Raw genomic sequence first — 57,671 nt, 5'->3', positions numbered from 1 at the left:
GTCTGGCAAGACCGGCTGAAGGCCATAGAACGCTACGCCAAGCAGGATGCCGACGCCGAGGCCCCACTGGAGGAGACGATTCGATACCGAGCGGGCGGCATCCTCGTCGCCTGCCCCGAGATGCTTCGACACGAGCGCCTGTCCGGATACGGCCAGCGCATCGACGAGGAGCGCGAGGAAGAGCCAGAGCTGGGCGGCTACCTGGTGGGCGGCAACGGCGGTCGTGCCAATGCGTGTCGCGATGGCCGTCGCGAGCGTCATCGTGCCGACGAGGGCTGACGTTCGGATAAATAGGTCGCGCCCGATCGTGAGGAAGGCCCCCAGAGAGCGCAGCTTCGGCACGAGGGGACGGATGCCCAGTTCCTCGCGCCGCCGGTGCAGGAGAAGCACGAGAAAAGTGAGGGCGCCGATCCACTGTGCGGCGACGGTCGCCGTGGCTGCGCCGGCGAGGCCCCAGTCGAAACCAAAGATGAGGATCGGGTCGAGCGTAGCGTTAATGATGTTGAACCCGATTGTGACCTTCATCGGGGTGCGCGTGTCCTGGTAGCCCCGGAAAGCGCCGTGACTGGCCGTAATCAAGAGGACGGCGGGCCCGGCGCACGCTCGGATCCGAAGATAGGTGAGGGCGGGACCGAGGAGCCCGTCGTCTGCCCCCATGAGCCGCAGGATCGGTTCAGCGAACACCTGCAGCAGGAGGAGGGCAACGGCTCCGGATAGGATGGCAAGGAGGATCGCACGCATGACAACGCGGGAGGCTTCCTCCCGGTCGCCGGTTCCGATGGCGCGTCCCACGCGCGGCGTGGTGCCGTAGGCGAGGAAATTGAAGATGACGAACGTCATCGAAAAGATGGACGCATTGATCCCGAGCGCAGCCAGTGGGATCGGTCCGAGTTGTCCGACGAAGGCCGTATCAACGAGGGAAACGAGCGGGTCCGCTGCCAGGCCGGCAAGGGCTGGGACCGCTAGATCTAGAATGGGGCGGTCGTGCGGGCTAGTGAGGGCCGCTTTCACGCGGTGAATAAAAGAGGGCACAGGGCGAGGTTGAACGAATGGGGAAAGCCGTGCCCATCAGATACGAGTCATGACGACGACGTTCCGGCGAACGATTGATGCGGAATATGAACCAAGGGCGGGCGAAAATCTGACCTGTTCATGGTGGCATGTAGCGATAATAAACTTTCCATAACAACGTAGTGCTTGTGATGAGGGTAACATACGCACACACACGCCGCCCACGAACCCGCTACCTTCGCCGTGGAAGAACCACGCTCTGATGCCCCCACGATCCTCATCGTGGATGACGAGGAAGACTTGCTCGACCTCCTGGAGTACAATCTCAAGCAGGAGGGCTACAACACGTTGCAGGCGCACGACGGCGTTGAGGCGCTGGATGCCGCTCGTGAGCATGACCCAGATCTGATTGTTCTGGATGTCATGATGCCTCGCATGGACGGGATTGAGGCGTGCCGTCGCCTTCGGGCCGATGCGCACCTGCGAACCATTCCCATCATGATGTTGACCGCTAGAAGCGAAGAGGAAGATCAGGTCGCCGGGCTCGATGTAGGTGCGGACATCTACCTTAGTAAGCCGGTCAGCATTTCCGTCATCGTGAGTCAGGCGAAGGCACTGCTTCGCTCGGCGCGTCGATATGAGGTGGCACCAGACAAGCTCGCCGTGCATGATCTAACCGTGGATCGCGATCGCTACCTCGTTTTTCAGGAGCGCGAGGGTGAAGAAGAGGAGCTTCGGATGCCGAGGAAAGAATTTGAGTTGTTGTACTTCCTTGCCTCACATCCGGGCAAAGTTTTTTCCCGGCAGGAAATCCTCGACGAGGTGTGGGGACCGGACGTCTACGTGGTCGACCGGACCGTCGATGTCCACGTCCGAAAGATCCGGGAGAAAATCGGCAGTACGTATATCGAGACCGTCAAAGGGGTCGGTTATAAGTTCAAAGAGTAACACACAAACGCTGTCGACCCTGCGCGTATGTCCAGCTAACGAGCTTCGAACCACGACCAATGATTGGCTTTCTCTCCAGCTACGCAATCGCCCGATCGAGCGTGTTAAGATGTACGCTTGTGTTTCTTCTGCTTTTTGTTATCTCAGGGTGCGGGAATGACGAGGCCTCGACGACAACGATCCGTATCGATGGGTCGAGCACAACGTATCCGCTGACGGAAGCCGTGGCAGAGGAGTTCATGCGGGCGAATCCGGATGTTCGAGTAACGGTTGGGGAGAGCGGGACCGGCGGTGGATTCTCAAAATTTCTCCGCGCTGAAACCGACATGAATGACGCCTCGCGTCCGATCACGCCGAGCGAGATCGAGCGTGCCGACGAGGCTGGAATTTCGTTTATCGAGATGCCGGTCGCGTACGACGGGATTGCTGTGACCGCCCATCCAGGTGTCGACTGGACAGATTGCCTGACCGCTGACGAACTTCGCCGCATCTGGGAACCGAACAGCGAGGTCACGCAGTGGAGTGATGTCCGAGACGGATTTCCCGATGTGTCTTTGAAGCTGTATGGTCCGGGGACGGCGAGTGGCACGTACGACTACTTTACGGAGGCGGTTGTTGGAGAGAGTGGGGCCAGCCGGACGGATTTTAGCGCGAGCGAAGACGACAACGTTTTGGTCCAGGGCGTGTCTGGCACGACGGGCGCTCTGGGATACTTCGGCTTTGCGTACTACGAGAACAACGCCGACAAGCTTGTTCTGATGAAGGTTGACGCCGACACCCTTGGTGGAGGGGCGGAGTGCATCGCGCCGAACGCGTCGACCATTCAAACGGGCGAGTACCGCCCGCTCTCGCGTCCCCTGTTCGTGTACATCCGTTCCGAAGCAGCGAAGCGGGAGGCCATCCAGCGCTTCATTCAGTTCTACATGGACAACGTGGCGAATCTTGCACCCCAGGTCGGCTACGTCCCGCTGTCGGATCAGGCGTACGCGCTCGGATTGCAGCGTTTCACCGAAGGCCGCACCGGGACGCTGTTTGGCCGAGAGGATGTGAAGGCCAGTGCCGATATCGAAACAGTCCTTCGCGGCGGCACGGCACCGGCCGACTCGGTGTCCGGTCCACCCGCGGAATAATGATGGAAGAGAGCGAGCGTGTATCGATCCACCGCCCCTTTTCCACGGTCTCCATCACATGAATGACAGATCCCACGTCCACATCTGAGGCGCCGGTCTCTGAGTCCGCCGTCGATCCGGCGGCAGCTTCGGCCGCGTCGAAAGGGAGTCGGACCGGCGAGACCCTCCATGCGAACGTCTTCGATAGCCCGAAAGAACGGGTGATTCGATACGCACTCGGCGCATGCGCACTCGTGAGCATCCTTACCACACTCGGGATCGCTGCCGTCCTCGTCGTCGAGTCCGCGGCCTTCTTTCAGGAGGTGAGCATTGGAGAGTTTCTTGGCAGCACGCAGTGGACCCCGCAGTTTGCGGACAAGCATTTTGGCATCTGGCCGCTCATCGCGGGCACTGTGCTGATTACAGTCATCTCGGCTCTGGTTTCGATGCCGCTCGGCCTCGCGAGTGCCATCTACCTGAGTGCGTATGCTCCGGTCTGGCTTCGAAAATGGCTGAAGCCCGGAATCGAACTGCTGGCCGGCGTGCCGACGGTTGTCTACGGTTACTTTGCGCTCACCTTCGTGACACCGTTGTTGCAGACCGCTTTGCCGCACGTCGCTCCCGTTTTCTACGAGGCCTATGCGTTTGTCCTGCGTCTGCTGCCCTTCGTGTCCCCACCCACTGAGCCCTGGACGGGCGACCTCGGTGTTTTCAACGCACTGAGCGCCGGGATCGTCGTCGGCATCATGGTGATCCCGATGGTGGCCTCCCTGAGCGAAGATGCAATCCAGGCGGTGCCCAGGAGCCTGTGGAACGGGGCCTACGCTCTCGGCGCGACGAAGCTTGAGGTGGTTATGCGCGTGGTGGTGCCGTCGGCATTTAGCGGCATCGTGGCGAGCTTCATTCTGGCTCTCAGCCGCGCGATTGGCGAAACGATGATCGTGACGCTGGCCGCCGGGGCAACGCCGAAGCTGACGCTCGACCCGACGGAGTCGATTCAGACGATGACGGCATTTATCGTACAGATGGGGAAAGGCGACATCGCGCAGTCGACGATCGAGTACAAGTCGCTCTTCGCGGTCGGACTCGTGCTGTTTCTGATCACGCTTGGAATGAACATCCTCGCGAATCGAATTGTCGCTCGCTACCAGGACAAATACTAACGAGATAGCGGACCGCTAATAGGGAACGAGAAACGAGTAAGGGCGACGTTGACCACGAGTTAGGGCAGAATATGATATGACCGATGCTTCGGGTACATTCCAGTTGAGGCGAGACCGACGGAAAGCGTTTGGTGCCTTCATGGCCGGCTTCTTCTTCCTCGCCACCGTGTTCGGACTCCTGGTACTCATCGCATTGCTCGTGGATGTGGCTGTCCAGGCTGCACCGTGGCTCAATGTGGAGTTTCTGACGCAGATGCCGTCGCGGCTGCCGGAGCGTGCCGGCATCTGGCCGGCCATCGTCGGCTCGCTCTGGGTGATGGGGCTGACGGGGCTTATCGCCGTCCCGCTTGGTGTGGCCTCCGCGATATACCTCGAGGAGTACGCAACCGAAGGCTGGTTCCTGCAGACGATTCAGGTGAATATCGCCAACCTCGCCGGCGTGCCTTCCGTGATTTACGGCATTCTGGGGCTCGCTATCTTCGTCCGGTTCGTCGCGCTGGGAAGCAGCGTGATGGCCGGGGCGATGACGCTTGGCCTGCTCGTCCTCCCGATCATCATAATCAGCACGCAGGAGGCACTTCGCGGAATCCCGAGCGGAATGCGTGAAGCTGCGTTTGCTCTCGGCGCCACCCGGTCGCAGGTGATCTGGAGTCATGTGCTGCCATCGGCCGCTCCGGGCATTCTGACGGGCGTCATCCTTTCGCTGAGTCGTGCGATCGGAGAAACTGCCCCGCTGATCATGGTCGGCGCGGCCGGAATGGTGATGGCGCCGAACAGCGTGCTCGACCCGTTTACGGTCCTGCCGATTCAGATCTTCAACTGGACGGCCCGGCCGCAGGACGAATTCCGTGGATTGGCCGCCGCGGCGATTGTGGTCCTCATGATCTTGCTGTTCGCGATGAACCTGTCGGCCATTCTGCTTCGCAATTACTTCGAGGGAAAGCGGGCGGGCGACTGACCGCCGCATACATTTCATCACCCACCCGGACGTCCAGACGCAAACGGATCGACTGCTATGACCGATTCTACCAAGACATCGAACCCGCGCACGGAGCCGCTCGCGGAAACGGATCCCCGTACGAATGGTGCAGCGGCGCATCGGGGTGATGAGGCGGCGGAGCCGAGCCAAGCGATCAGAGCGTCAGAACACAGTGGTATGGCAAAGATTCGGGTCGAGGATCTCAACTTCTGGTACGGCGACACCCACGCGCTGAAGGGCATCACGATGGATATTCAGCCGAACAGGGTGACGGCGCTCATCGGGCCATCCGGCTGTGGGAAGTCGACACTGCTCCGCTGTATGAACCGCATGAACGAGCTGATCCAGGGTACGACACTTGAGGGACGCATTACGCTGGACGGCCAGGACATCTACGACCGCAAGGCGGATCCGGTGATGGTCCGACGCCGAATCGGAATGGTTTTTCAGAAGCCGAATCCATTCCCCAAGACGATCTACAAGAATGTCGCGTGGGGTGCGAAGATCAACGGATTTACGGGCGACATGGACGCGCTCGTCGAGCGATCCCTACGTCAGGCTGCTCTCTGGGACGAGGTCAAGGATCGTCTGGGTGCGCCGGCGTACGACCTGAGCGGCGGCCAGCAGCAGCGTCTGTGCATCGCGCGGACCCTCGCGGTGGAGCCCGACGTGGTACTGATGGATGAGCCGGCCAGCGCGCTCGATCCTATCGCGACCTCTAAGGTGGAGGAAACGATTACCGAGCTGAAAAACGATTATACGATTATCATCGTAACACATAATATGCAGCAGGCCTCGCGGATCAGCGACGAGACCGCGTTCCTGTACATGGGGAAGCTCGTGGAGATGAATCGAACCGATCAGATCTTCACGCGTCCTCAAAATGACCGCACGGAAGCATATGTTACCGGACGCTTCGGCTGAACGGAACGGTTGCCGTTAGTTCGTGGCGCGAGGCCCATGTGTGAGTGGCCGGGCGCGTGGCTTTCCACCCTTATCCCGCTCTGTCTTATGTCTAACCGATTACAGCTAGATCGCGAGCTGGCATCGTTGCAGAGCCTGATCATCGAAATGGCTGGGCGCGTGGACGAGCAGTTCGCCGACGCGACCAATGCGCTCTTGAATGGCGATACGGAGCTGGCCGATACGGTGATCGAGCGCGACGACGCGATCGACGAGCTTGAAATGAAGATCGATGAGCAGTGCGAGCGCATTCTGGCGCTCCACGCGCCCGTCGCGGTTGACCTTCGCATGCTGATCATGGCGGTGAAGATCAATACGGACTTCGAGCGCATCGGTGATCACTGCCGCAATCTATCGCGAAATGCAGAGCACCTCGTCGACTGGCCTGGCCTGATCGTCAAAACGTACATTCCCGAGATGGCCGATATGGCCCGCGGCATGCTGCGCGAGGTCGAAGTCGCCTTTTTGGAGGAGGACCGATTGAAGGCGCGAAAGGTCATCGCTCGTGATCTTCAGGTGAACCGCATGCACGCGGACAACTTCTCCATGCTGGTAGAGATGTCAAGGTCGCACCGGGAGCGCGCGGAAGTTGTGGCGCATCTGTTGACGGCAAGCAAAGGCCTGGAGCGAATTTCGGATCACGCGAAAAATGTTGCCAAGAGCATCGTCTTCATGATCGAGGGCAATGATATTCGCCACCGTGGCTTGCGAGCTGAGTCGTCATGATCGTCTCCTGAAGCGCTTCCAGGCGTATTTGTCCCAGGAAAAACCCAAATGGACCATGTAGACTGTCATCATTCTTGCGTAACGTAATGGATGTGCCGTGCCACGGTGGGATGACCGAGTGATGGTTTGCGCCGGTGGCTATGCGACAGGGTCCGTTCGCGGGTGCATCTGCTACTTCGACTGTCTTTCTGCCCATTCCCTCGTTTCCACATGCTTTCCTTCCTCGTTCTCGGCAACTGGGGTCGCCATGGGCATCATGAGCAGGCTGCCGTTGCCCAGGGGCTTGCTCGTGCGTCCCAGCGTTATGACGTCGACTTCGTCGTCACCACGGGCGACAATTTTCGCCCAAAGGGTGTCAACGGTGTGCTGGATCCGCAGTGGCACGACAGCTTCGACGCGGTGTACGACGTGCCGACGCTGGATCTGCCGTGGTACGCCTGTCTTGGAGACCGGTGCTATCAGGGAAGTCCGGATGCTCAGGTGGAGTACGCGAAGCACGACCTGCGTTGGCGGATGCCGGGTCGGTTTTACTCGGTCAACAAGCGCGTCGACGATCAGACGCACGCCCAGTTCGTGATTCTCGACTCGACGCCGCTGTCCGGTGACCGCGACATGGTGCCGCACCGCGAGCCGATGCTGCAGATGTACTGGCTTCGCAACATGCTTGCGCCCTCACGGTCGGACTGGAAGATCGTGATTGGGCACCATGCGCTGTCGTCGCTCGCCTCGGAGCCGGGGGGAGACGACGTGGGAGCGGTGCTCCGTCAGTTCGGCGCGCAGGCTTATCTCTGCGGGTACGACCAGCGGTTGCAGCTGGCGGACGAGGAGGGAATCGGCGAGGTGCTGAGCGGTGCCGGCGCCGGTGCTGAGCCTCTGTCGAATGGGGCTTCACCGAGTGGGGTTGAGTTTCAGGAGGCGACACCGGGCTTTGCCGTGATCACGCTCGATCGGCTGGAGATGACCACGCGATTCTGCAACGCCGACGGCGACGAGCTATTTTCCCGAACGCGGGAGACGCAACCGCATCGGCGCGCGGCTTAACCGGTGGCTACTATGCGCAGCTCGCCTCGCTGGAGCTCACTTCTAAATCGCCTTCATCGAGTGACCGCGGTAGCGTAACCGTGAACGTCGTTCCTTCGCCGTAGACGCTGTCGACCTCGATTGTGCCGTCCATCGCCTCGACGAGTCGGCGCGTAATCGTGAGGCCGAGACCGGTGCCCTGTCGGGACAGCGACTCGTCCCGGTGAAACGGCTCGAACAGTTTGGCGCGAAACTCCGGTCGAATGCCGGGTCCGGTATCTTCGACCGATATCGAAACGGTGTCGTCCGTCGCTTCCAGTCGCACCGTAATGTCGTCGCCCGCATCACAGAATTTGACGGCATTGCTGACGAGGTTTGACGTAATCCGGTTGAGCGAGGAGGGGTCGAGTCGGGCAACGACCGGTTCCTTTGGCGTTTCGAGAGCGAGATTCATGTCCTCAGCATCGGTGCGCCCGCGGAATAGCATGAGCGTGTCCTGGAGCAGGTCGTCCACGTCGACGCGCTCGGGCCGGAATTCGGCGACGCCCCGCTTCAGTTTCGAGAGGTCAAGAACCGAGTTAACTGTTTCCATCAGTCGCTCACTGCTTTGCCGGATCAGGTCGGCAAAGTGTTCGGCGTCGGCAGGGTTTTCTTCGCTCAGAACCTCTGCGAACCCGATGATCGATGTGAGCGGCGTGCGAATTTCGTGGCTCATGTCCGAGAGAAAGGCGGCCTGCATCTCATTTAACTCCTCCGCTTCATGCACCGCCGTCTCCAGGGCGTGGTTCGTATCTTCGAGCTGGCGGCGGGCACGTGCTTCAGCATCAAGAGCGCGAGACAGGGCCGTTTGTAGGCGTTCTGCAGAGAGGCGGCGTCGCTCGCTCTGACGGGTGGCGCGTCGCAGGGCGATATGAATGATTCCTGAGAGGAGCGTCGTCGTCAGCAGAGTGGTTGCGTAGTGCAGGATAGACGCGTACGGTCCCGTGGTCAGCACGATCGTGCCCCAGCCGAGAAGAGACGCGACGATGACGAGGGCGAGCCAGCGGGACGAGAGAAGCAGGACGCTGGTCCCGAGAAGCATAAGTATGAGGTGTGTCGTCACCTCCAGATTGTCCTCGACCGCGATGTGAGTAAGCACATTCGCAATGACCAGCGCGGAGATAAAGGCCCCGACCATGTGCGGGTAGGGCGCTTCCACCGGCAGTTTCTTCCATGCCACCCAGAGGCCAAAACAAACGAGGGCCGTTATGGCAGCGAGCGGACTCATGATCCATGCTGACGCCGGCGAAAGCGCGAAGACATGCAAGACGGAGAACCCGGCGTACATGACGGCTAGACCGGCGGATACGGGTCGCGTGTACTGATAAACGCGTTGCGTAATGGCTGCGTCGACAGCGTCCCGCGTGACCGCGTTCTTCTCCGCCAGTGTCAGGGGATCCATCGCATCCGAACGGGAGCCAGAGCGTACCTCCTCCACATTTTGCAGGGAGGCGGCGTGCTCATCGGACACCACAGTACGGTTGGAGGAAGAAGCGGGCACAGAAATGCCGGGACCGAGAAATGCAAAGACGACACAGGTAGATTCCGAACGTCACCGGGCTAAACGTAATCCATGACGAGTGGATATTGGAGGCGGTGCTGCTCCGCCTGGAGAGCGATCTGGCGCACCGGGGTAGCGAAAAGCGTCGTGTGGCTTCCGCCGTTACTCTGACGTTCGGCGACGTATTAACCCTTCTTGAGTTACAGAGGCAATAAGCGTACCGTTCTCATTAAAAATCTGTCCGCGCGTGAATCCTCGGGCCCCGGAGGCGCTCGGACTATCGATGGCAAAGAGCATCCACTCGTCCGCACGTACCGAGCGATGAAACCAGAGGGCGTGGTCAAGGGAGGCGACCTGCATGTTCGGCGAGGCGAAGGTCAGGCCGTGAGGGCGGAGTGCGGTTCCCAGCAGCCCGTAGTCGGAGGCATACGCGAGCACGCTCTGGTGAACGAGCGGGTCGTCGGGAAGAGGACCGCGAGCACGCAGCCAGAGGTGTCGGCGCGGCGGCATCGGCTCCGGGTTGAATGGGTCCGATACCGGATCGACGGGTCGAAATTCGATCGGACGTTCCTCGGTGAAGAAGGACCGCCGCTCTTCCGGGACGCGATGGGCGATTTTGCGCAAGAGATCGAGTTCGCGCGGAAGCGACTCTGGGCCGGGCACGTCCGGCATGTCGGTCTGGTGGTCCGCGCCCTGTTCGGTGACATGGAACGAGGCGGACATGTTGAAAATCGCTCGTCCGTGCTGGACGGCGACGACACGGCGCGTGGTGAAGCTATTCCCGTTGCGGATCCGATCGACCTCATAGACAATCGGCGCGTCGACGTCGCCCGGCAGGATAAAGTATCCATGCATCGAATGCGGACTTCGACCGGGGTCATCCACCGTGCGGGCTGCTGCGACCAGTGCTTGAGCGAGGGCCTGTCCACCGAATACACTTCCGGAGCCAATATCTTTGCTCTGGCCACGGAAGATGTTGTGTTCGATGCGTTCGAGGTCGAGGAGCTGGCGCAGGTCGTCGAGGGTGTAAGCCATGCAAGAGGTCGAGGCGGTGGTGGGGAAGACGGCAGTGAACGAGCGACTCCGTGATCTCGGTAATGCAAAATCATGCTCATGAGATTCGCGGCGCACGATCGTTCTTTTTGAATCAACAGTCGATCGTGCGTCTCTACGATTCTGTCGGGTGGGTTACGCCACATTCTCGGTGATGCTATCCGCTGGTGGAGTGGGCGTGCGCTCGCGCTCCATGGCTGCGAGCAAGGTCGCGACGACGATCATGGCGGCTCCGACGTAGCCCCACACGCCGAGATCCTCGTTCCACCAGAGTGTCGCGACGACGGCTGCGACCACGGGTTCGAGCGTGGCGACGATACTCGCACGAGAAGCGGCCAAGCGCTGCAGGGCCGCGCCGTACGCGAGGTACGCGCCGTATGTTGAAATGAAGGCGATTGCGGTGAGAGCGAGCCAGGCCGCACTGGATTTCGGCGCGAAGTCGATCCACGGCAGAAGAACGATGGCGCCGATGGGCAGGGCGACCGCAAAAATGGCTGCTGGGACGTAGCGTTGGAAGTAATGCTTTCCAAACGGGTAATAGGACGCGTATAGGAAGCCCGAGAGAAGCCCCCAGAGGATGCCCACGGTGGTGAGGGTGACGCCCGCTGTGCCGCCCATCGCTATGGCCGTTACGCCCGCGAGCGTCAGCGCGACGGCGCCCACTTTGTGCCGGGTCAACGGCTCACTCAGGAACGCGGCGCCCATGCCGGCCACCCAGGCGGGGGCCGTGTAGAGAAGGACGGAGGCCAGAGCGGCTCCTCCGGATTCCACGGCCAGCTGGTAGGACCCGTAGAACAGGGCGACGCCGATCACGCCGAAGCCAATGACAGCGGGTATGTCCGCCCGTTGAAGACGAAGCCGTCGGCGTGCCGGTGATGGCCGAGCGGATCGCCGGGCGGCCAGAAGCGCGACGTGCAGGGCGAACAGCGCACCCCCGACCGTAGCCCGCCAGAAGGCCACTTCCAGCGCAGAGACGCCGTCGGCCAGAGCGACCCGCGCCATCGGTCCGAGCAATCCCCAGCACGTGGCCGCTGTCAGCGTAAGCAGGTAGCCGGAGAAGCGAGAAGAGGTCATCGGCGAGCAGACGAATCGAGTAATCGTTGCAGTTGGCCGAGCACGTGGTGAATACGTTTAATCATGCGCGTTCTTTCCGACAAATGAAGTCAATGATATGGCGGATCACGTATACAAACACATTCGGCTCACCGGCTCTTCCACGGCTTCGGTTGAGGAAGCCATTCAGAACGCCATCGACCGGGCGAGCGAGTCAGTCGAGAACCTGCGCTGGTTCGAGGTCAAGGAAACGCGAGGCCACATCGAAGATGGTGAGGTAAAACACTTTCAGGTTACGATCGAGGTTGGATTCACCCTCGAAGAAACCGTCGGATAAGCAGGCGTCAACATAGCCTGAACGGTTCTGGTGCCCGGTTCGCGTAACGGGGTGAGCACGGAAGACGACTTAGCGCACGCGACCTGCTCTGAGGGTTCGTCAAACGCCGAGGAGCGAAGCGAGCCGGGGAAGGACGGTACCGGTCCGCCCATTGATGCGCATGAGGGCAAGGTCGTCGCCACGAGTCGGGCCCAGATTGACGATCGCGACCGGGCTGCGTCGTTTGGCCATGGCTCGCACGAAGCGAAAGCCGGAGTACACGGTGAGTGAGGAGCCGACGACGAGCAGCGCCTCGCATTCGTCGACGAGTTCCCAGGCTGCGTCGGTTCTGTCGTCGGGAACGTCCTCGCCGAAGAAAACGACGTTGGGTTTCATCGCACCCCCGCACTGCTGGCAGGGTGCCACATCGAAGACAATCGTTTCGTCGACGGACAGGTCGGCGTCGCCGTCCGGTGCGATCTCCGCGACCCGGGAAAGCCAGCCCGGGTTTCGGTCGAGAAGCCGCTCCTGAAACGCATGGCGGGACTCGACCTGACGGCAGTCCAGGCAGATGACCTCAGCGAGCGAGCCGTGAAGCTCGACGACGTGATCGCTCCCGCCCGCCTGATGAAGACCGTCCACGTTCTGCGTAACCACGCCACGCACGCACCCTGCGCGTTCTAGGCGACCGAGCGCGTGATGGCCGTCGTTTGGCTCGGCGGCAGAAAACGAATCCCATCCGATCGCGCTTCGCGCCCAGTAGTGTCGGCGGGCGTCGGCAGAGCTGGTGAAGGCGCGATACCGCATGGGGTTTCGCGCCTTTTCCCGTGTCTGTGGGCCCCGGTAGTCGGGAATGCCCGATTCAGTGCTTGCGCCTGCACCGCTGAGCACGGCAACATCTCTCCGGAGCAGGAGGCCAGCGAGCGCATCGAGAAGCGATGTACTCGGGGTCGGGTCTGGAGCCGGGACCGAGGAGAAGGGAGAGGCCGAAGACGCCATGACATTCTGCGCCGATGAGACGGTACTGGGCACCATAAAACGCCGTGGTGCCGGAGGGGGTTCGCAGCGCGAGGAGATGGGGCAGGACCGCTGACGGCGGCAAGCCAACGCGTCGCACAGACATAAAAATAGCCCGCTCTGTGCGAGCCGGCTGCGAGGTTTGCTTCGAATCAACAGTTACCAACATAACAGACAGGGCCGACTTCTCCAAACAAGGAATCATGAAGACGCCAGTTGTCTCGGTCTAGTCCGTTGCCGCACGCAGGGGATACCCGTTCTGCGGCGATAAGAGCGTACGTCTGTTCATGTACAGGATAGACCGGTAACTGTACAAAACCCATGTATCTGGTTAGGAGCCCTGCATGTTGGCCGGTCGGGCTACGATGCCCAGGGACGCCGCAGATCCACGCGACTGTACAAGGATCTGTCTTGTGTAGACATAAAAAAGGCCCACCTCGGGCGAGGTCGGCTGCGTCGTTTATCTCATATGTACGGTTACCAACATAATGCGGAGGTCGGACTTCTCCAAATAAGGAAAGATGAAGATGCAGGTTGGGGCGGAATCTCCGTGGTGGTCTTTCGTCTAATCCGCTTCTGAGGGGGGTAAGGGCAGGTGGAGAGTAGGTGTATGCGAACGAGGGGTTTCTGTACGATAGTGTAAGTCGTGCGACCTCAGTGTGGTCAGCGGTTACGATCCACGCGTCGGACACAGAAGAGATCTTTCGCACCGAGAGAGGGGGCGAAGTAAAAAACGCCCGTCCGTTCACCGCGGGGTGACAGAGGGGCGTGCATCTGCGTCGGGAAAGTTGCCCAGGATGGACTCGAACCATCAACCTTCTGAACCAGAATCAGATGCTCTGCCAATTGAGCTACTGGGCAATCGTAAGTGAGGCGCGGGCCTGTGTGGCCGGCTCGTTCTCAGGGTTCGGGGAAATGCACGTGTGGCAGATCTGGTTCCGGTCGGATCTCCGTCTGCGATGGTTTGACCGATGCTTCACCAATCGCGTGTACTTCGATCCCCGATACGTACTTCGGGGTCACGGATTCGCTGTTTCCGCTTTTTCAGCGAGCGCATCGACCTCCGAGGGATCCACGCCGCGCCATTCGGCAACCTGGTGGATGATGCGGGCTCTGACGAGGCGCTGAAGCTCGCGGGTGTCTTCCGGGGCGTAGTCGCTCGTGTCCACCGGGGGGAGGACACGCACACGAATCTTCTCCGGGTTGGGCTGGAACCAGACGCTATGCTTCGGGAGGGCTTCCTGTGTCCCGTCAATGGCGATCGGCAGGACGGGTACGTCATTCTTGATCGCGAGGCGGAAGGCGCCATCGGCAAATTTGTGCACGCGACCGTCGCGTGAGCGCGTACCCTCTGGAAAGAACATGACGCTGCATTTCTGCTTCAGGTACGTTTTCGCCTGAGCGAGCACATTGCCTCGGCTATCTCGGTCCCGACGGTCGACAGCAATATCGCCACTCATTCGGAGCAGTGGTCCCGCAATTGGTAAGCTGAACAACTCGACCTTCGCGACCCATTTCATTTCCCATGGGACACGCGCAATGATGGGTGGATCGGCCTGGGACAGGTGGTTGCTGACGCAGACGTACGGGTTGCGCGGATTCGATGGAAAGGCGCCGTCCACCTCAACGTCCCAGAAGGGGTTCACGTATGTCATGGCGCGACCGAGGCGGCGCAGCATCAGGCCGGTACGGTAGCGGGCCGGGTCGCGGTCAATCAGCCGCATGAATGCCATGATGGGGAGCCACGCGATCATCAGGGTTACGATCGCAGTCCATACCCAGATGGTGACGAGAACGGAGCGCATAGAAGAGTGAGATCAGGTCAATGCATGGAACATGACGCAAATGCCGGATCGCACATTTTGGTTCGCCAGGCACGCGAAGGAGTCGATGTCAACCAATGCTGTCGACAAAGAACATCTGCCAAGGGACTGGCAGATAAAGCGATATCCCCATCTGCGGGATGAGACCTGTTTCCGGACGCTTAGCCAGCAGATGTCGGCATCGTCGCTCTGTAGTTTGCGCGCAACACGCTGCGTTCAATACGACCGGTGAGTCGTGACGGGCTGGGGCATGTTCGGAATGGCTGAATACGCCGAGAGCAGTTGGTCAACAGCGTTTGACCAACCAAACAACGTCTCGGCGCGTGCTCGGCCCGCCTGTCCCATTCGCTCACGACGTTCGGGGGCATGGTACAACTGCAGTATAGCATCTGCCAGGGCGTCGGGACATCCGGGCGGGACGAGTAGTCCGGTGATCTGATCAACGACGATTTCTGGAATTCCCCCGGTACGTGTAGCTACCACGGGTACTCCTGACGCCATACCCTCAACGATAGACATGCCGAAGGCTTCGCTCAATGAGGGGGCGACAAGAACATCGGCTCCGTGATAAAATGAACGGACTTCTCGGTGCGAGAGACGACCTGTAAATGTGATGCCTGACAGATCGTGATCATGGACCATGCGCTCTATGTATGTTCTATACGCGTCGTTTGAATTAGCGCTGGCTGAATAGAACTGCTTGAGTTTCGAAACGAGCGGGTCCTGACTCAATCCGACGATATACATGTACGGAGCCGATCCAAAGGCTCCAACGAGTGTGAGTTGTGAATTCGGAATCACAGCCTTCAGATGAGAAAACGCCGTTAGGAGATCGTGAACTCCTTTCTCCGGTGATATTCGACTCACGAAGAGGATTCGGAAGGACGCGTCATCAGTTCGTGTCGACCTCCGGGGACGGCAAGGAAAATCCGCCGTGTCGACCCCGTTATAAACGGTCGCTGTCTGTCCAGCATACGTCGGATGGGCTTTTCGAATGGCTTTGGTGACATGATGACTACATCCGACGACGAGGTCCGTGTGGGCGAGCCGCCTCGCGACAATCCCAGGTTCTAACTGTGAGAGCCACTCACAGTGCATGTGTAAGACGGTTTTGATATCAGGGTTGAATCGCCGGACGATCGGCAGAAACTGCGAGAAATTGTGAACATGAACGAGGTCACAGCCTCGCCGCCGAAGATCCCAGCCAACTCCAGAACTATAGCCGAGATACTGCAACGTGTGTGCGAACGGAGGGAATCGCTCGTTCTGACGTCCTATCCACTTCAAGGCATGTCCTGAAGCACGCCCCAGTGTTTTCGTCCACGCCTCTCCGCGCATGGGAACGTAAACGTACGTGACATTCCCCTCCGATATTGTTTCGACCTGTCGACTCGTCCAGTTCGGAGAATATATTAGGATGGGAGCGGTTGTCGAAATCCGGTTCTTGATCTCTTTTGTCCAGACTTGAAGCGAGCCGGAAGCATCGTCAGGACGAACGACATCCCATGGTTGTGAGACAAAAGCGATCTTCATTTTGCCCTAGAAGTAGATAGTGAGCGATGATGGTTTGATCGGGTTCACCGCAGATGTGGATGTTGACGACGTTCATTTTTTGCTTCCCGATTGAGGTCGTGACGGCTCGTTGCGCAAGGATACATTCAGTCGGATGACGGTTGCTTCGAACGCTCATCGTTTGCCCTGTGCGCGGTCATCACCGTTTGAAGGTGTGATAGGCTGCCGCCATCGGAGGCGTGAATATTAAGCGGTTCTCTGCGTGAGTCTGAATTCGAACCGCGTTCTGGCTCCTGAGCGGACCGTTGCTTGGGTTGACGGACCCGATCGATCATCTCGCGTCCGAAATAATGACTCCATAGAGATAGGAATTCTCGTTTTAACGTAGGGTAGCGAAGCGTTGCCCAAATTCCGACGACGAGCAGACAGCGCGCTGTCTCTTGTTGCGGATAACCAGCTTGCACTACGGCTTTGATGTACTCACCAAAGAGTCTCCATTTAGGTGAGACCCGGCGTTGAGAAAGGTCTGGATTGAACCAGGGTGCACGCTCTTGAATCGGAATGTAGATCGAACGATTAGCATGATCCCTGGCCCGAAAAAGCGGAGCATCAATAATTTCCGTCCGACCTGCAAGATTGAGTTTCGCGAGCAGTACCTGGTCGGACTCGACATATCCGGGTATCCCCCCCGCGTCCGCTAGCACGCGGCGACGCATCAGGCCGAATACCTGGTAGCACCGATGTTTAGCTATACAAAGGTGTCCATAGAGCCTGGTATGTGGCCTCGAATGGCTAAGGAGCGACGGCAGGCGATGCATTTCCGTCTGGCCATCGTCGTTGACTTCAACCGTATGAGACGTACAGATTATCGCATTCGGAGTGGTATCTAATACCTCAACGCATCGCTCCAAATATGTCGGTTCGATGACGTCATCATGGGCTATCCACTTAAAATATTTTCCCTTTGCACGCCAGAGTGTCTGATTAAAGTTTGAGGCAGCCCCCGTATTTTGATCATTTCGGATGTAGATTATGCGTGCGTTCTGGCGGCTGTAGCGGCGACAGATAGACTCCGTATCGTCGGTGGACGCGTTGTCCGAAATAATTAGCTCAAAGTCATCAAACGTCTGATTCAGAACGGATTCGATCGCAGATTCAATAAATGCACCTCCGTTAAAAACAGGGAGCCCAATGCTCACATGTGGAAGACGGTCGTTATTCATCGGAATGTGCCGCTGCAAATGATGGACAGACGCGGAAAAGTAATCGAGCGGAACCACTCCTATGAATAGTACAGCGAATCCGGTACTGAGTTAGAACGGAACTGGCGTCTGCATCCTGATCCTGCAGATTCTTGCGTTGCGGTATTTATGGAGCGTTGGGTTGGGCAAAACGCTCAAAGGACTGACTGAAATTACTCACCCAACGGAGTACCAAAGCGTAGTATGCGGGACGGCTACCGCTGATGGCGATTGATCCTTTCGCGTATCAGATGGAATATCGTGGGGCTGTAGGTCTGGATTTCGTGCACTCAATTGAAGATGGGACGGCGGGGCATGTGGGAATAAGTCGATCCGCACGTGTTGGCGAACGAAAGAATCGGAACGGTCGTGTTCGTTTCGTCTCTTCCTCGCACGGGCACGGCATCCTTTTGGTAGAGAGTCGATATAAGTCAATACTCGAATGTAGCTGACGCCATCCTTCTGCCTTCCGACTGTGGCTCAATCGCCCGACATCCTCAAATATTTTTACGAAGAGCCGGCGCTGCTGGAGCCCGTCACGCCGGATACCGATCCGGATGCCCGGCGGCGAGCCGGTCGGCCCGATCATGGCCCCGGAACGTCAGGGCCGTCAATGCCGATCGAGCAATTACTGCAGACGGACGACTATTATCGCGGTTACCTGGCGGGAACGCGCACGCAGGGAGCACCGGATCCCGATACGGACATCGTCGGGCTAACGGCTCTTCCGGATGCAAGCGTTTTCGTTGCGCCGCTCCTCGATGCACTGGGTGAATCGTTCTGGATCTCGGTCGGAGGGGCGGGACAGACGCAGTCGATCGAAATCGCCGATGCTGCAGGTGTGCTCGCTGCACCGGGCGAGGTCGCGGCTCTGATCACGGCTGTCGCAGAGATTGATCCGGAACGTGCCGCCGCTGTGGCAGGTACGGGACGCCGCCGCTCTCTGCAGCCACTCCGCGATATCCTGGACGAGGGAGCCATCGCCTTTTTTCCGGAGCGGGCCCACGACGGCTTCGACTGGAGTTTCTTTGCCGACCGCCCGATGCGGGATTGGCTCGTGGCCGCGTTCCGCGCGCATCCCGCACCGAATCTCCGGCGGTTTGTTTTGCCGTACCAGAAAGCCCGATCTGAAAGTAAGTTCTACTTCGAAACATGGCAGCTGAAGGAGCCATCGCTCCCGGATTACATCGAGGAAGTGTGACGCCGCGCGGCGACGAGGCGCATGAGCACTGGATGCAGCGCTGCCTGGACCGTGCCCGGCGCGGTGCCGGGTCGGTGAGTCCAAATCCGCTCGTCGGGGCGGTCATCGTTGGGCCGGACGGGTCGTTGCTCGCCGAGGGCTGGCACGAGACCTACGGCGGCCCGCATGCCGAGGCCAACGCTGTGCGGGCCGCTCTCGATGCGCATGGCGCTGATGCATTGCGCGATGCAACCCTGTACGTCAACCTCGAGCCGTGTTCGCATCACGGCAAGACCCCGCCGTGCACGGATCTCGTGCTAGAGGCCGGTATCCCGCGGCTCGTCGTCGGAACGATCGACCCGTTTCCAGCCGTGAAGGGTCGCGGCATCCGACGGTTGCGCGAGCACGGGGTTGATGTTGAACTTGGCGTTCTCGAAAACGAATGTGCGCGGCTCAACGAGGCCTTTTTCCACCACGTGTGTACCGGTCGGCCGCTCGTCACGCTGAAAGTAGCGCAGACCGTGGACGGACGCGTGGCGACGGCGTCTGGCGACAGCCGGTGGATTTCAGGCAAATCGTCTCGGACGCTTGTTCATCGCTGGCGGTCGGAGGTCGACGGTGTTCTGGTTGGAGCCGGTACAGCGGAAGCCGACGATCCCCGGCTCACCGTGCGCCACGTGAAAGGGCGGCAGCCAATGCGACTCGTTCTGGATCGTCATGGCAGGCTGCCTGCCGATCTTCGCCTATTCACAGACGATCACGTCGCACAGACCATTGTCGTCACGGCGACGGATACGCAGCTCCCATATGCCGGTGGTTTCGACGAGCGCGGCGGACGCGTCTTGCGGGTCGCGGAAACGGAGACCGGTCACCTCAACCTTCGCGAACTCCTCGAGACGCTGGGCCAGGACGGGCCGGCCCGTGGAAATGGCGCCATCGATGGTCCTCGTCCCGTGCAGTCTTTGCTCGTCGAAGCCGGACCCGGTCTCGCGACGGCCCTTTTTCAGCAGGATCTCGTAGACCGCTACTTCTGCTTCATCGCGCCCAAAGTGAGCGGCCGAGGAATGCCGACGACGGGAGATCTGGGCACGAAGGAAATGCGGGACGCGCTGACGTTCGACGACGTTTGCTGGGAGGCGGTGGGCAACGACATGTTGCTACGCGGGTACCGGCGCTCGGTCGGATCGAACCGGCAATCGGAAAACGAACGAGCGGACCGCGACTAACACTTCCGGCGCCGACTCCTACATCCCGGGTTTCTCAGCTCGGCACTCTCTTCTGCATCCATCGGTGAATACCAACCTCTATGTTTACGGGCATCATCAAAGAAGTCGGGCGGGTCAAAACCATTGAACCGCTTGGGAGCGAGGCTGCCGGCAAACGCATCACGATCGCGGCCGAGATGTCGCCGGCGCTTCGCGTTGACGAGAGTGTATCGATCAACGGCGCGTGCCAGACGGTCGTCGACGCGACGGAAACCACCTTTTCGGTCGTGACCATCGAGGAGACGCTGCGGAAGACGACCTTCAGCGACCTGGAGGAAGGTGACCCGGTGAACCTGGAGCGGGCGATGAAGGCGGATAGCCGCATCGACGGGCACTTCGTGCAGGGGCACGTCGACACGACGGGCGTCGTCACGTCGGTGGAGCGAGAGGAGACGAACTGGCTCTACAGCATCCGTTTCGAGCAGGCGTATGCGGCGTACCTGATCCCGGTGGGCTCGATCGCAATCGATGGCATCAGTCTGACCGTGGCCCGGCTGGACGGCACTGAGCTGACCGTGGCGATCATTCCGCATACGTACGATCACACGAACGTGCGGACGTGGGAGGAAGGCACGGGGGTGAACCTGGAGTTCGACATGATCGGCAAGTACGTCGTAGGCGCGCTGCAGCCGGGGAACGATGCCCCCGACCCGACGGCCCTGGCGCGGCAGTGGCTGGATGCCTCGTGACGTCGGGTGCATCGCGCCTCGGGTCTCACGCGATGCAATGGGCGGGTGTCGATTCGTCACGCAGCGCCGGCCCCACCACCGCCTGCGCCACCCGCGCCGGCGCCCGCGGCTCCGGCCACGCCCGCCGTCGATCCGCTGGAAACACCCGTCGTCCCGATGATGGCGACGTACAAGGCGAATCCCGCCGCGCCTGCCTGGGGGCTGGTGTCGCGGAGCCAGTCGGGCAAGACATTTTCCACGCCTGCCTCCTCGATCGCTCGGCCTTGTTTCTCAAGCCAGGCCCCCGAAATCCGTTCTGACAAAAGTAGCCACGGCAGATCGTCGGGAAAACGAGCAGCGGCTCGTTTGGGATCGTCTTCAACGAGCGCTTCCATTTCCGTCTTTTTCTCCGCCAGGAAGGCTTTCAGTTCCGCGCGCTTTCGCTTCCCGCGTTCTGTCGGTGCATAGCGCGTTCCGATAAAGAACAGGCTCCCCATCGAGGCCCCAATCAGGGGGCTGACGACATAGACGGCTTCCGGGACGCTCTGCACGATCGCCCACACGGCGATCCCGACGGCTGCAAAGCAGGCAAGGCACGCGAGGGCAGTGAAGCGGACATACTCCGTGGACCGATCGTAGAGCAGGCCTCGTTCGACGAGCCGCTTCCGGATCTCGGTCCGCTGCTCTTTTTGGAAGTCGGACATGCGCAGATTCACGTCCTCCAGGGTTTCGTGCTTCGAGAGCTCGTCGAGAAACCGAGACTCGAACGGCTGGAGATCGTCAGGGTCACGGTGGACGTCTACATGGATGGTCTGTTTTGACTCGAGCCACGAGTCGCTCGATTCGGCACGCAGCGACAGGTGTCCACGTCGAGCAAGGTCGACGAGCATGGAGCTGTGCATGCTGTGGGCCCGGCTACTGCTCAACATGCGTGCGGCTTCGTACGGAGGCACATTCGGTTCTCGCGGAAAGACGTCGTCCGGCGAGATTTCCTCCTTTTGACGAGAGATGTATGCACCAGCGAATATCCCGAACGTGAGCAGGGCAAGGAGCAGTCCCTTTAGAACATCGAGCCCATCAAACGCTTCTGGTGCGTTGAACCGCTTCGGGAAGGTCGCTTTGACGGAATAGCTTGTCTCCGCCTCCAGCGATTCTCTAGAAAAAGAAATCTCGGTTCCGAGCCCGCTCGAGCGAACGTCATCGGGATCTGGGTCCACGGACAGGCTGTCGCGCGGGATACGTAGCTCCGCCGGGAGGCGCAGCGTTGCGTCCACGTCCGATACCGGCACATTGATCTCTGAGCCGACCACCGTCCAGTGGAGCGAATTCGTATCGTCGTTCGACCGCAACGCGCCATAAGCTCGGTAAGCGATCTCAAACGAGGCAGGTGTCGATCGCTCCGGAAAGGCCCATTGGATCATGATGTCGCCGTCGTCCCGTGTGATTGTCAGGCTGTCGACCGCGGCGTCCGTGCTGGTTACGGAGACATTGGTGAGAGAGTCGAGCCGCTTCATCTTTACCGCGCGGTACATCGTCGAGAACGAGCCGCTGATCACGTCGAGCTGGATGGTCTCCCGAACATCGAGAGAGCCGTCCGCCTGCAGGGCGACCGTAACATCGTAATTCGAAAACGCGTATTGTTTACGGTCTGCGTCGGAGGACTGAGCACCAGCCGGCGAGACGGCACCGACGGTCCATGCGACGAAAAAGATGATCGTGAGAACGCGGAAGCGTCGTATCATCACATCGAGCACTGTGGGAATAGTGGGACCACGATACGCCTGGACCGCCGGAATGGTTACTCGAACCTGGTGTTGCCAAGAATAATGTCGGTGTTAACAACCTGTTTGGCGGATGGATTGCGGAAAAGATAAACGCCGACGTTCATGTCTATCGGAGGCTCGCGGGTTATCCTTTCGCAATGACGTAGTAGACATGCAGCGCGAGGTGAACCAGGCCTAAAGTTGCAGGTGTCGCGAGGACCGACCGTGGGGAGGTCCGTACCTTTGCATCGCCGGAGGCTCTCCATCAAACAGATTTTGAAGCTGTCATTGGAAATGGAAAGGTTGGAAACGAGATTTGACACGATGAACGCTCCTGATATGGATGATTCGCGACGGTTTTCGACGGAAGAGATCCAGGACATTTTTCGTCGTGCGGCGGAGCGGCAACAGGCGGCACGCGGCGAGGGCGACGAGTCTGGTCTGACACTGGCTGAGTTGAAGCAGATTGGTGAGGAATCCGGCCTCTCGGCGGCCCATATTGAGGCAGCAGCTGCTGATCTAGCGGGTGGGTTGGCGTCGGAAGAGGTGGCCGCTCAGACGGTCAGAGAGCCCCGTGGCGTCGAGCGGTTCTATCGGACGTCGTCGTGGGCCCGGGTCGACCGCGTACTACCCGGTCAAGTAGACGCCGAAACCTGGGAGGAGATGGTGAAGATATTGGAGTCTGTTTTTCAGAACGCCGGCAAGACGACCACCGCCGGTCCCATTCGGGAATGGCATCTCGCGTCATCGTTCGGGTTTGATCTCCGCGCCCTCCAGTCTGGATCGACGCCCGGAGACTGGCTTCGAATTTTCGACAGCATGAGTACACCGACGAAGGGACCGGTAACGGTCGAAGTGCGTCCCGAGGGGAGCGGCACCCGCGTCGAGATGTCGTACGCCATGCCGCCGGGGCGGCTCTGGGAGGGGCCGGGCCTGATGCTTCTCTTTCTAACCATCGCAATCATCACGACCGTGGTCTCCGTCACGGTGGGAGAGCCTCTGGTCCTGATTGCACCGGCTGTGATGCTGCTTCTTGCCGCTGGTCTCGGAAGCTACACGTTCGTGTCGCACCGAAACGAGATCGAACTAACGAGGGAGCGGCTGGAGAAAGCGGTCGAGCGACTGTACCATCTTCAGGCCGCGAAAACGGGACAGAAGGAGGCAGAGCCGCAGGGTCATGCCGCGTCGGCCCAACGCGACTCCGAAGACGAATCCGCTACCCGAGCAGCTTCCTCTTCGGAGCCATTGCTTGATTCCATCGAGGACCGTCCGTCCGAGGCCGAAGGATCTGCATCAGAGTCTCCCCGTCGCACGCGATCCTAGGCCGTAGCTTTCGATCAGCAGCACGCCATCACTCGGCACGAGCACTCAAAAAGACGAGCGGCCTTACCCATTCGGGCGAGGCCGCTCGCATTATGTTTCCCTGCAGATGTGCAGTGGAATGCTCACAAAGGAATTGTGAGGGTTAGAACATGATGACGCCTTCCACCATGAATCCGTCGAACTCGCCTTCGTGGCGAATATCGCTGGACGGGAAGTCACTGTAGGACTGAGTCACGTATTCCACTTTCGCCAGCACGTTGGATGTGACGAACCAGCCGGCGCCGATCTGCCAGCGCTCCACGCTGCTGTCGAACGCATCGGAGGCGATTTCGCCGTCCACCACGTTGTAGCGTGCCCCGACGTAGAGGTTGTCATCCCCCAGGAAGCGGTAGACACCTTCGACCGCGTACTGGTTTACGCTACGCTTCGGTGCCGCACTGCTGCCGCGGCCTTCGATGAATTCAAGCGTTCCGAAGAGCTCCAGGCCCTTGAACTGAACGAATGGGTTGACCATGAAGGACGTCACTTCGTCGCGGAAGCCAACGCCGAACAGGCGTCCGGACCAGTCGCCACCTCCCATGACGGAGTAGTAGCGCGAGCCGGCGCGGTCGCCGGAGTGCAACGTGTTGTTGAGCGACTTCGCGGTCGTGTAGGCCGACCCCGTCAGGCGCAGGCGCAGGTCGTCGCCGACGTTCCGGTCGACGCCCAGTTTACCGTAGAAGGAGGGCGCGCGTCCGTCCGGGTTCTCAACCGAGCCGCGAATCTCGCCACCCGTAACGGCACCCATCGCGAGGAAGCCGTTGCTCTGTACATACACCTCACCACCAATCTCGGTCGTGAACGAGTCGAGGATGTAGTTGCCAACGAACGGGTTGTACAGCGCGTTACCGTTGTCCGTACGACGGAAGTGGGCGTCACCGTAGTTTATTTCGAAGTGACCCACCTTCAATGTAACATACTCCATCAGGTTGTTTAGGCCCGAGATGTTGAGCATAGGCAGCTTGTCAACCTGCAGGTAACCACCTTTCACCCATGCCTCGGGGTGGTGCCGCGACGACAGGTACGTGGTCAAGTTGACCCGGATACCATCAGCCAGCTGCGCGCCGAGGTAGAGGTTGGCCGTGGCGAGGTTAAAGCCGGCGCCGATGTCACTGAGCGCGTTCACGTCCGTGCCGTCCACGATGTTGGCGTCGGCTTCGTTACTGTGGCTCAGGCTCTGGAACTGCTGTGTGAACGCAGCTCCCCAGTCGACCTCAAATCCATCGTAGGTCGACGTGTCAGCTTTCGTGGGTTCGAAGACGTTTACGCCCGCTTGGCTGTGAGGCCGATAGTACTGAAGGTCAGTGTATTGGGCCGCCGCATCGAATGGGAAAGCGACGAGCAGAAGCAGGATGCTGGCGAGGGCAACGAGTTGGGTACGCATATGGGTGAGGGAGAGGGCTGCGGAACGGGATGAAGAGCGAGAAACGCTCGAACGTATAGTGGTTGCGTTACTCATTGTGGCACTGGGGAGGGTTAGACAGAGTGTGAGAGGCAAGTGCGGGAGACATCTCCCGCGGCGTTTCAACCAGGAGGTCGAAGTGAACCACGATCCGGTCCTTTACCTTCACGAGGCTCATAAATTTGGTCGGCGGTTCGATGCCGAAGTACGTCATCTTCAGGTCCTTGCAGCCGGTCACGCGGTACACGTCGTCGTTGACGGGGCGGCCCCACGCGGAGATGCGCACGAGGCGTTCGGTGCCGGAAATCGTGAGCGCGCCGAGGACCTGGAGCCGGTACCACTCGGTGGCGGTTTCAGCCGGCGACTCAATGGCTTCCACCTTGTCGAGGCGGAAGGTGATTTGGGGGTGGTCGCTCGCGTTCAGCGTCTCCCTCAGGTCCGAAGACATTCGATCATTGCCGCAGTCGAATTTCTGGACGGGCACATCGAGGGATGCCGTTCGGTCGAGAGAGACGGGAACGGACGAGGCGGATACGCGCGGTACGACGCCGTCTCCACGCACGGCCTCCACCTCGCAGGTGAAGCTATTTACCGTGGTTGAGCCGCGGATCCAGAATCGACTTTCCTCGAGCAACTCGAAGCTCGTTCTCTGATCGATCGACTCCTGGGCCGTGACCTGGGGCGAGACGCCCAAGGTCATGGTCGCCGCGAGGAGCAGTATCAGAAGCGGATGTAGTCGTAGACGAAACATGATCGTACGCGCGTATGGGGTTGAAAACAGTCTGGGTCTCTCGTCTGGAGGCGAGAGAAAACTCAGGCTGGTGGTGCAGCAACGAGGTCGAATGCGATCGTGACTTCGTCGCCCGTCTTAATGGTGCCGAGCATGACGCTGGGCGGGTCGACGCCGTACGACGACATCTTGAAGGTCGTCTCGCCGACGAAGCGGAAGCTACCGTCATCGAGTTTCTCGGCCTTCAGCGGTAGGTCGATGGTCTTGCGCGTACCGGAGATAATGAGTTCTCCTTTGGCGTCAACGTTCATCCACGTCTCGGCGGAATCCGGAAGCGGGGAGACGGTCGCTTCTTTCAGCGAGAACAGGATGGTGGGGTACTTCTTCGCCGCCATCGCGTCGTAGAGGTTGCGGTTCATCCGGTCCTTGTCGCAGTCGATCGATTCGACGGGGATGCTTACCTGAGTAGAGGTCAGGGCCTGGATGGGAGTGGAGCCCGACGTATCGGTGCTCGCCTCAAGCCTGCCGTCGATCGTTTGCACGTCGCACGTCCAGTCGTGGAGCGTCGAGGTGCCGGAGATTGTCATGTCGCTTGGCTCCGCGCGAAAGACGTAGGTCGGAGCATTGAGAGCGGCAAATCCGGTCAGGATGATGAGGCCGGCCGCTATCGTGGCGGCAAGAAATCGGGGAATCGGTGGAGTCATAGTCTTGCAGGCGTAAGCCAGCGGGGGTTGCGAGAACGTCGGTCGTCAAGACACAACATTTCTGGGGGCCTGCAAGACAGCGCGCCCACCACACGCGAGTCGGGAAAACCATATGCTGAGGGACCGGACATCCTGACCGGCTGTGTGGGGGAAATCCCTGCGGGAGCTCGCACGATAAACACAGGAGGTGCGATAATTCGAGGGAGACGCGAACCCAACCCGTATGCAAACGTTGTCTTTGGTTGCACGTGAAGACGTATCTGGCGCCCTCGTCCCCACGGGAGAGGGAAATCACTGGCGCTGGACCTGCGTCTCGATCTACCACACCTAGCCGTACCGCGTCATGCAGCCCATTTCTGACATTCAGATCCTCGACAATGACCTGAAGCGCGAGCGAGCCAAGGAGAAGGGGGTCGACCCCGAGGAGCTCGATCGACCGAAGTCTGGCTATCAGGAAATCGACGGCGCCCGGTCCGTCTTTATTGAGACATATGGGTGCCAGATGAACGTGTCGGATTCCGAGATCGTCGCGTCGGTGCTCCGAGAAAACGGATATGGCTTGACGACGGAGGAGAGTGAGGCGGATGTCGTTTTGATTAACACCTGTGCGATTCGGGAAAACGCCGAGCAAAAGGTGCGAAAGCGCCTAAGCATGCTGCGGGCCGACAAGCGGGACCGTGGGCGCGACCTGACGCTCGGTGTGCTGGGCTGCATGGCCGAACGACTGCGGGAAAAACTGCTGGAGCAGGAGAAGCTCGTGGACCTCGTCGTCGGCCCGGACGCCTACCGGGACCTGCCGCGTCTTCTTAATGAGGCGGACGAGAGTGGGCAGGCGGCCGTGAACGTGCAGCTTTCGAAGGAGGAGACGTATGCGGACCTCGCCCCCGTGCGTTACGACAGCAACGGCCTCAGCGCCTTCGTCACGATTATGCGCGGGTGCGACAACATGTGCTCCTTCTGCGTCGTGCCGTTTACCCGCGGTCGCGAGCGGAGCCGCCCGGTGTCGAGCATCTTGCGCGAAGTGCAGCAGCTCGTCGACGAGGGCTACAAGGAGGTGACCGTCCTCGGGCAAAACGTGAACTCGTATCACTACACGGACGATGACGGCACGGACGTGAGTTTTGCCGAGCTGCTCGACCGCGTGAGTCGCGTCTCTCCCGAGCTTCGCGTTCGCTACTCCACCAGCCACCCGAAGGACTGCTCAGACGATCTGCTTCGCGTGCACCGCGACCGGCCGAACGTCTGCAACTATATCCACCTTCCGGTGCAGCACGGCAACACGGAGGTGCTCGATCGGATGCGTCGGACGTACACCCGCGAGGAGTACCTCGATCTGATCGACCGCGCACGCAGCATCTGCCCCGGCATCTCCTTTTCGTCCGACATCATCGCCGGGTTCTGCGGTGAGACGGAGGATCAGCACCGCGACACGCTGACGCTGATGGAGGAGGTGCGCTACGACCACGCCTTCACGTTCAAGTACAGCGAGCGGCCGCAGACCTACGCGCACCGGAAGTACGAGGACGACGTGCCGGAGGAGGTGAAGCAGCGGCGCCTGGAGGAAATCATCACGCTGCAGCGTCAGCACGCGGCGGAGAGCAACAAGCAGGAAATCGGGAAAGTCCACACGGTGCTGATCGAGGGGCCGAGCAAGAAGAGCGACGAGGAGTTCTTCGGCCGCACGGACACGAACAAGGGTGTGGTCTTCCCCCGAGAGGACTACGAGAAAGGACAGTATGTTCGCGTCCGCATCGACGACTGCACATCCTCGACCCTTCTCGGCACAGCGCTGGAGACGACGACACTCGCCGAGGCGGCTGAAACGGATACGATCGTGGCGTAGAGCAGCTAGAATGCGGGGGAGAAGCCTACGCGAGAACGCGGCGTTCCCCGACATCCCTGTACGGGGCGTCCGGTGAACACGTCCGGGGAGATACGGCGATCTTAATGTCCAACGCTGGGACGCAGCATGCGACCCGGCCCGCTGCAGCCATTGGACCGCCGCCCCGTTGCCATGACCGTATCCACGCTTGCCCCCGCCGACCCCTGGGCCGTCTCGGAGTATGATTTTCCCGCGACCGAGCCCATCGCCGTCCAGACCCGCTTCCTGTTGAACTGGGCCATTCTCGCGCCCTCCAGCCACAACACGCAGCCCTGGCAGTTTGCCGTGGACGGGTCCCGCATTCACGTTTTCGCCGACCCGTCGCGCTGGCTACGTTACGCGGACCCCGATCGCCGCGAGCTGTTCGTAAGCATCGGCTGTGCGATCGAGAATATTCTTGTCGCTGCCGCCTATCTGGACTTCGAGGTGACCGTCCACTGGGCGCCCGATCTGTCGTCGCATGCGTCTACGACGGGAGAAGATCTGATCCGCGTCGCGACGTTGCACGTGGATGCCGATGGCTCTGCCGATGTGGATCGTGCCGAGCTGTTTCCCGCTATCGTGGATCGGCACACCAACCATGAGCCGTACGAAGACCGTCCGGTGCCAGACGGGGTCTTGTCCACACTCGAGTGGTACGCCGGCGACGACATGCGCCTGTGGATGACCGACGATGAGAGCATTCGGGCGAGCGTCTACGCGATGATGGCGCGGGCCAACGCCATGCAGTTTGTGGATCGAGAATGGCGTGAGGAGTTAGCCGAGTGCATCGGCGAGGGCGCCTTCGGCACGCCGTGGCTGATGTCCAAGATCGGGCAGCTAGCCGTGACCTATCTCGACCTCAGCGACTCCACCACGGCGAAGGATCGCGAGCGACTGGATTCGGCGCCGGTACTCGCCGCTCTTGCTACGCATGCCGACACGCCGAAAGCACAGGTCCGCGCCGGGCAGGCGCTTGAGCGCATCTGGCTTGCGGCCACACTCCGGGGACTGCAGCTTCAGCCCATGAACCAGCTGCTGCAGATTCCGGTGCTGAAGAATGACCTGCGGTTGCTCCTCCCCGACCCGGCGATGCACCCGCAGATCACGTTCCGCCTCGGATACGGCGAGCCCGAGCGGTCCCATACGCCGCGGCGATCGCTGGACGAGGTCATGATCGAGCCGAAGGCTTCGCAAATGCCGGCATAATCTTGAGGTGCACGTTCTACTGCCAGATCCGCGGGACGTCCATGCGCACGTCGAATAGCAGGACCTCGCTGTCGGCACCGAACGTGATGTCGATCGGGCCGTCGGCATCTGTTACGCCGACGCCGTCGCCCGTGTGCAGCGTTTTTCCAACCAAGGAGAGCTCGCCGTCGACTACTTGAATCCACACGCCGCGTCCGGCATTGAGCTGGTGCGTGACCGCGTCGCCCTCGGAAAAGAGGCCGGCGTAGATGAAGGCGTCGGTATTGACGGGCAGACTGTCGTCGCGTCCGTCGGGCGAAATGTACAGTCGGAATTGTCCTTGCCGCTCGTCCGTGGAAAATGTCTTTTGTCCGAAGTCGAACTCGGTGCCTGTCCGATCGGGGATGAGCCACATCTGGTAGTTGTGCTCAACGTTGTCGTGGCGATTCTCCTCCGAGTGGATCATTCCGCGGCTGCCCGCACTGATGCGCTGCATTCCACCGGCGGTGATCTCGGCTTTGTGCCCGAAGTTGTCCTCGTGCGTGAGGACGCCGGAGGAGACGTACGTGACGATCTCCACGTCGCGGTGTGGGTGTGCACTGAATCCCTCATGCGGCTGGATGTGGTTCTCCACCATGACGCGAAGCGGCCCGAAGCGCATCCAGTCGGGATCGTTGTAGTTCGCGAAGGAGAACGTCATCCAGTTGTCCGTCCAGCCGAAGTCCTCGAAACCACGATCTTCGCTGCGGCGGATTCGAAGAGTGGGGCGCGTTGACGCGGTGCTCATAGCGGTATCACCAATGCTCATCCGGATTGTTGCCTGTCTCGTGTTGCAACACGTATTAGTTGAAAAGGATCGGGGCCGTTGAAAAGAGACAACTGTACCGTTACGTGATGCATTAGCGTTCTGAAATCGGAACAGGGTCGAATCATCCGAATGGTACCTCTTACTTGTCGCGCTTCTCCTTGGGCGCACTTTTCTTCGCAAAACGTACGCGTCTCATGATGGCACCCCGGTTTGCGTCTGCAGCAATCGGTTTCTGCAAGACACGCCGAACGAACATGGCGTTCTGCCCGCTTGGAGTCATTCTCTGTCTTGCCTTCATTGGGTTTGCCGGATGTGCTCAGCCCGACGAGCCTACCCCTGATTCATTTGCCGGTGAAACGCCAGCGTCGCAACTCGAGCCGGCTGCTCCTCCCGATACAGCGGTTGCTCTAACGGAGGTGAACATGTCGCGGGGGCAGACGCTCTACGTGCCGATCTACTCGCACATCCATTTCAAGAACCAGGATCGCACGATTAACCTTGCGGCGACCGTGAGCATTCGCAACACCGACCCGGATCGGGCGATCGTCCTCTCAAAGATCGAATACATCGACAACAGTGGGCAATTCGTTCGGCGCTACCTCGACGGGCCTCGCCGCCTCGACCCGCTCGCGTCGACCTCCGTGGTAATCGAAGAAACCGATGCCGCGGGAGGCCTCGGCGCCAACTTCATCATCGACTGGAGTGCACCTCAGCCGGTTCATGCGCCCATCGTTGAGTCCATCATGATTAGTTCGCAGTCGTCACTCGGCATCTCGTTCACAAGCCCAGCGCGCGTACTCAGTGAGCGGTCGGAATAAGCGATACGTGCGTGAGGATCGCTCGGTAATGCTCATCGTGGAGGAGGTCAGAAGCGAGAGAAGGTTGGGGAACGCAAACTCTGAATGACGATCTCCGCGGAAGTCGCTTCGTACGGATCTACCGAGTGAGGCTTCCATTGCAGACGTGAACGCACTTTTCCACAGACCAGGGACTGCTACATGTTTTTCTACGAAGTCAATCTGACCGTGACGTCCGATGTGATCAACGAGTACGCTGCATGGCTACGCGAGCACGTGCGGGAGATGCTCGAGATTGATGGCTTCGAGGCGGCGGCCTGGTATGAGCGGAGCGACGACGCGTCCACGATTCCGGACGGCGACGATGTGCAGGGTACGCGCCGCTGGACGATCCAGTATCAGGTGCGCGATCGTGATGCGCTACAGTCCTATTTCGACAACCAGGCCGAGTCCATGCGAGCGGCTGGTGAGAAGTATGCCGACGATGTGGAGGTGAGTCGCCGAATTCTGGAGCAGCGCAGCGTATTCCACGGGAAGCGTGGTGAAGACACGGGCCCGATGTAAACGGGCACTTCTCGCTCGGCTCGTTCCGTCTCCGCTCACTTCATATGGTCACATCCGTGCCGTCTCTCTCAGATTCCGTCCGTGCCGAAGTGAAAGGGCGCCTGGACAGGTTCGAGTCCCGTCACGATGTGCGGGTGCTGTATGCGTGTGAGTCGGGGAGTCGGGCGTGGGGCTTCGCTTCGCCGGATTCCGATTACGATGTTCGCGTCGTCTACGTTCACCCCCGCGACTGGTATCTGTCGATCGACCTGGAGCGTCGCGACGATGCGATCGACCCGGAGATTGAGGACGCGTCGGTTGGGGAGATCGATATCCACGCCTGGGATCTGCGCAAGGCGCTGCGGCTCTTCCGGAAGAGCAACCCATCGCTGATCGAGTGGCTTCAGTCTCCTCTCGTATACCGAGAAGACGCCGCCGTGATGACGCGGTGGCGCGATCTGCTCCTGGAGTACTATCGCCCGAAGGCTGCCGGGTACCATTATCTTAGCATGGCCCGGACGAACGTGGATCGGTATCTTCGCGATGCGGACACCGTGCCCCTCAAAAAGTACCTCTACGTTCTGCGACCGCTCCTCGCCATCCGCTGGATCGGGGCGGACCGTGGGCCCGTGCCGGTCGAGTTTGCTCGCCTTGTGGACGCGTGCGTGGAGGATGAAGATCTTCGCCATGCGATCGACGACCTGCTGGAAGAGAAGCGTGCAGCGGGTGAGATGGCATCGGCTGCGCCAATTCCCGAACTTCAGGATTTCGCGTTCAGTGAGCTTGAGCGACTCCAAAACACCGATTTTGCGGGTCGGTCGTCCCGGGCGGGAATCGAACCGCTGAACCGGCTCTTTCGCGATGTGCTTGACGGTTCTGGCTGAGGGTTCAAGACGATCTGAGATGCAACAACCAGGCTTCGCCCGTTCATTGACCAGGCTTCGCCTGTTCATTCACGGCATCGTCAACGCACAGGCGTGTGGGTCGGGATCTTGACCGGGGACTTTGGGTGTCATATGGCCCGTGACATTGTGGCAGGGCACGCTGTTGGCGTGACCCGATCGCCCGTCGCGCATCGATGAAGTACGCGAATGGATCTCTCCGTTATGGACCGCGACTCAATTCAGGAACGATTTGGCATTGTCGGCACGTCCGACGCCATCAAAAATGTGATCGATCGGGCTCGCCAGGTGGCGAAAACGGAGATCACGGTCTTACTCCAGGGTGAAAGCGGGGTCGGGAAAGAGCTGATCGCCGATGTGCTCCACGAACTCAGCATGCGGCGGCACGAGCCCATGGTCGTCGTGAACTGTGGGGCGATCCCTGAGGGGCTGATCGAGAGCGAGCTGTTCGGCGCGGAAAAAGGAGCGTACACTGGTGCGGTTCAAAAGCGGGTTGGCTACTTCGAGGAGGCCGACGGGTCGACCATTTTTCTGGACGAGATCGGCGAAATGCCGCAGGAGGCGCAGGTGCGTCTGCTGCGCGTGCTGGAAACCGGCAAGTTCAGCCGCGTGGGGTCATCACAGCAGATTCAGTCGGACGTGCGAGTGGTGGCGGCGACCAACAAGAACCTGATGCAGGAGGTGAAGCAGGGACGCTTTCGAAAGGATCTCTACTACCGTCTGAGCACCGTTCTGATCGACATCCCGCCCCTCCGCGACCGGAAGGAGGATGTCATGCCCATTTTCGAAACCTTCCTCCACCGATTTGCCACGGAGTACAACTCGCCGATGAAGAAGCTGACGGACGACGCCAAGGATCTGCTGGTCGATTACGACTGGCCGGGTAACGTCCGCGAGCTGCGTAACGTCGCCGAGCAGGTTGTCGTGCTGCTCCGAAACGACGAGGTCACGATCGAGGACATTCGTCCGCTGTTGCGGGATCTGGACGAGTTTCGTGGAACGGGCATGGGGGCGTCATCAACCAGTCTCATGCGCGTCGAGCCCGAACGGGACCGTTCCGGTGGTGGGCAGCAGCGGGGGCAGGCCTCGCAGGGCGGCGGCTCGGACATCCGCGAGCGAGAGCTGCTCTACCGCGCCATCCTTGAGATGCGCATGGAGATGAGCGAGATGAAGGACCAAATCCGGACGCTGGTCTCGAACATCGGCGTCGTCGTCCCGCGCGATGTGGTGGAGCGGAGCGACTTTCCCGGGGCGTATGACGACTTCGTGGTCGTCCGCGATTCCAACATCACGGATCGAGACGCGACCAGCGGCGCAGGGACCGGAGGCTTCTCGAGTGACACCGAGTCGCGGATCAAGGATGTTGCCTACGAGGTGGACGATAGCCCGAGAGGAGAGCCAGATCGGTCGGGGGAAACCATCGGGCGCCGGGAAACGGAGACGAATGGATCGGGCGAGCCTGCGGAAGAGAGAAGCGTGGAGCCTGAGGATATTCCGACCCTGGAGCAGGCGGAGCGCGATCTCATCACGCAAGCCTTAAAGCGCTTCGACGGCAATCGGCGCAAGACCTCACGTGCTCTCGGAATCAGTGAGCGAACGCTCTACCGCAAGCTGAAGGACATCGACGAAGACCTCTAGATGAGTTCGAAGTGCTAAGTTCGAAGTGCTAAGTTGGAAGTGCGAAATGTGCAGGGAAATACTATAGTCGAAGTGCGAAGGTCGAAGTGCGAAGGTCGAAGTGCGAAGGTCGAAGTGCGAAGGTCGAAGTGCGAAGGTCGAAGTGCGAAGGTCGAAGTGCGAAGGTCGAAGTGCGAAGGTCGAAATGCGGAATTCGAAATGCGAAGTGTGGTATGCGAAATGATCCTCCGCCTGCGTTTCCTTACTCGGATCCGTACCTTCGTTTGAGCCGGGCGTTCACATGACCGGTCGCCCTGAATTCCCCCATGAGTCCCCGAATCGTACCTGTGTCTCGCGTGTTCAATTACCGCCGACCGACGTTTCTGTTGGCGGTCCTTCTAACTTCCGTTCTCTGGATGTCCGGGTGCAGCTTTTACGGCTTTCAGGCCGGCAGCATCCCGTCGAACCTCAATACGATCGCCGTGCCGCTGGTGCAGGACAACAGCATCAGTCCGGTGACGACGCTGGATCGTGAGCTGACCCGGTTCTTTACCGATCGCTTCGTGAATCGCACGCGCCTGCGCTTGACGAACAACGAGGCGGATGCTGATGCGCTCTTGAGTGCGACCATCACTGGATATAGCAGCGAGCCGACGACGGTTGGCGACGACGACCGCGCCAACGCCAACCAGGTCCGAATTCGCGTGTCGGTGCAGTACATGGATCAGACGAAGCAGCCGCCGGAAGCGATGATCGAGCGCGAGTTCAGCGCCTCCTCCAACTACGATCCGGTGACCCAGGGCGTGGACGGCGAGGAGGCGGCAGCCCGTGACGCTCTGGAGCAAATCGCCGATGACGTCTTCAGCGCCGCAACCTCAAACTGGTAGGTTTGTGGGGGGTGGGGTTTGAGATGTGAGGTGTGAGGGATGAGGGAAGTGTGAGAGGGGGAGAGGGTGAATGGGGGAAAGGGTGAATGGGAGAGAGGGGGAATGGGAGAGAGGGGGAAAGGAGTTGGGAGAATGGGTGAGGGGCGCCCTGCGCTTCTTGAGGCTGTCTCCGTCGTTCACGCGGAGCACCGTTCTGGCAATAGCCATACGTCGATGCCTGCGTCCATGCAGTGCTGAGAAGCCCACGTCTGGCTTCGGCCTCCACCGTGTACGACAGGCATCTGCGGCAGGCAGATTGATCGTTAGACTGAACCGGGATTGTCTGCCAGGTATGGCTTCAGACGTCACCGCCTAGCGCAGCTCAGATGCCGGTTTCGACTAGGGATCCGCGTGGTAAGGGTGGCATCTGTTCGAGCGTGTCTCGAAGTCGACCGATGGCGCCGCGCGTAGAAGCCGCTTCGGCTGAGGCCGAGCACGCGGCACATCGTCGCCACAGGAAACGTGGGCTAGTGCGCGGCTATGAATCGGAAGACCGATCCGGCACGTGCCGGGTCTCCCTCGCGACAGGCGATGCGTCATCGCCATAACGCCGTGGCCTTTGCCAGGATCTCTCGCTCTGTCTTGAGCGTCTGGTTCTCGCGGCGCAGGCGCCGGAGCTCCGCTCGTTCATCGGTGGTCATGGGGCCGCTTGGCGTTGGCCCCTCCGCGTCCACCCGGGCCTGCTTGACCCAGTGGTTGATCGTCCAGCGCGAGGGTTCAAACTCACGGGCGAGGTCGGCAATGGAGCGGCCGCTCTCCGCAAGGGCCACAATCTGAGCCCGAAAGCACACCCACACTCCCGCTCCCCCTTTCCCACACCCCAAACCCCACACCCCAAACCCCACACCCCAAACCCCACTAATACATTGCATCGCTGCGGAGCTCGGCGTGCTTTTGCATAAAGTCGACCATGTTGGGGGCGTACTCCGGGAGCCGCGGGCAGCGAATTCCGCTTCCCTTGAGTGCGTTTTCCACGTCTGACGTATCGTAGTGAACGGGGTGGTCGAAGTAGTCGATTAGCTCCGGGGAGATGCCAAGAAAGCGTCCGACGCCGGTGCTCATCAGGGCGCGTGCGACGGCTGGCGGGATGGGCACGTATGCGACCTTCATGTCGAGGAGCTCCGTAAATGTCTCCATCACGCCCTGCGTCGTCAGCGGGTTCGGGTCCGTGAGGTGGAACGTCTTGCCGATGTTCTCCTCCTGATTCTGGAGGTAGGTCATGGCATCGATGACATAGTCCACCGGTACCAGGTTGACCTCGCGCGTGCCACTTCCGATGCGCGTCATCAGCGTCACGGGCGGAAGCTTCTGGAGCGCCTTCAGGATAAAGTAGGGGCCGTCGAACTTGGCCGTTTCTCCGGTCTCCGAGTCGCCGACGACGACGGCCGGGCGGAATATGATCGTTGGTACCGCGTCCATTCGACCCTGCACGATGACCTCGGCGTGGTACTTCGTCTCCTCGTAGAAATTTTTGAAGCCCGTGTCGTGCACCAGTTCGTCCTCGCGAACAACGCCTGTGCGCTTGCCCGACACGTAGGCCGTGCTGATGTAGCCAAACACCTCGAGGTCAGGGGCCTGCTCGAGGAAATCGACGACATGCCGCGTGCCGTCCACGTTTACTTTCCAGCCAATCTCACGGGGAATCGATAGATCGTAGACCGCAGCCAGGTGGAAGGCCCGGGTCACCTGTTCGGCCAGCTCGTCGTGCCGGGTGCCGAGGCCGAGATCCGGTTCGGTGATATCACCATGGACAAGTTCGGCCCGGTCCGTGAGGCCGAGGTCTTGCAGTACGCCTCGGGCCTGCGCGTCGAACTTGGGCTGGATTAGGAGGAGAAACGAGCTCTCTGGGTGTTGTTCGGCCAATGCTCGAACGAAGCGGGTGCCCAGGAAGCCGGGGAAGCCAGTCAGGAAGATCATGGGTCGACGGCGTACGGAGAGAGGCAATGATTCGAAGGGATCGTTAAAGTAAGCGCTTCCGGGCGCCGGTGCAAGACATTTCCCTGAAAAAATTAACGGTGTTAACCACGGGCGGTGTCGTATCCTCTAAATAGCGTGGATTTGCATTCTGACGGTCCACTCCGCTTCTTACCGACGAAGAACCAACAAAGGAGATTGGCGGTTGAGAATGAACCGACGGTCCCGGTAGGATTGCTTCCGGCGCTTTTCCTTTTCCCTGTCGAACTTCGGATGGCCGACGCCCACTCTACATCTCGATCGACGTCGCAGGCGTCCCCGCCAAACGGGGATGCGTCTGGAGAGTCGACATCCGAAGAGGGAATCCCGCCGGCCCTTCGAGAGCCGATTTCGGGTGACGGCGTGGGGGAGACATCTGATACGCTGCCGGTCGAGCATGAGCCGCGATCGTCATCCAAAAAGAAGTCACCGCTTGCCGACTTCGACCCGTTAGCGCCCTATCGTGGGGCGATCCGGCGATTTTTTACGGTCTATCGCCACGTGGCGGGCCTGCTCATGGGCGGGCATTTGGCGTACGTCCGGTCGCTTCCGGATCGGCAGAAGAAGCGGTTGCGCTCGCCCGGACGGCGTCTGCTGGCATTTCTGCTGCGCCCGCTCGTGAAGCGCGACCTGCGCGACAAACCGTTTCCAGTGCAACTACGGCGGCGGCTGGAGATTCTCGGCCCGACGTTTACCAAGCTCGGGCAGATCATGGCGATCCGTGAGGATCTGCTTCCCGACGCGATTACGCGGGAGCTGGAGAGCCTGATGGATCACCTGCCTGCGATTCCTTTCGAGCAGGTGCAGGCCATCATCGAGCGGGACCTCGAGACGCCGGTCGATCTGCTTTTCGAGTCTATCGACCCCGAACCGATCGGGTCGGCGTCCATCGCTCAGGCGCACCGCGCGGTGACGCGAGGCGGCGACGAGGTGGTGGTGAAGGTGATCAAGCCCGGCATCCGCGACGTCATCACGTCCGACCTGAAGCTGCTCGAGTTTTTCGGCGTCTTCCTGCAGTGGATCCTGCCGCGGTACCAACCCTCGCAGATTATCGAGGAGTTTAGCTCCTATACCCGGCGCGAGGTCGACTACACCTACGAGGCGGATAATGCGGAGGTCTTCGCGGCGAACTTCCAGGACATGCCGGGCATCGTGTTTCCCGATATCTACCGGAGTCTGAGCTCGGATGACGTCCTGACGATGGAGTTTCTGGAAGGCATTCGTCCGGGCTCTGCGGCCTCGCTTGCATTGAGCGAAGAGGAGCGGCAGCGGGTCATCGACCTGGGGGCGGCGTCCATCATCCGGATGCTCTACGACGACGGGTTCTTCCATGCCGATCTGCATGCGGGCAACCTGATGATCATGCCGGGCGAGCGACCGAAGGATCTCAAGATCGGGTTTATCGATCTCGGGATGGTGGGACGTTTCAATTCGAAGCTGAAGCGCCGGATGCTATATTACTATTACGCTCTCGTGCGTGGGGACGTGGAAAATGCCTCGCGTCACCTGCTTAGCATGGCGCGCATCGGCGAAGGCGGGGACCCGCAGGGATTCCAGCGCGCGGTGGCGGATATGGCCCGCCATTTCCTGATGCGGAGCAAGCAGGGCGAAATCAGTTTCGCGCAGGTGATCCTGCAGTCCTTAAGCCTCGGCGGGCGGTATCACGTCTTCTTTCCTGTCGAAATGACCCTTATGGTGAAAGCCCTCGTCACGTTCGAGGGCGTCGGGCGCACGCTCGACCCGGATCTCGATGTCGTGGCCGTCTCACGCCGCCACGTTCAGGACATCTTCCGTGACCGGTTCGACCCGCGAGCTCTCGGGCGGGAGCTCGTGAGCAACGCGCCGGAATTTGTCGACGCCGTGATGCAGCTCCCTCAGTTGATGTCGCAGGGCGTGTCCTTCGCAGAGGAGCGTATGAGCACCCGCCTGTCAACGGACGACCCAATTGCGGGTCTTCGAAGTGGCATAATCGCAGGCTCGTGCATCGTCGGCGGGGTCGTCGCCGTCGTTCAGGGCGGACCGCTGTGGCTCTCGATTCCACTCTTCATTATCGGCGGCCTCCTGGCGCTCTTCGCCCGGTAGTGCTCGAAGCCGATTTCCAGCGGGCACACGATCCGTGAACGGCAACCGGTCAGCGGACGACGACGAATCGCTCGGTGCGTGTCTGACCCTCAGACTGGAGTCGGACGAAGTAGAGACCGCTCGCCAGACCGTCTGTGCGAATCGTGACGGACTCGCGGCCCACCACGTCTGCTTCGAACAACGTGCGGACGTTTCGTCCCATTACGTCAAAGAGCTGAAGCGTGACGCGCCGGGCGTCCGGGGTGCCGAATTCGATGGTGGTGGATTCGCGCACCGGGTTTGGGTAGGCGGGACGAAGCGTGAGCTGCTTGAGTGCGTCAGGGCGGATCCGGATTTCGTCAGACAGGGCCGTGGTGCCGTCAATGTCGATCTGTCGCAGCCGGTATGTAATCCAGTTGGCGTCGAACGGGATTGCAGAATCGGTGAACCGGTAGTTCTGGGGGGTGCTCGTAGTGCCGGCACCGCGGACGTGTTGTAGCGTCGTCCACATGCCGGATTGAGCATTCGACGTCGTGCTAATGCGTCGTTGCACGTCGAAGCCGGCATTGTTGGTTTCAGACAACGTTTCCCAGGTAAGCTGAACCGCGTCTCCGTCCATCTGGCCGTTGAAGCGGGCGAGTTCGACGGGGATAACGCCCTGGCCCGTTCGCTCGATGAAACGGAGTGCGTCATTCTCACCAAAGGTGATGTCGATGTCGTCATCGACCACCGGATTCACGTTCACCGGAAGAGTCGTTGCGAATACCTGAAGGGCTGGTGTGACGCCGTCGAACGGGTTGCTCGTCCCCGTCTGAGCCGTGTACGTTCCCGCTCCGTCGCCTGCGTAAAAGGTTTGGCTGGTGCCCTCGTAGGCGAGCAGGTCCAGCGACCCGTCCAGGTTAAAGTCGCCCGTGGTGATCGCGACGCTATTCTGTGTGGCGTCAACGGCCACGTTGTCGAGCGGAAAGGCGGCGCCGCTCCGGTCCGCGTATGTCGAGCCGTCCGTGTTCTCCATGTAGATCCACGCGGCGGTCCCGCTGGCTGAGCCGTCCCGCGAGGCGAGGTCCACATCCCCGTCGCCGTCGAAGTCCCGAACGAGCGTCGTGGTGTTCGTCCAGAAGGCCTGAGCGATCCCATCGAATGGGTTCGACGCGCCGGTCTGCTCTGTGAAGGTGCCGCTCCCGTCATTCTCGTAGTACCGTTCCGTAGAGCCGTCGAAGACCAGGAGGTCGATGTCATCGTCCGTGTCGAAGTCTCCAAACACGGCATCCACAGATGTCTGGTTACCCGAGACCTGGATGCCGTCGAATGGATTGTTCGTGCCCGTCTGGTCGGTGTACGTTGATCCGTCCGTGTTCTCGATGAAAGCGAACGTGCCCGTCGCCGGTCGGAAGTCAACGATGTCGGTGTCGGTGTCTCCGTCCACATCTCCTACGAAGGTCCGACCGCGTGTGCCGAAAACGAGGGCGACGCCGTCGAATGGGTTTTGAGCGCCGGTCTGCTCGGTGAACGTGGCCGTTCCATCGTTCTGGTAAAAGCGTTCACTCGAGCCGTCGTAGGCGAGCAGGTCGATGTCGCCGTCGGAGTCGAAGTCTCCCGCGACGGCGTCCAGCGCGTTTGCCGAGGAGAGGGCGGTGATGCCGTCGAATGGATTATTCGTACCGGTCTGTTCTGCGTACTGTGCGGATGCGTTCGGACCGCAACAGAGGGTGAAAAGAGCCGCAAGACAAACGATCCGTCTGCAGTAGGTGATAAGTAGCGTCGACAACATGGATAACGGCAGATAGGGAAAGAGAACGATGGAAGTGATCGCCTATAGCCGTTAGTTGCGGGACGGGAAAATGCCCGTGAGCGCGATGACGTAGCGAATCACGGCGAAGGGCGGCATGTTGTTGTGGGACTGCGACCCGCCGACAGCCGCGCTATTCACGTCCATCGTTCCGTTGGTTGCGTTGGTGCTGTAGATCGGCTGCGTGCCGCGTGAGTTCGGTTGGGCACCGAGCGCGTTTCCGTCGGGGGAGGTGGCATCTCCTTCTGCGGATGTGACGGGGAGCGACGCCGGGTGGCTGTGGTTCGGGATTTGCGCGGCTGCGAGCGTCTCGGTTTCCGTGCCGCCACTCTGGCCTTGATTTCGCGAGGTGAGACCGGGGCCCTGTCCGGCGTGAATCGGCACGCGACCACGCAGATCGGGCACTGCAAAGGTTGTCCGACCGTCGCCGCCGTAGATGGTGCCGAGAATGGAAAAGAGCGCGGTGTTCTGCGAAATCGCCAGAAGCTGTCCATCGCAGTTGGCCCAGTTTCGAGGGGCGAAGTTGCCGCCGAACATTCCAATGCCTCCGATGAGGGGCTCGTAAGCCAGAGGGGCACCGGAGACTCCGGCGGATCGTTCCGTTGGTCGCGCCTGTGCCGAATCGCTACCGAAGAGCCCGGTGATGATTCCCCCGCCGGCCGCTGCTGCAGCCATTCGTGAGAAGAACCCTCGCCGCGACGACGTTTCCTGTAAGGCGGAAGATTCTACAACTTCTTTCGTTTCCGCCGCCACGGCCCGATTGAAAACCGCCTCGTACTCCCAGGTCTCGGGGTTGCCGTGATTCGCCCACGTCGGGTTCAGGCACAGGTCGAACGGGCCGAGAGCATCATGCTCCACACGGTAGACGCCGCTTGGTAAGCTCCCGGGCCCGGTCAGGATGAGGGAGAAGCTTTCGTAGCCCTCCTGCTGGCTTGAGGCCGGCTGCACGTCTGCAATTCGCAGAACGACAGGGGCGTCGTCGGTTGTCACCGAGAGGGAAGAGCCGGTCGATTGGGATAGAGCGGACAGCGAGGGGGCGGCAATCAGTTCGCGCATGAAATCGAGACGTGAGGGGAGAGCTTGGGTTGGGCGGTCAGAGAAGGTAGTGGATCTCACCCTTAAGTCGGCCTTTATTCTTGCTTGAGGTGGAAAGAACCGGGAGATAGGTGCTCATTTCAGCCTCAGGATGATCGTCGGGGGCGCCAAAACTACATTGAACGCGCTTGGATGGGTCAACAGCCTCTCATCTTGTGATGGTGTTACGAGTTGTTGTTTTCGCGCCCCGCAATCAGTGCGTCGGGTGATTAGCGTATCGACGATCCCATCGCACATGATGGATGCGTGGGCCATAGTTGGCATCCGCCCGTGCTGTCACGTAGGTTGCTATGAACCCGGCGCTGCCCATTTCATCTCTCGGACTGTTCGCCAGACGTCCTCCGTGCTATGGATCGATCACGCTCTTCTCGTGACGACTCGACCGACAACCGGACAGCCGTTGATGGTCCGGCAGCGTCGCATTCGGGTCGCTCATCGGCGACTCGTTCAGAAGAACGTGCCTCCGGCGATGCGCACCAGGCGAGTTCGCATCAGACGAGGACGTCACGACGCAGCGGTCGGCATTCGGCACCGCATGACCCCATCGACTGGGACTATCTGTACCGGCTGGCCGACGACGGGCCGATGTACGATATCATTGACCACTACTTCCGTGCGCGGCTGATCGGGCAGGAGAAGCTGCCTTCAGACGGACCGATCGTCGTTGCACCGAATCACAGTGGCAATGCCTTTCCTCACGACGCCATCGTGCTCGACGCGTTGATGTGGCGCGAAGACGGACTAACAAAGGAGAGCAAGTTTCGATCGGTGTACACGCCCGAGCTGGCGGCGACGTGGTGGATGCGGCCTTTCGACATGGATAACTGGTGGCGCCGCGTGGGCGGGGTCGACATGACCGTTGGCAACTTCGATCGTCTTCTGGACCGCGGCGATCGGTTGATTTATTATCCGGAGGGCGTACCGGGTATCGCGAAAGGCTTTCTCCGGCGGTATCAGCTTCAGCCCTTCTCGCGGAGTTTCGTTCTAATGGCCGCGCGGCACGACGCACCGGTATATCCCGTCAGCATCGTCAATGCGGAGTGGGTCAACCCGGCCAGTATCACGTTTGACGCGCTCGACCGCCTGTCGCGAAAGTATCTCGGGGTTCCGTTCGTTCCGCTTCCGATTGCACCGATCGCAGCCCTGCTGCCCTTTGCCTTTTACCTGGCGTTTCCCTGCCAGATGACATTCGTCATCCAGGACCCGATTAACGTCCGCAAGATGCTTCGTGACGCCGGATGCACGGATTTAGAGGACCCGGATCGTCGCGAACTGGCCCGCGTGGCGGAGCAGGTACGCAGACGGAGCCAGTCGATGCTGGACGATGCGGTCGATGAGCACGGAGAAAAGCCGTATGATCTATCCGATCTTCTGCGTCATCTTCGTCACCTCGGGAAGCGGGCCTTCGGGGCCACTCCATTTGGATGGCCGGTTTCCTACGGACATCACGAGCGAAACGTCCGGCGAACAGAGGAAGCCCATGGCTGGCGTGGTCTAATGAAAGACCTGGATCTTGCGTCGTGGTACGTGCCCCTGGGCTGGTTGGCGGTTGCCCTGCTTCGAGAAATACGGCGTCCGCCATGCGGGTATCGCGGTCTATCCGAGTCGGAGCGCCGGGCGATGGAGGGGTCGTATCGTTGGTCGCTTAAGGATGACCCGCTTCCGGACCGCTCCTTTTCCTGATGCGATTCAGTCGGCTGAGGTTGGGCGACCGTGATGCCCGCGCGTAGCTCACGATGGTCGTGATGAGGGGGCAACAAAAAAGCCGGCCACGAACGTGTGACCGGCAGACAATCGGCGCCAGAGAAAGGGGGCACGTTCAGGCTGCAGCCTGAATCTGATCGATCATTGCGTCCAGGCGGTCGAGCACGCGCCCGGTTTCCCGGAATACCTCCTTCGGTGAGTTCGCGTCGCCGTTGAGGGAGCCGGAAGGCAGGGCGCCGGGTTCCGGGTCGAAGACCGACCGTGATTCATCCTCAAGGCGCTCCACGTTGAGGCGAAGTCCGTGGCGTTCGAGCTTCGCGGCAATCTCATCGGCTCGACGGAGGAGGTGCTGGCGCGTCGCCTGGTAGGCGTGCTCGCACACGTCGTGGCGATTTTGGAAGCTGAAGATGTTCGAGAAGAACAGGCTGGTGTCATCGCACTCGGGCTCGATCAAAATGAGGTCCGCGTCCGGGTGCGTGTGCTCGTACTTCTTGAAGCCGGTCTGCTTGCGCGAGTCCACGATCGCGCGGAACGTTTGTGACAGAACCGATGGGAGGCCATGGTCGACGAGCGTGCTTCCGTCGCGCTTCAACAGGCGATCGGCATGCTGCTCAAGTTGCACGTTCACCGGGACGATCGGATTGATGCAGAAGAGCAGTTCGGCTCCGGCATCCAGGGCGACGCTGGCGTGGACGGTGCGTCGTGCAACGCCATCGATATAGTACTGGCCATCGATTTCGACCGGGCAGTAGAGCCCGGGGAGGGCCGTTGAAGCCTGAATCGCTTTGGAGATCGGCACATGATCAAGCCCCGGCTCGCCAAATACTGCGATGCGGGCCGAGTCGAGGTGCATCGTCACCACGAAAAGCTTCGCTCGAAGCTCCCGGAAGTCGTTCGTGCGGCCACCTTCTGAGAAGGCACGCTCCAAGAATTCGCCCAGTCCAGAGTTGTCGAAGATGCCGGTTGGGACGAGCGAGCCAAGGGTAGACACGAGCCCGAGTAGCGATAAGTCGCCCGGGTTACATGCGTAATGTTTGAGCGTGTTAAGGAGAGCTCCCGGCAGTTTCTTGATGCGTCCGGCGTACTCGCTGAGTGCCGGTCGAAAGAGGACCTCGGGCTCGACGTTCAGGGAAGGGTCCGACGCAGCCGAGACGATGGCGCGGGTAAGTTCGTGTGTGGGGACGCCGTTCGCCAGGAACGAGCCGATCAGTGCGCCGGAGCTGACGCCGACGTACATGTCGAGTTCGTGGAGCGAAGCGCCATCGACGGCCTCATCGAGCGCGCGCAACGCACCGACCTCATAAATAGCCCCCTCAACGACGCCGCCGGCGCAGGCGAGACCGATTCGGGGAGAGTTGGACGTTCCGTTGCTTCTCATGCGGTCAACCTCTTAGAATCTCCATTGAAGGCAATGCGCCGTATCCATTTGTAATGAAAGCGGTTCCAGCCGACGTTCCGTTCTAACTCGCTGGATGCCCGATCAGGGACGAATCGGTTAAAAGCACCTCATCAAGACAGGTTTACTTCCGTGAGGCGCAGGTGCGTTCCATCGATGGATTACAAAATTGAGCGCATTGGCGCGAAATCGTATACGCTTGGATACATCCGCCAGTTGCAAAAAGGGTTCCAGAGAAAGTGTAGGAGCGCAGGTGGGCCGGGACGAGGCGTCGTCCCGGCCGCCTGCATCGTTTCGATTAGGCTTTCTTCTTGGTCTTCGTCCCGTCTCGGAGCGTTTTCGTGAGTTTGTCGACTTTGTCGTTCAGGTTGCTCACCTGCTTCGTAAGCTTATCGACCTCCGATCGGGTGGCGACGCCGAAGCGGTCGAGCGCACGGTCCACCGTGTTGAAGATGTATTCCCGCGCTTCTTCACCGGCGCGTTCGACATCAGAAAGGGCTTCGTCACGTTGTTTGGACGCTTTGCTTATCGCGTCCTCAATTTGCTTGCGGCCTTTCTCTTCAAAGCCTTTTCCCCGCTCCACAAGCGAGTTAAACGCTTTGGTTCCTTCTTCTTCAACCGTGGCGAGGGCACCGAGGCCAGCGAGCCAGACGTCGCGTCCGCGGCGGGTGAGTTCGTCCTGCAGGTTCGAGTTTTTCGCTTTGGTACTCATGGTAGGATGGGATGTGATGGTACGGATCGGATGTGAAGTGGGAGACACCTGATGGCGGTGAGTCCATCGTTACGGCTCTACATGCTCCGGATCATCCTCTGCGGAATCGTCCGTCGTTGACATGGACGAACGGTTTGCATCGGACGGATCGGCGGCCGTTTCGCGCTCCTCAAGGTCCCCGAGGATGGTGGAGAGTTGTTGCTCCAGCGAACGTAACTGACCGCGGAGCTCCTCCAGCTCTTCCGCGTGGGGACCCTGCACGAGGCGACGAAGGCGCCCAAATGAGCTCTGTACGAGATCATCCACCGTGGAGCGAAGTTGCTCAAAGCCGACATCGATCGCTTCCTCACTTCGGCGCAACAACTGGTGGAGGATATCGGACGGAATGGCGTGCGTGCCGCGTTTTCCTTCCTCTAAAATGATCTGCGTGAGTGTCTGCGCGGTCAGGTCTCGCCCTGTCGCATTGTCGACAACGCGCACGGTATCGCCGCTTCGCACCAGGGCGGCGATGTCACTGAGAGAGACGTACTCGCTCGCCTCCGTGTCGTAGAGCTTTCGGTTTTCGTACCGCTTGATGAGTCGCGCCATGAAAGGCTTCCCTTTTGGTGAAATAACGCATCGCGTCATTGTCTATCGTTTATGACGCACTGCGTAATTTATTGATCCCAAAGACGGTCGCAGAAATGAAAATAGGCCGTGTTAGCCATGAGAAGGCGCATTTTTGTCATGCGCGCAACTATCGACGGGGGCTAAGTGTTGTCGTGTGCGCACCGGTTAGGCGCGGATCGTCGAGACGGACGCGGTTTCCACCGGGGTGACGGACCTCTGTTTTTCTTCTTCTTGCCCACCTCCATGAGTCACGATCGCTCGCTGACCCCCGCCGAAAACGACCTGATCGAGGAATTCGGCAACATCTACGAGTCATATGGACTGAAGCGCCTCCAGGGTCTTATTGTTGGACTTCTTCTCACCCAGGACGAGCCGGTGTCGCTCGACGATATGGTCGAGCTGCTCGGTCACTCAAAAGGTCCGATCTCGATTGCCGTGCGCCGAATCGACGACATCGGCCTGGCGCGGAAGGTCAATGGTCCCGTGAACCGACGCAATTACTATATTGCGCACCCGGACCTCTTCCTGAACAACTTTAAGTTCAACATGGCGACGGTCCAGAAAAACCGGGAACTGGCCGAGCGTTTTCTCTCGCGGATTCGCGCTGAGGGTCCATCCGGGCGGGAGGAGACGATCCGCAATCTGGAGCACATGAAGGCGTTTTATCAGCTGATGGAGTCGTTCTACCAGGACTTCTCAGATCGGTGGACGGAGATTAAAGAAAAGCGACTTGAGGAGGAGCGAGCGGCGTAGGGTTCAGAGTTCACGGTTCAGAGTTCACGGTTCAGAGTTCACGGTTCAGAGTTCAGAGTTCAGGGTTCAAGGTTCAGGGTTCGGCGGGTTGCCGAATGACCTGAAGGGAATGCCGACGGAGATATTAAACCAAATAGCGTCGCACGGCCGTGCGACGCTTGATTCCTTCGAAGGGGGAAGGCGGTCCGACCATCGAAGTGAACCAGAAAAGAAAAGTCAGGATGGTCTTTCTGGTGTTACCGATGTTGCCGAGACCACGAGGTTCAGGGATTGTGGTACGTGGGCTGGCTTCTTCTTCTCTGTGGGAAATGTTGATGCTTCCTTGACATTCTCGGAAGCGCTTTCTATCGTCCGTGTAACGTTTGGTAAATTCAAAACGATCAAAACAGGCCCGAGCTGTTGGGGGTGCGTGCTGGGAAAGGCGCTATCGACTCGACAACCGGAGGCAGTAGTGATCGGTCGTTTCGAAAATTACAAACGTAAGAAATAATGACTCCCGCCGTCTGGCGCGGAGTTGATGCCAGCAGTCAGCCATGCGGACAATCAAGGAGGCTTGCCATGAATCGCCAGAATCCCCTGTTATGGTTCATCGTCGTATGTGCTCTGTGCCTTGCCGGCACGGCGGACGCTTGGGCACAGGAGCAGGCGCAAGCCACGGGCTCCATCTCGGGTGCTGTGCTCGAGCTCGACACGGAAGAGCCCCTTACTGGGGCAAACGTGTTAATTGAAGGACTCCAGCGTGGGACGAGCACGGGTGCGGACGGTACCTATCGCATTGAGAACGTTCCGGTTGGGGAATACACGCTCCGCGTGACGTTCATCGGGTATGAAAATGAGCGTCGGACGATTTCCGTTACGGATCGAGAGGAGACGGTCGTCGATGTCGTTCTGACGCCCCGGACGTTCGTTGGCGACGAGGTCGTGGTGACCGGGTCGAAGCGTCCGGAGAAGCTGCTCGATGCGCCGGTTCAGATCGAGGCCATCAGCGCGGACGAGCTGGATGTTTCCGGCGGCGGCACGTATCTCTCGGCACTGTCGACCGTGAAAGGCGTCGACTTCGTGAATGTCGGCATCAACGGTCAGGGCATCTCGGCGCGCGGGTTCAACAATCATTTCAACACCCGCATGCTGCAGATGAAGGACGGCCGCGTGGCCCAACTGCCAGGAACGGGGTTGCCGCAGGGCAACTTCCTGCCGACCTCCGAGCTGGATGTGAAGTCGATCGAGGTCGTCGTCGGCCCGGCGTCGGCACTCTACGGACCGAACGCGCACACCGGCGTCGTCAACGTCATCACGAAGGATCCGTGGGATCAGTCGGGCGTGGCGTTGAACGTGCGCGGCGGACAGCAGAGCCTGCTCGACATCAACGGCCGAACCGCTGGTACCTTTGGCGATGGCACGTTCGGCTGGAAGCTGACCGGTCAATACATGACGGCGGACGACTTCGCCCCGCCGAGCGGCGGGCCGAACGCGTCGGCATCGGACTCGACGCACTTCTACACGCCCGTCTTCAATGAGAGCGAGCTGGTCGGCGACTACGACATTGAGTCGATTCGGGCGGAGGGAAGCCTCTACTACCGCTTTGGGGATGACTGGCAGGCGAATTTCGCATACGGCTTTTCGGAGAACGACAACTTTGGGTTGACCAACAACGGCCGTAACCACATTCGCGGCTGGCAGGTGCAGTATCAGAACCTGCAGGTCAGCAACGAGAACTGGTTTGCGCAGGTCACGCACACGTCCAACGATGCCGGTGACACGTATCAAATTAACGGCGTGGCATCGAGCGCATCGATCATCTACGGCCAGGAGCTTGCCGGCGGCGCGAGTCCGGAGCAGGCACGCCAAACCGCTTTGGATCAGCTTCCTTCCCTCCGTGAGGCGAACAAATTTGTGGATCGCGGCGAACTCTGGGACTCCGAGATTCAGTATCGCAACACGGTCGGACTCGGCTCCGGGTCGCTCGACATTGTAACGGGCGCGCAGGGCCGTCGCTACCTACCGGACTCCGACGGCACGTTCCTCGCCGATGCCGTTGGCCGTGACCTCGACGCGACGGAGGTTGGCGGCTATCTGCAACTTGATTATCGGCCGACGGACGCTCTCCGGATCAACGGAGCGGTCCGTGTTGACGATCACAGCGAGTACGACACGCAGATCAGCCCGAAGGCGGCCATCGTCTACAGCGTCCTCCCGAATCAGAACGTGCGCGTCGGATACAACCGCGCGTTCAAGAGCCCGACCGTTCTGGAAGGCAACCTATTCATTCCCATTCCGATTCCCGCGGGTAACGGAGTTCCTCCTGGGTATGTCGTCAATGCACTCGGCAACTACACAGGCTTTGAGATTCGCGATCCGAATGGCGACGTCATCCGCGAGATCAGCGCGCTCAGCCCGGAGGAGGTGAACTCGATCGAGGTGGGCTACAAAGGTGTATTCGGCAAGAGCGTCTTCCTCGATATCGTGGCCTACCAGTCGTGGTACAACAACTTCATCAGCCCGCTGCAGTCGGTCGCCAATGGCTTCACGGAGATCCCGTTCTATGCGGATGGTACGCCGGTGGACGCGCCCGGAAGCAATGACAATTTCAACGGTCTGAGCACCTACGTCAACTTTGGTGAGGCAACGGTGCGCGGCCTGGACGCCGGCATCAACGTGTACTTCAACGACCACTTTAACGTGTCCGGAAACCTCTCGCTCATTGAGCTGGCTGACTTCGAGGAAGGGGACAGCGGAAGCAATCCTCTTCTACTGAACGTGCCGACGACAAAGGCGAAAGGGTCCGCCACAGTGCGTGATCTCGGATTCGACGGCTGGTTCTTGAGCGCCTCCGGTCGCTGGCATGCCGCATACGAGTTTGCCTCTGGCTCGCACTGGGTCAGCAGCAACTTCTACGAGGATGGCGAGGTGCCCGGACGGTTCTCGATGGGGCTCACTGCCGGATACACGGTTCCGGAAACGGGCGTGCAGGTGAAGGCGAGCGTGTCGAACCTCTTCGATACGGAGACGCCCGATGTTCTGGGGGCACCGGTCACCGGACGCCTCTTCTGGATGTCTGCCACCTACACGTTCGACGGCCTCAACTTGTAGTTTCTCGCTTTTCCTGGATGGCGGGCGGTTTCGTGGGACGTGTGGCCGGGATGTCGTAGCACCGGTTACCGCCCACCGCCCGTCTATTCAGGATTGTGATGTCAGAGCAGGACTTTCTTGCACAAACGTATTCTATCGGTTTATGAGCACCCCTCAGCAACGTCTGCACGGCCGCACAGCAATCATCACCGGAGCGAGTCAGGGAATCGGGCGAGCGACGGCCCGGCTGTTTGCCGAGGAAGGTGCTAACGTCGTGGTCGCCGATGTCAACGCCGAAGCGGGGACGGCGGTCGTCGAAAGCATTCAAGCGGATGGCGGCACCGCGTCGTTCGTGGCTGTCGACGTTACCGACAGCGAACAGGTCCAGGCAATGGTCGATCATGCCGTGGAGCAGTACGGCGGCGTCGACATCCTCGTCAATAACGCGGGCATCACGCGGGACGCCACGCTCAAGAAAATGAGTGAGGAGGCGTTCGATCAGGTCGTAGACGTCAACTTGAAGGGGGTGTTCAATACCACGAAAACAGCGCGCCCGCACCTCGCGGAGTCGGACCACGGTCGCGTGCTGAATGCCGCTTCCGTCGTCGGGCTGTACGGAAATTTTGGCCAGACGAACTACGTTGCGACGAAGTCTGGCGTGATCGGGATGACGAAGACGTGGGCGCGAGAGTTTGGCCGCGACGGCGTGACCGTTAACGCCGTGGCACCCGGTTTCATCGAAACACCGATGGTTGACACGGTGCCGGAGAAGGTGTTGGATCAGCTGAAGGGGCGCACCCCGCTCGGACGTCTCGGCACCGCGGAGGATATCGCCAATGCGTACCTCTTCCTCGCGAGCGACGACGCTTCGTTTATCACCGGAGCGGTGCTGTCTGTCGATGGCGGACTGGTTTTGTGAGGGCGGTTGGGAAACGGGGAGTGGGAGAAAGGGAGAAGGGGAGAAAGGGAGAATGGGAGAAGGGGAGAGTGGGAGGATCGGGTGTCGATCCGATCTACGATTTACAACGAACAACCAGCAAGTAGCTCATGCGAACGGCATCGATTATCGGGACGGGACTGTATGCGCCGGAGCGCGTCGTGCCGAACGAGTATTTCAACGAGCTGTACGGCGAAGATGTCGATAGCTTTCTCCGGGAGCGTCGCAACATCAAGGAGCGGCGGTACGCGGCCGAGGACCAGGCGACGAGCGATCTTGCTGCAGAGGCGTCTCGAATGGCGCTTGAAAAGGCTGGAGTCGATGCCACCGACATCGATCTGATCGTGGTGTCGACCGATACGCCGGACTACCTCTCGCCCTCAACGGCCGCCGTGCTGCAGGACAAGCTCGGCGCCGTGAATGCCGCAACGTTCGACCTCAACACCGCCTGCGCGGGCTTCGTAACGGCGCTCGACACGGCGCGGAAGTTCGTCGAGGCCGACGCATCGTACGAGCATGTTCTCGTCGTCGGCGCCTACCTGATGAGCCGCTTCATCGACTACGAGCAGAAGAACGTCGCGTCGCTGTTCGCCGATGGATCTGGTGCAGCCGTACTGAAGGGGCGAGGTGCTGCCGAGGCGGACGATGGTGGACGAATTCTGACGTCGAAGTTGAAATCCGAAGGCCAGTTCGCCGAGTACATGGGCATCTACACGGGTGGCGCGGCGGCTCCGATCTCGCCGAATGTAGAGGGCGACGGCGCACCGAGCCGGGTGCAGAAGCTGGAGTTCAGAAAGAAATTCCCCGACGGCTTCAATCCAGACCATTGGACGCGGCTTGTCCACGAACTGTGCGATGACCTCGACGTGACGCCGCAGGGCGTCGACCGGTACTTCTTCACGCAGATCAACATCGAGAGCATCCGAGAGACGCTGAAACGCCTCGACCTGCCGGAGGAGAAGGCGCACAACGTGATGGACCGTTTCGGCTACACCGGAAATGCTTGCATCGCGATGGCTCTGGCCGATGCGGACGCGCAGGGAATGTTGTCGGCCGGCGACCTGGTGTTTCTCATCGCCTCGGGCGGTGGCGCCGCAATCGCCGGCATGGCTCTTCGTTGGGGGCCGTAGCGATAGTTCAAGGTTCAGGGTTCAAAGTTCAGGGTTCAGAACCTGTTTGGCGGACAGCCTTCGGCGATCCAAAGGTGCGGACCTCCCGGCGGTCGGTCCTCGCGCCGCTCATTTTTTCGCAATGCATCCGCCAAACAGGTTATCAAGGTTCAGGGTTAGGGATCTACGAACGTAACTACGTTCAGACATCCACACGTTCACACCTTAACACGTCCGCACTTTCACACGTCCAAACCGCGTAGCAAACGCGAAGCGACACATGGGAGAAACGACCTTTGCCTGGATCTTTTTCGGTCTGTATCTCGCCGCGGTGACGAGTGCGGCGGTGATCGGCATCAAGAAGATGACCGGGTTCTCGGCCTTTAGCGTTGGAAGCCGCGAGGTGAGCCCGGTGTGGATCGGGATGTCCCTTGCCGCGAATCTCACGAGCGCCGCGACATTCATCATCAACCCGGGGCTGATTTACCTCTACGGTGTGAGTGGCGTGATCGCGTATGCCGTCGCGTTGCCCGTGGGCGTCTTCATCGGGCTCATCATCTTCTCGAAGGCCTTTCGCCGCGTCGGCGACGAGGTAACGGCGCTGACGGTGCCGCAGTGGATCGGCGATCGATTCGGTGACCGCCGGCTGACGATCTTCTTCGCCGTCGCCAGTCTGCTGCAGATCGCCTTTCTGGTGCTCATCACCGTCGGGCTGACGCGCGTCCTGTCGAGCGTGCTCGAGGTGCCGATGCTCGTCGCGATGGCCATGACGATCGGTATTCCGCTCATCTACATCTCCATCGGCGGGGCGAGCGCGCACACCCTGACGAACGCCGCGCAGGCCGGACTGATGATCATCGTGGCCATAATCCTGCTGGGCTCTGGCGCAGAATACTTCGCGGGCGGCATCGGCGGCTTTCTCGATCGTCTCGCAGCGATCGACCCGATGCTGGCCGAACCCGTCAATCCCGAAAGCTTACTCTTCCGAGACTGGTTCGAGGTGGTGGCGTGCAACGTGCTGATCGGGGTCGCGATCATCAATCAGCCGCACGTGATGTCGAAGGCGCTCTATCTGAAGAGTGAGAAGGACGTCAACACCTACCTGACGACCGGGATTGTCGTTCTGGTGCTGTTCTTCGCCGTCATCCTCGTCGGGCTGTACGCGCGGATCCTGATGCCGGGCGCTATGATCGAGCCCGACGCCGTGGTGCCGACCTACATCGTCGAGGTGTTCTCGCCGCTCGTGCGTTCGGTGATCCTGATCGGCCTGGTCGCAGCCGGCTTCTCCACGATGGAGGGGCTGCTCGTCGCGCTCTCGACGATTTTCTCGAACGATATCTACCGTCCACTCGCGAAGCGTAACGGGGGTCTCAACGATGACGAAATCGATGCGCGCGCCGTTCGCTACAGCCGGTATTTCCTCGTTGCGCTCGTGCCGGTCGTCGCGCTGATTTCCTACGGGCAGATTGTGAACCCGAATCTGTCGGTCGCTATCCTCGGGCAGAACGGCGTCTACGCGTTGTTCTCGGCCACCTTCGTCCCGATCCTGTTCGGCATCTTCTTCTCGGATCGCATCTCGAAGGGAGCGGTGCTCACGGCCGCGATCACGGCGCTGGTCGTGCACTTCGGCATGTACTACGGCGAGATCACGATGTATGCGAACAACCCGGCCGTTCCGGCGACGGCGGCGCTGGTGTCCAGCACGCTGGTGGCCCTCGGCGCGATGGCCTTGAACCGCCGCCCGGCCCCGGCCACCAACGCCCGGTAGTAAGGGCGCATCGCAATGCGCCCTTACTACGCCATGGGCTCGCCTGCAAACCAATAGATGATATCATGACCCGAACGGACTGGCTCGAACGGCACGCGCTCTACACGCCCGACCATCCGGCGATCGTCTGGGCGCCGACGGGGCGGAAATACTCGTACGCCGAATTGCACACACGAGCCACGCGGCTGGCGGCGACGCTCATCAAGCGCCACGATCTGTCGCCGGGCGACCGTGTCGCCGTGCTGGCGGAGAACGCGGTCGAGCACGTGCTGCTCTTCCTCGCGGCGCAGACGGCCGGCTTCGTGCTGGTGCCGCTCAACTTTCGACTCGCGCTCCCGGAGCTGCAGTACGTCGTCACCGACGCCGAGCCCTCGCTGATCTTCGTCGGGGCCGACTACGCCGACACCGTCACAGACCTCGATACGCCGGCCGACCTTCTTCCGCTGGACGAAGTGTTCGCGCTGTCGGAAACCAACGATGCGCTGACGCCTGTCCCGCGAGCAGAGCTTCCCCCGCAGCCCGGCTTGGACGACCCGGTGATGATCCTGTACACGTCCGGCACCACCGGGCGGCCGAAGGGGGCAATCATCTCGCACGGGATGATCGCGTGGAACTCGGTCAACACCGAGATGCGGCTCGATTTGACCTCGAACGACCGCTCCTTCAACGCAGCGCCTTTTTACCATACCGGCGGATGGAATGTGCTGCTGACACCGTTCCTTCATCACGGTGCGACGACGTTTTTGCTGCCCTCGTTCGACCCGGAAGCGATTCTGCGACTGTGCGACGACGAGGAGTTGACGATTCTCTGGGGCGTGCCGACGATGCTCAAGATGATGAGCGACCATCCGGCGTTCGACGAGGTGACGCTCGAATCCGTCCGCTACGCCATTGTCGGGGGCGAGGCGATGCCCGAACCGCTCATCCGCGTGTGGCAGGACAAGGGCGTTCCGATCCGGCAGGGCTTCGGTATGACCGAGGTTGGCGTAAACTGCTTTTCCCTTCCGGAAAAGGACGCGCTCCGCAAGATCGGGTCGATCGGCTTTCCCAATTTCTACATCGACACGCGGGTGGTGGACGAGGACGGAAACGACGTGGCGGCGAACACGACGGGAGAGCTGCTGATGCGCGGCCCGGTCGTGACGCCCGGCTACTGGCGTAACCCGGAGGCGACGGCTGAGGCCATCGACGAGGACGGATGGTTCGCCACGGGCGACCTGGTTCGCGTGGATGACGAAGGCTACTTCTACGTGGTTGGGCGGAAAAAGGAAATGTACATCTCGGGCGGGGAAAACGTGTATCCCGCGGAGGTCGAGACGGCGTTGTACGAGCATCCCGCGGTCGCCGAGGCGGCTGTTATTGGCGTGCCGGACGATACCTGGGGCGAAACGGGCGCAGCCTTCATAGCGCTCAAGGAGGGGCAGTCACTGACCGAAGACGAGCTGCTAGCCCACGCTCGCTCGCATCTCGCACGGTACAAGGTGCCGCGCCATGTCCGATTCCTCGACGAACTGCCCAAAGGTCATTCGGGCAAGATCCAGAAGTCGGAGCTCGCCGACCGATTCGCACCCGCATAACCCCATCGCTCTGCTATTCTCGGACGTTCTCTCGCACCGCTATGATTGCCTTCCTTCTCGCGCTTGCGCTCATGACTGTTCCTGCCTCTCCGGCCTCTGCCACCCCGAACGCTTACGCGGACACGACCGACGCCGACACGTCCACAGTGAATCCACTCCCGTTTTACCCGGGGAATGTGCAGGTGACCGACGTCGATGGCCGCATGATTGCGTTCGTAGAGCGGCCCGCTGAAGCCGGTGAGGACGCGCCTGTGCTGCTCTTCGTCCACGGTCTCGGCTCCAATCTTTCGCTCTGGCGCCATCAGGTCGACGCCTTCCCGGAGTACCGCGTCCTCGCGCTGGACCTGCCCGGGTTCGGTCTTTCGGAAAAGGAAGACGTGCCGGCGACCATGCCCTTCTTTGCGGAAACCGTCGTCGGCTTCCTGGACGCCATGAACATCGAAAAAGCTACCTACGTCGGCGCCTCAATGGGCGGGCAGGTCGGGCTACATGTGGCATTGGAGCACGGCGATCGGCTCAACGGCCTCGTGCTGATGTCGCCGGCGGGGATTGAGACCTTTTCAGAGAAGGACAGCCAGGCGATTCGCAGTATGATGTCGGCAGAAGGCATCATGGCGTCGACGGACGCGCAGGTGCAGCAGTCGGTTGCGCTCAACTTCCACGAGTACACGGAGGGCTACGACTGGCTCGTGAAGCAGCGCCATGCTCTGTCGGAGCGCGACGACTTCGCAGCGTACGCGGAGGCAAACGCCAAGGCCGTTTCGGGCATGCTGGACGGCCCGGTGTATGAGCGTCTCAGCGAGATCGACGTGCCGACGCTCGTCCTCTTCGGTGCGGGCGATAAGCTGATTCCTAATCGATACCTTCACCCGGAGCAGTCGCCGCAGAGCATCGCGGATTCGGCGAAAGCGGCAATGCCGGACGCTCGCGTCGAGGTCGTTGAGGACGCGGGCCACCTCATCATGATCGAGCGCCCCGAGCGCTTCGACGAACTGCTGCGCTCGATGCTGGATGGACAGGAAGCAAGTGAATCATCGGAATAGCGATGCAAGCAGAGGGGGCGGCGACGGCGTGTGCGAACGAACGCACCGGAAAGAAGTAGGAGCGGCGTCCGATATGTCGTTTGCTTCTATCCGGAATATGATGTCATCAATAACGGTAGACGGCGCTCGCCTGTATGTCGAGGAAGAGGGAGCGGGTGAGCCGGTTATTCTCCTTCACGGACTGGGGTCGAGCGCGCGGGACTGGTTCAAGCAGGTGCCGCATCTTGCAGATCGGTACCGCGTCATCACGCTCGATCTGCGCGGTCACGGTCGATCCGATAAGCCGGAGGAGCCGTACAGCATTGCCCAGTTTGCGCGGGACGTCGCCGTCGTGCTGCGGCAGCTCGACGCCTGGCCCGCGCACGTCGTCGGGTTGTCGATGGGTGGGATGGTGGCGATGCAGCTTGCTACGGATGCGCCAGAGCTTGTGCGGAGCCTGGTCGTGGTGAACAGTGCGGTCGACGTCCGGCCGCAGACGCTTCATGACGTCTGGTTCTACCTGTCGCGCCGCTTTGCCGTCAAGCTGCTCGGGATGCGACGCGTGGGCAAGATCATCGCCAATAAGCTGTTCGTGCGCCCGGATCAGGAGGACCTGCGGTCCGAGTTCGTCGAGCGGTGGGCGAAGAACGATCCCGAGGCCTACGTGCGAACGGTCGACGCCATCATGGGCTGGACCGTTCAGGACCGGCTCGACCGCGTCACGATGCCCGCTCTGCTCGTATCGAGCGAGCACGATTACACGCCGATTTCGGAGAAGAATCTGGCGGTCGCCCAGATGCCGAATGCCGAGCTTGCGGTGGTCGACGACGCGCGGCACGCCCTTCCCGTCGAAAAGCCGGACGCGTTCAACGCGATCCTCGACGACTTCCTTCAGCGCGTGGAATCCGACGAGCCGACTCGTTCCGA

Annotated in this window: 49 protein-coding genes, 1 tRNA gene and 1 pseudogene (2 of these 51 cut by a window edge); 29 read left to right on the top strand and 22 right to left on the bottom strand. The window is 60.4% G+C overall.

The features are described 5' to 3' along the window. Positions 1 to 1,032, bottom strand: the 5' portion of a protein-coding gene (locus tag CRI94_RS14815; protein ID WP_245846213.1) for an MATE family efflux transporter. It extends 318 nt beyond the left edge of the window; the window shows 1,032 of its 1,350 coding nt (coding positions 1-1,032); its start codon is at positions 1,030 to 1,032; its stop codon lies off the left edge, out of view. Positions 1,033 to 1,254: 222 nt separating this feature from the next. Here CRI94_RS14815 and CRI94_RS14810 point away from each other — a divergent pair, with 222 nt between their 5' ends. The 7 genes from CRI94_RS14810 to CRI94_RS14780 all read left to right on the top strand — a co-directional run bounded on the left by CRI94_RS14810 (position 1,255) and on the right by CRI94_RS14780 (position 7,940). Then, positions 1,255 to 1,959 (top strand): response regulator, encoded by a 705-nt coding sequence (locus CRI94_RS14810; protein ID WP_098077525.1) that lies wholly within the window; start codon positions 1,255 to 1,257, stop codon positions 1,957 to 1,959. Positions 1,960 to 2,078: 119 nt separating this feature from the next. Further along, positions 2,079 to 3,089, top strand: a complete 1,011-nt coding sequence (locus tag CRI94_RS14805; RefSeq protein ID WP_245846212.1) for a PstS family phosphate ABC transporter substrate-binding protein — start codon at positions 2,079 to 2,081, stop codon at positions 3,087 to 3,089. A 62-nt stretch (positions 3,090 to 3,151) separates the two neighbouring features. Then, positions 3,152 to 4,231: a phosphate ABC transporter permease subunit PstC gene (pstC, locus tag CRI94_RS14800; protein WP_098077519.1), complete on the top strand. Its 1,080-nt coding sequence runs from the start codon at positions 3,152 to 3,154 to the stop codon at positions 4,229 to 4,231. Between the two features lie 76 nt (positions 4,232 to 4,307). Further along, positions 4,308 to 5,189, top strand: a complete 882-nt coding sequence (pstA, locus tag CRI94_RS14795) for a phosphate ABC transporter permease PstA (protein WP_098077516.1) — start codon at positions 4,308 to 4,310, stop codon at positions 5,187 to 5,189. A 57-nt stretch (positions 5,190 to 5,246) separates the two neighbouring features. Continuing rightward, a complete protein-coding gene (gene pstB / locus CRI94_RS14790; RefSeq protein WP_098077511.1) occupies positions 5,247 to 6,134 on the top strand; it encodes a phosphate ABC transporter ATP-binding protein PstB in 888 nt (295 codons plus the stop codon). Between the two features lie 87 nt (positions 6,135 to 6,221). Continuing rightward, positions 6,222 to 6,899, top strand: a complete 678-nt coding sequence (gene phoU, locus CRI94_RS14785; protein WP_098077508.1) for a phosphate signaling complex protein PhoU — start codon at positions 6,222 to 6,224, stop codon at positions 6,897 to 6,899. Between the two features lie 210 nt (positions 6,900 to 7,109). Next, positions 7,110 to 7,940 (top strand): metallophosphoesterase, encoded by an 831-nt coding sequence (locus tag CRI94_RS14780; protein ID WP_098077505.1) that lies wholly within the window; start codon positions 7,110 to 7,112, stop codon positions 7,938 to 7,940. Between the two features lie 10 nt (positions 7,941 to 7,950). On the opposite strand, the gene CRI94_RS14775 is transcribed toward CRI94_RS14780, so the two are convergent. From CRI94_RS14775 to CRI94_RS14765, 3 genes are all read right to left on the bottom strand, one after another. Next, positions 7,951 to 9,459: a sensor histidine kinase gene (locus tag CRI94_RS14775; protein WP_143815428.1), complete on the bottom strand. Its 1,509-nt coding sequence runs from the start codon at positions 9,457 to 9,459 to the stop codon at positions 7,951 to 7,953. A gap of 162 nt (positions 9,460 to 9,621) precedes the next feature. Beyond that, positions 9,622 to 10,494: an acyl-CoA thioesterase II gene (gene tesB / locus CRI94_RS14770; RefSeq protein ID WP_098077499.1), complete on the bottom strand. Its 873-nt coding sequence runs from the start codon at positions 10,492 to 10,494 to the stop codon at positions 9,622 to 9,624. A gap of 153 nt (positions 10,495 to 10,647) precedes the next feature. Next, on the bottom strand, positions 10,648 to 11,586 hold the full coding sequence (locus tag CRI94_RS14765) for a DMT family transporter (protein ID WP_098077496.1): 939 nt from the start codon (positions 11,584 to 11,586) through the stop codon (positions 10,648 to 10,650). 97 nt (positions 11,587 to 11,683) lie between these two features. Between CRI94_RS14765 and CRI94_RS14760 the strand changes: the two genes are divergently transcribed. Continuing rightward, positions 11,684 to 11,902 (top strand): dodecin, encoded by a 219-nt coding sequence (locus tag CRI94_RS14760; RefSeq protein WP_098077492.1) that lies wholly within the window; start codon positions 11,684 to 11,686, stop codon positions 11,900 to 11,902. A 99-nt stretch (positions 11,903 to 12,001) separates the two neighbouring features. On the opposite strand, the gene CRI94_RS14755 is transcribed toward CRI94_RS14760, so the two are convergent. The 5 genes from CRI94_RS14755 to CRI94_RS14735 form a co-directional block, all read right to left on the bottom strand. Continuing rightward, positions 12,002 to 12,916 (bottom strand): NAD-dependent protein deacetylase, encoded by a 915-nt coding sequence (locus CRI94_RS14755; protein WP_245846211.1) that lies wholly within the window; start codon positions 12,914 to 12,916, stop codon positions 12,002 to 12,004. 770 nt (positions 12,917 to 13,686) lie between these two features. Beyond that, positions 13,687 to 13,759 (bottom strand) — tRNA-Gln (locus CRI94_RS14750). Positions 13,760 to 13,917: 158 nt separating this feature from the next. Beyond that, positions 13,918 to 14,703, bottom strand: a complete 786-nt coding sequence (locus tag CRI94_RS14745) for a lysophospholipid acyltransferase family protein (RefSeq protein ID WP_098077490.1) — start codon at positions 14,701 to 14,703, stop codon at positions 13,918 to 13,920. A gap of 234 nt (positions 14,704 to 14,937) precedes the next feature. Beyond that, positions 14,938 to 16,059 (bottom strand): glycosyltransferase family 4 protein, encoded by a 1,122-nt coding sequence (locus CRI94_RS18185; protein WP_425437378.1) that lies wholly within the window; start codon positions 16,057 to 16,059, stop codon positions 14,938 to 14,940. 320 nt (positions 16,060 to 16,379) lie between these two features. Beyond that, a complete protein-coding gene (locus CRI94_RS14735; RefSeq protein WP_143815427.1) occupies positions 16,380 to 17,456 on the bottom strand; it encodes a glycosyltransferase family 2 protein in 1,077 nt (358 codons plus the stop codon). A 493-nt stretch (positions 17,457 to 17,949) separates the two neighbouring features. Between CRI94_RS14735 and CRI94_RS14730 the strand changes: the two genes are divergently transcribed. From CRI94_RS14730 to CRI94_RS14720, 3 genes are all read left to right on the top strand, one after another. Next, positions 17,950 to 18,675, top strand: a complete 726-nt coding sequence (locus CRI94_RS14730) for a hypothetical protein (RefSeq protein ID WP_098077481.1) — start codon at positions 17,950 to 17,952, stop codon at positions 18,673 to 18,675. Then, complete coding sequence (gene ribD, locus CRI94_RS14725; protein WP_098077478.1) at positions 18,627 to 19,880, top strand: bifunctional diaminohydroxyphosphoribosylaminopyrimidine deaminase/5-amino-6-(5-phosphoribosylamino)uracil reductase RibD; 1,254 nt, start codon at positions 18,627 to 18,629, stop codon at positions 19,878 to 19,880. The genes CRI94_RS14730 and ribD overlap by 49 nt, the downstream gene beginning before the upstream one ends. A gap of 80 nt (positions 19,881 to 19,960) precedes the next feature. Next, complete coding sequence (locus CRI94_RS14720; RefSeq protein WP_098077476.1) at positions 19,961 to 20,608, top strand: riboflavin synthase; 648 nt, start codon at positions 19,961 to 19,963, stop codon at positions 20,606 to 20,608. Between the two features lie 56 nt (positions 20,609 to 20,664). On the opposite strand, the gene CRI94_RS14715 is transcribed toward CRI94_RS14720, so the two are convergent. After that, positions 20,665 to 22,329, bottom strand: coding sequence for a DUF2207 domain-containing protein (locus CRI94_RS14715; protein WP_098077473.1), 1,665 nt, complete (start codon positions 22,327 to 22,329; stop codon positions 20,665 to 20,667). 360 nt (positions 22,330 to 22,689) lie between these two features. Here CRI94_RS14715 and CRI94_RS14710 point away from each other — a divergent pair, with 360 nt between their 5' ends. Further along, on the top strand, positions 22,690 to 23,673 hold the full coding sequence (locus CRI94_RS14710) for a hypothetical protein (RefSeq protein WP_098077469.1): 984 nt from the start codon (positions 22,690 to 22,692) through the stop codon (positions 23,671 to 23,673). Positions 23,674 to 23,815: 142 nt separating this feature from the next. Here the strand turns inward: CRI94_RS14710 and CRI94_RS14705 are convergent, their stop codons facing one another. The 3 genes from CRI94_RS14705 to CRI94_RS14695 all read right to left on the bottom strand — a co-directional run bounded on the left by CRI94_RS14705 (position 23,816) and on the right by CRI94_RS14695 (position 26,548). After that, positions 23,816 to 25,096: a hypothetical protein gene (locus CRI94_RS14705; RefSeq protein WP_098077465.1), complete on the bottom strand. Its 1,281-nt coding sequence runs from the start codon at positions 25,094 to 25,096 to the stop codon at positions 23,816 to 23,818. 67 nt (positions 25,097 to 25,163) lie between these two features. Beyond that, positions 25,164 to 25,865 (bottom strand): YceI family protein, encoded by a 702-nt coding sequence (locus tag CRI94_RS14700; RefSeq protein WP_098077462.1) that lies wholly within the window; start codon positions 25,863 to 25,865, stop codon positions 25,164 to 25,166. Positions 25,866 to 25,927: 62 nt separating this feature from the next. Continuing rightward, positions 25,928 to 26,548 (bottom strand): YceI family protein, encoded by a 621-nt coding sequence (locus CRI94_RS14695; RefSeq protein ID WP_098077459.1) that lies wholly within the window; start codon positions 26,546 to 26,548, stop codon positions 25,928 to 25,930. Positions 26,549 to 26,891: 343 nt separating this feature from the next. On the opposite strand from CRI94_RS14695, the gene miaB reads away from it, so the two are divergent. Continuing rightward, positions 26,892 to 28,391 carry a tRNA (N6-isopentenyl adenosine(37)-C2)-methylthiotransferase MiaB gene (gene miaB / locus CRI94_RS14690; protein ID WP_098077455.1) on the top strand — a complete coding sequence of 500 codons (1,500 nt, stop codon included), beginning with the start codon at positions 26,892 to 26,894 and terminating at the stop codon, positions 28,389 to 28,391. A 171-nt stretch (positions 28,392 to 28,562) separates the two neighbouring features. Then, a complete protein-coding gene (locus tag CRI94_RS14685; RefSeq protein ID WP_179862338.1) occupies positions 28,563 to 29,618 on the top strand; it encodes an Acg family FMN-binding oxidoreductase in 1,056 nt (351 codons plus the stop codon). A 16-nt stretch (positions 29,619 to 29,634) separates the two neighbouring features. Here the strand turns inward: CRI94_RS14685 and CRI94_RS14680 are convergent, their stop codons facing one another. Beyond that, positions 29,635 to 30,384: a pirin family protein gene (locus CRI94_RS14680; RefSeq protein WP_098077697.1), complete on the bottom strand. Its 750-nt coding sequence runs from the start codon at positions 30,382 to 30,384 to the stop codon at positions 29,635 to 29,637. Positions 30,385 to 30,659: 275 nt separating this feature from the next. Between CRI94_RS14680 and CRI94_RS14675 the strand changes: the two genes are divergently transcribed. The 5 genes from CRI94_RS14675 (at position 30,660) to CRI94_RS14655 (ending at position 35,151) form a co-directional block, all read left to right on the top strand. Continuing rightward, entirely contained in the window at positions 30,660 to 31,223 is a 564-nt protein-coding gene (locus tag CRI94_RS14675) for a DUF3124 domain-containing protein (protein WP_179862337.1), read from the top strand. A gap of 180 nt (positions 31,224 to 31,403) precedes the next feature. Next, positions 31,404 to 31,766, top strand: coding sequence for a DUF4286 family protein (locus CRI94_RS14670; protein WP_098077444.1), 363 nt, complete (start codon positions 31,404 to 31,406; stop codon positions 31,764 to 31,766). A gap of 56 nt (positions 31,767 to 31,822) precedes the next feature. Beyond that, entirely contained in the window at positions 31,823 to 32,629 is an 807-nt protein-coding gene (locus CRI94_RS14665) for a nucleotidyltransferase domain-containing protein (protein WP_179862336.1), read from the top strand. Positions 32,630 to 32,836: 207 nt separating this feature from the next. Then, positions 32,837 to 34,285, top strand: coding sequence for a sigma-54 interaction domain-containing protein (locus CRI94_RS14660; RefSeq protein WP_245846210.1), 1,449 nt, complete (start codon positions 32,837 to 32,839; stop codon positions 34,283 to 34,285). 395 nt (positions 34,286 to 34,680) lie between these two features. Further along, positions 34,681 to 35,151, top strand: coding sequence for an LptE family protein (locus CRI94_RS14655; protein ID WP_098077438.1), 471 nt, complete (start codon positions 34,681 to 34,683; stop codon positions 35,149 to 35,151). A 575-nt stretch (positions 35,152 to 35,726) separates the two neighbouring features. Here CRI94_RS14655 and CRI94_RS14650 read toward each other — a convergent pair. Then, complete coding sequence (locus tag CRI94_RS14650; protein WP_098077435.1) at positions 35,727 to 36,062, bottom strand: transposase; 336 nt, start codon at positions 36,060 to 36,062, stop codon at positions 35,727 to 35,729. After that, positions 36,049 to 37,107 (bottom strand): SDR family oxidoreductase, encoded by a 1,059-nt coding sequence (locus CRI94_RS14645; protein ID WP_098077431.1) that lies wholly within the window; start codon positions 37,105 to 37,107, stop codon positions 36,049 to 36,051. Before CRI94_RS14645 ends, CRI94_RS14650 begins: the two co-directional genes overlap by 14 nt. Before the next feature lie 270 nt (positions 37,108 to 37,377). On the opposite strand from CRI94_RS14645, the gene CRI94_RS14640 reads away from it, so the two are divergent. Next, complete coding sequence (locus CRI94_RS14640) at positions 37,378 to 39,225, top strand: ABC1 kinase family protein (protein ID WP_098077428.1); 1,848 nt, start codon at positions 37,378 to 37,380, stop codon at positions 39,223 to 39,225. A gap of 49 nt (positions 39,226 to 39,274) precedes the next feature. Here CRI94_RS14640 and CRI94_RS14635 read toward each other — a convergent pair whose 3' ends face one another. The 3 genes and pseudogenes from CRI94_RS14635 to CRI94_RS18180 all read right to left on the bottom strand — a co-directional run. After that, a complete protein-coding gene (locus CRI94_RS14635; RefSeq protein ID WP_098077426.1) occupies positions 39,275 to 40,975 on the bottom strand; it encodes a T9SS type A sorting domain-containing protein in 1,701 nt (566 codons plus the stop codon). Positions 40,976 to 41,026: 51 nt separating this feature from the next. Continuing rightward, entirely contained in the window at positions 41,027 to 41,530 is a 504-nt protein-coding gene (locus tag CRI94_RS18100; RefSeq protein ID WP_179862342.1) for a tail fiber protein, read from the bottom strand. 237 nt (positions 41,531 to 41,767) lie between these two features. Further along, positions 41,768 to 42,049: pseudogene (locus tag CRI94_RS18180) on the bottom strand (DUF6916 family protein); the annotation flags it as partial. 387 nt (positions 42,050 to 42,436) lie between these two features. On the opposite strand from CRI94_RS18180, the gene CRI94_RS14625 reads away from it, so the two are divergent. Next, a complete protein-coding gene (locus CRI94_RS14625) occupies positions 42,437 to 43,771 on the top strand; it encodes a 1-acyl-sn-glycerol-3-phosphate acyltransferase (protein ID WP_098077423.1) in 1,335 nt (444 codons plus the stop codon). A gap of 136 nt (positions 43,772 to 43,907) precedes the next feature. Here CRI94_RS14625 and CRI94_RS14620 read toward each other — a convergent pair whose 3' ends face one another. The 3 genes from CRI94_RS14620 to CRI94_RS14610 all read right to left on the bottom strand — a co-directional run bounded on the left by CRI94_RS14620 (position 43,908) and on the right by CRI94_RS14610 (position 46,488). Further along, the gene (locus CRI94_RS14620; RefSeq protein ID WP_098077421.1) at positions 43,908 to 45,170 is read right to left on the bottom strand and encodes a patatin-like phospholipase family protein; all 1,263 of its coding nucleotides are present in this window, start codon (positions 45,168 to 45,170) and stop codon (positions 43,908 to 43,910) included. A 316-nt stretch (positions 45,171 to 45,486) separates the two neighbouring features. Beyond that, positions 45,487 to 45,900, bottom strand: a complete 414-nt coding sequence (locus CRI94_RS14615; RefSeq protein WP_098077419.1) for a phasin family protein — start codon at positions 45,898 to 45,900, stop codon at positions 45,487 to 45,489. Between the two features lie 69 nt (positions 45,901 to 45,969). Continuing rightward, entirely contained in the window at positions 45,970 to 46,488 is a 519-nt protein-coding gene (locus tag CRI94_RS14610) for a polyhydroxyalkanoate synthesis regulator DNA-binding domain-containing protein (protein WP_098077417.1), read from the bottom strand. A gap of 264 nt (positions 46,489 to 46,752) precedes the next feature. Here CRI94_RS14610 and CRI94_RS14605 point away from each other — a divergent pair, with 264 nt between their 5' ends. The 8 genes from CRI94_RS14605 to CRI94_RS14570 form a co-directional block, all read left to right on the top strand. Continuing rightward, positions 46,753 to 47,262: a GbsR/MarR family transcriptional regulator gene (locus tag CRI94_RS14605; protein WP_098077413.1), complete on the top strand. Its 510-nt coding sequence runs from the start codon at positions 46,753 to 46,755 to the stop codon at positions 47,260 to 47,262. 558 nt (positions 47,263 to 47,820) lie between these two features. After that, positions 47,821 to 50,352 (top strand): TonB-dependent receptor, encoded by a 2,532-nt coding sequence (locus CRI94_RS14600; RefSeq protein ID WP_179862334.1) that lies wholly within the window; start codon positions 47,821 to 47,823, stop codon positions 50,350 to 50,352. 142 nt (positions 50,353 to 50,494) lie between these two features. Continuing rightward, complete coding sequence (fabG, locus tag CRI94_RS14595) at positions 50,495 to 51,250, top strand: 3-oxoacyl-ACP reductase FabG (protein ID WP_098077407.1); 756 nt, start codon at positions 50,495 to 50,497, stop codon at positions 51,248 to 51,250. A 128-nt stretch (positions 51,251 to 51,378) separates the two neighbouring features. Then, positions 51,379 to 52,398: a 3-oxoacyl-ACP synthase III family protein gene (locus CRI94_RS14590; protein ID WP_098077404.1), complete on the top strand. Its 1,020-nt coding sequence runs from the start codon at positions 51,379 to 51,381 to the stop codon at positions 52,396 to 52,398. Positions 52,399 to 52,657: 259 nt separating this feature from the next. Further along, a complete protein-coding gene (locus CRI94_RS14585; protein WP_098077401.1) occupies positions 52,658 to 54,145 on the top strand; it encodes a sodium:solute symporter family transporter in 1,488 nt (495 codons plus the stop codon). 65 nt (positions 54,146 to 54,210) lie between these two features. Then, complete coding sequence (locus tag CRI94_RS14580; protein ID WP_098077398.1) at positions 54,211 to 55,722, top strand: acyl-CoA synthetase; 1,512 nt, start codon at positions 54,211 to 54,213, stop codon at positions 55,720 to 55,722. A gap of 41 nt (positions 55,723 to 55,763) precedes the next feature. Next, positions 55,764 to 56,765 carry an alpha/beta fold hydrolase gene (locus tag CRI94_RS14575; RefSeq protein ID WP_098077395.1) on the top strand — a complete coding sequence of 334 codons (1,002 nt, stop codon included), beginning with the start codon at positions 55,764 to 55,766 and terminating at the stop codon, positions 56,763 to 56,765. A 73-nt stretch (positions 56,766 to 56,838) separates the two neighbouring features. Continuing rightward, positions 56,839 to 57,671, top strand: the 5' portion of a protein-coding gene (locus CRI94_RS14570; protein ID WP_245846209.1) for an alpha/beta fold hydrolase. The gene runs 64 nt beyond the window's last position; the window shows 833 of its 897 coding nt (coding positions 1-833); it begins with the start codon at positions 56,839 to 56,841; its stop codon lies off the right edge, out of view.

This window comes from Longibacter salinarum (assembly GCF_002554795.1).
GTDB lineage: Bacteria > Bacteroidota > Rhodothermia > Rhodothermales > Salinibacteraceae > Longibacter > Longibacter salinarum.
The sequence above is the reverse complement of the archived record's forward strand: the minus strand, read 5'-3'. Positions and strand labels throughout refer to the sequence as shown.

Excerpts from the sequence above, each read along its gene's own strand:
- pstC (WP_098077519.1), top strand. The coding sequence starts at position 3,152 with ATGACAGATCCCACGTCCACATCTGAGGCGCCGGTCTCTGAGTCCGCC.
- pstA (WP_098077516.1), top strand. The coding sequence starts at position 4,308 with ATGACCGATGCTTCGGGTACATTCCAGTTGAGGCGAGACCGACGGAAA.
- pstB (WP_098077511.1), top strand. The coding sequence starts at position 5,247 with ATGACCGATTCTACCAAGACATCGAACCCGCGCACGGAGCCGCTCGCG.
- phoU (WP_098077508.1), top strand. The coding sequence starts at position 6,222 with ATGTCTAACCGATTACAGCTAGATCGCGAGCTGGCATCGTTGCAGAGC.
- CRI94_RS14780 (WP_098077505.1), top strand. The coding sequence starts at position 7,110 with ATGCTTTCCTTCCTCGTTCTCGGCAACTGGGGTCGCCATGGGCATCAT.
- tesB (WP_098077499.1), bottom strand. The coding sequence starts at position 10,494 with ATGGCTTACACCCTCGACGACCTGCGCCAGCTCCTCGACCTCGAACGC.
- CRI94_RS14765 (WP_098077496.1), bottom strand. The coding sequence starts at position 11,586 with ATGACCTCTTCTCGCTTCTCCGGCTACCTGCTTACGCTGACAGCGGCC.
- CRI94_RS14760 (WP_098077492.1), top strand. The coding sequence starts at position 11,684 with ATGGCGGATCACGTATACAAACACATTCGGCTCACCGGCTCTTCCACG.
- CRI94_RS14755 (WP_245846211.1), bottom strand. The coding sequence starts at position 12,916 with ATGGTGCCCAGTACCGTCTCATCGGCGCAGAATGTCATGGCGTCTTCG.
- CRI94_RS14745 (WP_098077490.1), bottom strand. The coding sequence starts at position 14,703 with ATGCGCTCCGTTCTCGTCACCATCTGGGTATGGACTGCGATCGTAACC.
- CRI94_RS18185 (WP_425437378.1), bottom strand. The coding sequence starts at position 16,059 with ATGCGCGGAGAGGCGTGGACGAAAACACTGGGGCGTGCTTCAGGACAT.
- CRI94_RS14735 (WP_143815427.1), bottom strand. The coding sequence starts at position 17,456 with ATGAATAACGACCGTCTTCCACATGTGAGCATTGGGCTCCCTGTTTTT.
- ribD (WP_098077478.1), top strand. The coding sequence starts at position 18,627 with ATGGCAGCTGAAGGAGCCATCGCTCCCGGATTACATCGAGGAAGTGTG.
- CRI94_RS14720 (WP_098077476.1), top strand. The coding sequence starts at position 19,961 with ATGTTTACGGGCATCATCAAAGAAGTCGGGCGGGTCAAAACCATTGAA.
- CRI94_RS14715 (WP_098077473.1), bottom strand. The coding sequence starts at position 22,329 with ATGATACGACGCTTCCGCGTTCTCACGATCATCTTTTTCGTCGCATGG.
- CRI94_RS14710 (WP_098077469.1), top strand. The coding sequence starts at position 22,690 with ATGGATGATTCGCGACGGTTTTCGACGGAAGAGATCCAGGACATTTTT.
- CRI94_RS14705 (WP_098077465.1), bottom strand. The coding sequence starts at position 25,096 with ATGCGTACCCAACTCGTTGCCCTCGCCAGCATCCTGCTTCTGCTCGTC.
- CRI94_RS14700 (WP_098077462.1), bottom strand. The coding sequence starts at position 25,865 with ATGTTTCGTCTACGACTACATCCGCTTCTGATACTGCTCCTCGCGGCG.
- CRI94_RS14695 (WP_098077459.1), bottom strand. The coding sequence starts at position 26,548 with ATGACTCCACCGATTCCCCGATTTCTTGCCGCCACGATAGCGGCCGGC.
- miaB (WP_098077455.1), top strand. The coding sequence starts at position 26,892 with ATGCAGCCCATTTCTGACATTCAGATCCTCGACAATGACCTGAAGCGC.
- CRI94_RS14685 (WP_179862338.1), top strand. The coding sequence starts at position 28,563 with ATGACCGTATCCACGCTTGCCCCCGCCGACCCCTGGGCCGTCTCGGAG.
- CRI94_RS14680 (WP_098077697.1), bottom strand. The coding sequence starts at position 30,384 with ATGAGCACCGCGTCAACGCGCCCCACTCTTCGAATCCGCCGCAGCGAA.
- CRI94_RS14675 (WP_179862337.1), top strand. The coding sequence starts at position 30,660 with ATGGCGTTCTGCCCGCTTGGAGTCATTCTCTGTCTTGCCTTCATTGGG.
- CRI94_RS14670 (WP_098077444.1), top strand. The coding sequence starts at position 31,404 with ATGTTTTTCTACGAAGTCAATCTGACCGTGACGTCCGATGTGATCAAC.
- CRI94_RS14660 (WP_245846210.1), top strand. The coding sequence starts at position 32,837 with ATGGATCTCTCCGTTATGGACCGCGACTCAATTCAGGAACGATTTGGC.
- CRI94_RS14655 (WP_098077438.1), top strand. The coding sequence starts at position 34,681 with ATGTCCGGGTGCAGCTTTTACGGCTTTCAGGCCGGCAGCATCCCGTCG.
- CRI94_RS14650 (WP_098077435.1), bottom strand. The coding sequence starts at position 36,062 with ATGCAATGTATTAGTGGGGTTTGGGGTGTGGGGTTTGGGGTGTGGGGT.
- CRI94_RS14645 (WP_098077431.1), bottom strand. The coding sequence starts at position 37,107 with ATGATCTTCCTGACTGGCTTCCCCGGCTTCCTGGGCACCCGCTTCGTT.
- CRI94_RS14640 (WP_098077428.1), top strand. The coding sequence starts at position 37,378 with ATGGCCGACGCCCACTCTACATCTCGATCGACGTCGCAGGCGTCCCCG.
- CRI94_RS14635 (WP_098077426.1), bottom strand. The coding sequence starts at position 40,975 with ATGTTGTCGACGCTACTTATCACCTACTGCAGACGGATCGTTTGTCTT.
- CRI94_RS18100 (WP_179862342.1), bottom strand. The coding sequence starts at position 41,530 with ATGTTCGGCGGCAACTTCGCCCCTCGAAACTGGGCCAACTGCGATGGA.
- CRI94_RS14625 (WP_098077423.1), top strand. The coding sequence starts at position 42,437 with ATGGATCGATCACGCTCTTCTCGTGACGACTCGACCGACAACCGGACA.
- CRI94_RS14620 (WP_098077421.1), bottom strand. The coding sequence starts at position 45,170 with ATGAGAAGCAACGGAACGTCCAACTCTCCCCGAATCGGTCTCGCCTGC.
- CRI94_RS14615 (WP_098077419.1), bottom strand. The coding sequence starts at position 45,900 with ATGAGTACCAAAGCGAAAAACTCGAACCTGCAGGACGAACTCACCCGC.
- CRI94_RS14610 (WP_098077417.1), bottom strand. The coding sequence starts at position 46,488 with ATGGCGCGACTCATCAAGCGGTACGAAAACCGAAAGCTCTACGACACG.
- CRI94_RS14605 (WP_098077413.1), top strand. The coding sequence starts at position 46,753 with ATGAGTCACGATCGCTCGCTGACCCCCGCCGAAAACGACCTGATCGAG.
- CRI94_RS14600 (WP_179862334.1), top strand. The coding sequence starts at position 47,821 with ATGAATCGCCAGAATCCCCTGTTATGGTTCATCGTCGTATGTGCTCTG.
- fabG (WP_098077407.1), top strand. The coding sequence starts at position 50,495 with ATGAGCACCCCTCAGCAACGTCTGCACGGCCGCACAGCAATCATCACC.
- CRI94_RS14590 (WP_098077404.1), top strand. The coding sequence starts at position 51,379 with ATGCGAACGGCATCGATTATCGGGACGGGACTGTATGCGCCGGAGCGC.
- CRI94_RS14585 (WP_098077401.1), top strand. The coding sequence starts at position 52,658 with ATGGGAGAAACGACCTTTGCCTGGATCTTTTTCGGTCTGTATCTCGCC.
- CRI94_RS14580 (WP_098077398.1), top strand. The coding sequence starts at position 54,211 with ATGACCCGAACGGACTGGCTCGAACGGCACGCGCTCTACACGCCCGAC.
- CRI94_RS14575 (WP_098077395.1), top strand. The coding sequence starts at position 55,764 with ATGATTGCCTTCCTTCTCGCGCTTGCGCTCATGACTGTTCCTGCCTCT.